Below are 56,854 nucleotides of genomic sequence, written 5' to 3'. Positions count from 1 at the left end.
TCAGGGCGTCCAGTGCACCAAGTGGCTCGTCCAGAATCAGCAGGTTGGGGGAGTGCGCCAGCGCCCTGGCCAGCGCAACACGCTGTTTTTGACCACCCGAAAGTTTGATGGGCCATTCGTGGCCCCGGTCTTCCAGACCGACTTCCTTCAGCCGTTTTTTGATCACGGCCTTGTCATCTTCTCCAAGGCCCAGCGCCACATTCGAACTCACCGATTTCCAAGGCAGCAAGCGAGGGTCCTGGAACATGATGCGGGTCTGCTGTCGGGCTTGGTCTGGGGATTTGCTCCATTTGATTTGACCAGAAGAGGGGGAATCCAGTTGTGCAATCAATCGCAGCAAGGTACTTTTTCCACAGCCACTTTTTCCAACAATTGCAATGAATTCACCAGCCTTTATTGACAAGTCAAGCTCCTGAAGCACATGGCGATCGCCAAAGCTTTTCCCCAGGCCGTGAATTTCAATTGAGAGCCCATGAGGTGTGGCCCCTGTCCTGTTCTGGTCGTCAATCGATTTGACGGTGTTGTGTTCAATGCTGTTGGTCTGCATGAAAGTTCTCTTTAAGCGATTGGTTTATTGGTAGCCCGGGTGCCAGCGAAGCCAATATCCCTCACAGGTCTTTGCGAAAATATCCGCCACTTTCCCCAATACGGCATACAGCAAAATCCCCACCAGTACGATGTCGGTTTGCAGGAATTCGCGCGCATTCATGGTCATGTATCCAATCCCGGCCTGGGCTGAAATGGTTTCTGCGACGATGAGCAGAATCCACATCAATCCGAGCGAGAAACGAACGCCAACCAGAATCGAAGGAAGTGCGCCGGGAAGAATCACATTGCTGTAAAGCTGAAAGCCCCTGAGTCCATAGCTTTTTGCCATTTCAATCAGGTGGGGATCGACTGATTTGATGCCGTGGTAAGTATTCAGGTACATCGGGAAGAACACGCCGAATGACACCAGGAAAAGCTTTGCCGTTTCATCAATTCCAAACCACAGAATGACCAGCGGAATCAGTGCCAGTGGTGGTATGTTGCGCACCATCTGCAGGGTTGTATCCAGCAGGGTTTCCATGAACTTGAAAGAGCCTGTCAGCAGCCCCAGCAGGAAACCAATGCCTCCGCCCACCGCAAAACCAGCGAGCGCACGCCAGGTGCTGGTTTGAAGATGCAGCCAGAGTTCACCGGAAACCGCGAGGTCTCTGGTGGCTGTCAACACCGCTGACGGTGCTGGAAGAATGCGGCTGGACAACCAGCCGTAACTGACGGCAAGCTGCCAGAGGCCCAGGATCACAATTGGCGGAATCCAGGGCGCAATTTTTTTGATCATGACGCACTCACTTTCGCCACCGGATCTGTCTGTTTTGTTTTGCCGGGTGCAATGTGGTTTGCGACGATCTCGCCGAATGGACCGGAAAGGCTGAAGCCGGGCAAGGCGTTTTGAGGCTTCCGGTCCAGCAGGGGAAACACCAGCTCTGCAAACCTGTACGACTCCTCCAAGTGCGGGTAGCCCGACAAGATGAAAGTCTCGATGCCCAGGTCTGCGTATTCTTTCAGCCGTTGGGCAACTTGTGCCGGGCTGCCAACCAAGGCAGTGCCAGCACCGCCGCGAACCAGGCCAACACCCGCCCACAGGTTGGGGCTGACTTCAAGGTGTTCACGTCCCCCCTTTTTGCCACCGTGCAATGCAGTCATGCGTTGCTGGCCCACAGAGTCCATTTGAGAAAACTTTTTCTGCGCGGCTTCGACAATGTCGTCATCCAGTTTGCTGATCAGCCGATCTGCTGCTGCCCATGCCTCGTCCTCTGTTTCGCGAACTATCACATGCAGGCGAATACCGAATTTCAGCGTACGTCCTTTTTCGGCTGCACGCTTTTTCATGTCCTGAATTTTTTCTTCAACTGCTGCGGGCGGTTCGCCCCAGGTCAGGTACACATCCACCTGTTCAGCGGCAAGGTCGTGGGCTGGCCCGGAGCTGCCGCCAAAGTAGAGCGGTGGGTAGGGCTTTTGTACAGGTGGGTACAGGCCCTTTGCACCTTTTACCGACAGGTGTTTGCCTTCAAAATCAAATGAATCCCCTTCGTGAGTGGCTTCAAGCATGCCTCGCCAGATCTTCAGGTACTCATCGGTGACCTCATACCTTTCGTGGTGCGCCTGAAATATTCCATCGCCTTCCAGTTCAACAGGATCTCCTCCCGTCACCACGTTGACAAGCAGCCGACCATTGGAAAGCCTGTCGAATGTTGCAGCCATTCGCGCGGCAAGCGTCGGGGAACTCAAGCCTGGCCGGACAGCAACCAGGAACTTGAGTTGACGCGTGAATCCGATCAATGCAGAGGCAGTGACCCAGGCGTCCTCGCAGGACCGACCCGTAGGCAACAACACGCCGTCATAGCCCAAGGTGTCTGAGGCAATGGCAATTTGTTTCAGATAGTCAAAGCTGACTTGTCTGCCACCTTCGTCAGTACCAAGGTAACGGCTGTCGCCATGGGTTGGAATAAACCAAAAAAGATTCATGTTGAGTGCTTCCTGTAATTGCGTGATCACTTGCCTGCAGTGGTGATGCCTGGCTTGAGCTGTGCGTCGCTCACCTGGATTTTCTTGGGGATCAGTTTCAATTCAAAGAATGTGTCTGCAATGTTCTGTTGTTCCGCCAGCACTGCATCCGTGATTGGGCGTACATCGTGAGAGTATCTGCTGATGCTCAGCTCAACCACCGGCGTGTCCAGACCCTGCAGCGGGGAAAGAAGTTGGGCTGCCTGTTTGTTGTTCTTCACAATCCATTTGCCCTGCTTGCCGAGTTCGTCCAGCAGTTTGTTCAGCACGGCAGGGTTCTTCTGGGCAAATGTTCTTTCCGCCAAAAAGAAGGATTGGTTGTTCACAATTCCATCGGCACTTTGAAGCACTTTCGCACCCACCTGTTTTTCTGCAGCGGCCGCGAACGGATCCCAGATTACCCACGCATCAACACTTCCACGTTCAAAGGCCGCACGCGCATCTGCAGGAGGTAGAAACACAGGCTGAATGTCAGAATATTTCAGTCCGTTTTTCTCAAGCGCCTTGACCAGCAGGTAGTGAACGTTTGATCCTTTGTTCAAGGCCACTTTCTTGCCTTTCAGGTCCGCCACATTTTTAATGTTGGAGTCCTTTGGAATCAGAATCGCTTCTGCACGTGGTGAGGGGGCTTCATAGCCGGCATATACAAAATTTGCACCAGCAGCCTGCGCGAAAATCGGGGGGGCTTCTCCAACATACCCAAAGTCCACCGAGCCCACGTTTAGTCCTTCCAGCAGCTGGGGGCCTGCCGGAAATTCAATCCATTTGACGTTGACATTATTCTTTGCAAATTCTTTCTCCAGCGTGCCCTGCGCCTTGATCAGGGTCAGCAGGCTTGCCGCTTTCTGAAATCCGATGCGCAAGGTGAGGTCTTCAGCCTGTGCTGTTAATGGAATGCTTGATGCAATTGCGAGGGCTGCAACTGTTGAAAGAAATTGTCGGCGTTGAAACGACTTCAGCAGATTGATCATTTGTTGGTTTTCCTGATTTTGTAATGAAGGGAATTCGAAGTAAAACCAGTTTAGGGAGTTGGGTCTGGAAGGCGAACGATTAAGTTTTGATAAGAAAATGCAAATTTCGATCTATGCGTTTTTACCGGTTTTTTCTTCGATCGAGAATGCATAAGCAAAGATCAAAAATTTCGTAGGGACTTTCAGGTTGCGCTTGATAGGCTTGCGGCGTCTTCATCTCAATGTGGCTTCTGACATGAGCAACAGTTCTGTTTTGTACGCAAACTTCAATCAGCAAACCGGCGACCTGGAGCGCAGTGAAATTTTCAGGATTGCAGACCGCCTTGCCGAGCAATTGCGCTTGACTGCAGCAGAGCGTGATCAGCGCGGAGGTTCTCCCCAGCATGAAAGAAAGCTGGTTCGCGAATCCGGCCTGCTGCGTTACTGGATACCAAAGGGACTTGGTGGTTTGGGCGGCAACTGGCCTGATCTTTATCAGATCATTCGTACCTTCGCGCGTGTCGACAGTTCAGTGGCCCAGGTCTTCGCGTTCCAGTTTCTGATGTTGGCTTCCATTCGCTTGTATGGAAGTCAGTTTCAATCGGAAACCCTGCTTCGGGAAACTGCAGAAAGGAACTGGTGGTGGGGCAATGCGCTGAACCCGCTCGACAAGAGAACGGTGGCCACACGTCAAGGGAATCATTACCTGTTTCATGGCCAGAAAAGTTTTTGCAGCGGTGCCTTACATTCTGATCGACTGATTGTTTCCGGGCTGGACAGTGAGACGGGCAAGTTGCTGATTGCCGCTGTGGACACTGCCCGGGATGGCATTCACCTGTTTGATGATTGGGACAATTTTGGCCAGCGTCAGTCCGACAGTGGCAGCGCCGACTTCAACAACGTGCGTGTCGAGGCTTGCGAGTTGTTGATGGATCCAGGGCCATTGAGCTCTCCGTTTTCGGCGCTTCGGTCTTTGGTCGCGCAATTGATATTTACCAATATCTATCTCGGTCTGGCAGAGGGAGCAATCGCCGAAGCAGTGAACTACACCCGCGAGTCTGGCCGTGTCTGGTCGGGGTCCCTGGCGTCGAAGGTTGAAGAAGATCCCTATATGCTGCTGCATTACGGACAGTTGCACGCAGGTTTGCAGGCAACACGTGTCTTGACCGACCACGCCGCCTTGCTGCTGGATGCTGCTTGGGCCAAAGGGCTCGCCTTGACTGAGGAAGAGCGAGGTGAGGTTGCTCTTGCCGTGTTTACAGCCAAGGTACATGCGACCCAGTCAGGGCTTGATACCACTTCAAAAATATTCGAGTTGACCGGACCGCGTGCCACCACTGCGCGTCTGCGGCTTGACCGCTACTGGAGAAATTTGCGTGTGTATTCGCTGCACGATCCTGTTGATTACAAGTACCAGGAATTGGGCAACTGGGTGTTGAACAAACGCTATCCAACCCCCGGCTTTTATTCCTGATGAGGCTTGATCGATTTGCATTGAATATGGTTATAGAAAATAAGTCGTTCATGTTTTTTTTCTCTTCCCGTAACTTGGCTCATCAATTTGAAATTTGAACCTCTCCGTCATTCAAGGATTTGATAATGGCCATTGTTGCTGTCAATGCGCGAAACCAGTTTCGCGGAAAAATCAAGGAAATCATTCTTGGTTCTGTTGTGTCCGAAGTCGATGTTGAAACGCCTGCGGGCATCGTGACTTCCGTCATCACCACACGCTCGGTCAAGGAACTTGATCTCCAGGTGGGTACTGAGGTGTTGGCTTTCGTGAAGTCAACCGAAGTATCCATTGCAAAACTCTAATTTTTTTCATCTTATTTTTAAGGTTGCAACTGAAATGAATCGCCTTTTGAACAAAGCTGTCAACTTCACAAAAGTGGTCACCGCCGCTGCACTGGTTTCATTGAGCGGTGGCGCCATCGCTGCTGATTTCCCGAAAGAACTTCGGGTCGACTTCGCCTATTATTCACCTTCCAGCCTGGTGTTGAAAAAGTTTGGCTGGCTGGAACAGGACTTGAAATCTGAAAACGTGGATGTACGCTGGGTGTTGAGCCAGGGCAGTAACCGCGCGCTTGAACAGTTGAACAGCGGCAGTGTGGATTTCGGTTCCACTGCGGGCCTGGCCGCCACATTGAGCCGTGCAAATGGCAATCCCATCAAGAATGTTTATATTCTTTCCCGCCCTGAATGGACTTTCCTGGTTGTTCCGAAAGACTCACCTATCAAGACAGTGGCTGACCTGAAAGGCAAGAAAGTGGCTGCGACGAAAGGTACAGACCCCTATCTGTTTCTGCTGCGCGCACTGAATGATGCCGGGCTGGACAAGAACTCGATCGAACATGTGGCCCTTCAGCATGCGGATGGCCGTACAGCGCTTGAACAGCGGCGCGTCGATGCCTGGGCTGGTCTGGATCCACTGCTGGCCACCAGCGAGCTGGAATTTGGTGTTCGCCCTGTTTACCGGAATGTGGCCTATAACACCTATTCCTTTCTGAATACAACGGACGCATTTGCTGCCAAGTATCCAGCAGCGGTCAAAAAGGTGATTGCCAACTACGAACGTGCCCGAAAGTGGATTTTGGCCAACCCGGAAGAAACTGCAAAAATTATTGCAGAAGAAGCCAAGATTTCTCCCGCAGTGGCCAAGGTACAGTTGAGTCGCAATGACTTCTCGAATCCATTGCCTGGTGCGGAACATGTGAAAGCACTCAAGGCAGCTGCGCCCATTCTTCTTGAAGAAGACCTCGTAAAGAAGGGTACGGATGTCAACAAGGCAATTGATGCCTTGGTAGACCCTTCGTTTGCTGCCTCCATCATCAAGTAAGGGAGCAGCAGTTCATGAGTCATGTTTCAGTGTCCACCGGATCCGCCGGGCTGTTTGATCAGCTTGCGCGTTTCCAGGGTTTTGCGGTTCCTGTGGCGTTGTTGATTGTGTGGGAGCTGGCCGTGCACTGGGGTGCTGTCAGTGCACATTTAATGCCACCTCCGACAGCAATCGTTTTGACGCTCAAAGACATTGCCCTGGATGGAAGTCTGTTTGTACACATTGGTGTTAGCAGCCTTCGCGTATTGACAGGCTTCACACTTGGCGCAGCGCTTGCAATCGTTGTCGGTGCTGTAGTGGGGTTGAATCGGCGCGCTGAAGCACTGCTGGACCCGACCTTTCAAGCCATTCGTGCCATACCTTCACTGGCGTGGGTGCCCTTGCTGCTGCTGTGGCTGGGCATTGATGAAGGCCCGAAAATCACCCTGATTGCAATCGGGGCATTTTTTCCGATTTATCTGGGCTTCGTTTCCGGTATCCACAACGTGGATCGGAAACTGGTGGAACTCGGTGAAATCAGCGGCCTGAAAGGTGTCCAGATGGTGCGGCGAATATTTCTGCCCGCTGCATTGCCTTCCCTGTTTACGGGCGTCCGAACGGGGCTGTCTCTGAGCTGGATGTTTTTGGTGGCTGCCGAGCTGATTGCTGCAAGCAAAGGACTTGGGTATCTGCTCACCGATGGTCGGGAAACCGGTCGTGCCGATCTTGTCATTGTGTCCATCATTGTGCTCGCACTACTGGGCAAGTTCAGCGACAGCCTGTTGCGCGCGCTCGAAACCAGATTACTTTCATGGCGCGATGTCTACGCGTCACGATAAAGGATGAATTGTCATGTCGAATTTGATCTTGGATCTCTCGGTCAAAACCAAGGGTTTTGACGGCGTACACGTGCTGGACAACATCCACTTTGAATTGAGCGCTGGCGAGGTTGTGAGCCTGGTGGGCGCGAGTGGATGCGGAAAAAGTACGCTGCTTAGAATTGTTGCGGGCCTGGACCGGGACTTTGATGGTGCCGTGACCGTAGCTGGGGAGCCAGCGCGGGTCCATTCAGGGCATGTGGGGTTCATTTTTCAAGAGCCCCGTTTGTTGCCCTGGTTGACCGTGGCCGAGAATGTGGGGTTTGAGGCTGGCCCCAAGGGCGCTGCACATCCCCGGGTTGCAGAGCTTCTTGAGGAAGTGGGTTTAAGTGACTTTGCCAACGCCTATCCAAAACAGTTGTCAGGAGGCATGGCTCAGCGTGCCTCAATTGCCCGCGGCTTGTTTAATCAGCCCCAGCTGCTTTTGCTGGATGAACCATTCAGTGCCGTCGATGCATTTACAAAAATGCGCCTTCAGGATCTTTTGTTGAATGTCGCAGCCCGACACCGCACCACTGTGCTGCTGGTTACGCATGACATTGATGAGGCGGTGTATCTCAGCAACCGGGTTTTGGTCATGACCAGCAAGCCCGGTGCCATTTCGCATTCGGTCAGCATGGACATTCCTCATCAGCGTGATCGCAGGGATGTGCGTCTGGCAGAACTTAAAAGCACTGTCCTCACCTTGCTCAATGAGGGCATGGGTAAGTTTCAGGGCGTCTCCGTGGAGGCACAGGAAACCGCACGGCAACTGATAAAGCGGGTCAAGGTAAACCGCTTCTCAATTGCCTCGTGAATATTGACCAATAGAACAGGATATGAAAATGACAGAAGTCGTAGTAATTACAGGGAGCCCGTCAGCCAACTCAAGGTCGGCCGCGCTGGCTGCACATGCCCGTCAGCTTTTTGAAGGCAGGGGTGTTTCGGTTGAGCAGATTGATGTCAAATCTTTGCCTGCAGAGGACCTGCTACACGCCAATTTCAACTCGGCCGAAATACAGGCGGCGATCGCAAAAGTGTCAGCCGCTCGTCTTCTGGTTGTTGCAACACCGATTTACAAGGTGGCCTACAGTGGGATATTGAAAGCTTTTCTGGACCTGTTGCCCCAGGATGGGCTGACTGGAAAGGTCGTTGTCTCAATCGCTTCGGGTGGAAGTGCGGCTCATCTTTTGGCCCTCGATTATGCGTTACGGCCGGTGCTTGCTTCTCTGGGTGTGCAGTCGGTGATTGGAAACATCTATGCGGTGGACTCCCAATTGCCCCGCTCCCCAAATGGGGGTTACCACATTGACACTGAAATCCAGAGACGCCTGGATGCCGCAGTCGATGCCGGTTTTGAGCAACTGGTCAGGCTGGATTTGGCGCTGACCACCTGATCCCTCCGAGAAAGAGTACGGACGCGCGTATCCAGTTTTTTTAAACCGAAGGCTTGCCTTGTTGGGCAGGTCTTCATAAGTTTTTCTTATATCTATCCAATTTTTTAATCGTTCGGTATATAAGGCCATTCCAATAGACTGCTTGCTCTGAATCATTTCGATATTGCTAGGGTCTATCGTGGCGTCGTCCTCTTCTACCAAACGGGTGTTACCGGGGTTTCATTTAACCCTGGGTTATTCCATTACCTATCTCTGCCTGATCATCCTGATCCCTCTGTCGGCTGTCTTCATCAAGACATTTGAGCTCAGCCTGGCTGAATTCTGGGCCACAGTGACCGATTCCCGCGTGGTGGCAACCTACCGGGTGTCCTTCGGGATTTCCTTGCTTGCAGCCGTTATCAACGCGGTATTCGGGCTTTTGCTGGCCTGGATTCTGGTTCGATACACTTTCCCTGGCCGCAAAATAGTGGATGCGCTGGTTGATTTGCCATTTGCCTTGCCCACTGCTGTGGCAGGCATTGCGTTGACTGCCCTTTACGCGGGCAACGGTTGGATCGGTCAATATCTCGAACCCCTCGGCTTCAAGGTGGCTTTTGCACCGCCCGGAATTCTGGTCGCCCTGGTGTTCATTGGCCTGCCTTTCGTGGTTCGCACAGTGCAGCCCGTGCTGGAAGACATGGAGTCCGAGCTGGAAGAAGCGGCCGGCAGCCTAGGGGCAAACAGGTGGCAAACCTTTTTCCATGTTGTTTTGCCCATCGTGTTTCCGGCCTTGCTGACAGGCTTTGCGCTGGCATTTGCCCGTGCCGTCGGCGAGTATGGTTCCGTTATCTTCATCGCGGGCAACATTCCGTATGTTTCGGAAATCACACCCTTGATGATCATTACCAAGCTGGAACAGTACGACTACGCTGGCGCCACGGCCATTGCCTCGGTCATGCTGATCATTTCATTTGTTTTGCTATTGGCCATTAACGGCTTGCAGGCCTGGACCGCCAAACGCACAGGGAGAAGTCAATAATGTCAGGCTCAGTTGCATTGCACATTCACACTTCGCGTGCAGAGAAGCTGCAAAGCTCATCGGCCACGCGTGAAGCCACTTGGGTTAAATGGAGCTTGATCGCCACAGGTGTTACGTTCTTCGCATTCTTTCTGTTGATGCCACTGTTTGCCGTGTTTGTTGAGGCATTCCGTCAGGGTCTTGGCGTTTACTTTGAAGCCCTTAAAGAACCTGATGCCGTTTATGCATTGAAATTGACCTTGCTGGCCGCAGCAATAGCTGTCCCGTTGAACCTGGTATTTGGTGTGACCGCCGCCTGGGCCATTGCCAAGTTCGAGTTTCGGGGCAAGCATTTTCTGATCACCCTGATTGACCTGCCTTTTTCAGTCAGCCCAGTGATTGCCGGTTTGGTTTACGTGCTGCTTTTTGGCGCGCAGGGCTGGTTTGCACCTTTGCTGCAGGAATACGAAATCCGCATTATTTTCGCGGTTCCCGGGATCGTGTTGGCCACGGTGTTTGTGACCTTTCCATTCATTGCCCGTGAGCTGATTCCACTGATGGAAGCACAGGGCAAAGAGGAAGAGGAAGCCGCCGTGGTGCTGGGTGCGCGTGGGTGGCAAACCTTCTGGCATGTCACCTTGCCCAACATCAAATGGGGTTTGCTCTACGGCGTAATTCTCTGTAACGCCCGGGCCATGGGTGAGTTTGGCGCTGTTTCGGTGGTTTCGGGCCACATCCGTGGTGAGACCAATACCTTGCCACTGCACGTGGAAATTTTATACAACGAGTACCAGTTCTCCGCCGCTTTTGCTGTGGCGTCTATCCTGGCCTTTCTCGCATTGATCACCTTGGGCATCAAAACCTGGGTGGAGTATCAGGCAGCAAAGCAGGGCGTTCACTAAACACTTCGGCAAGCGAAATTCAAGGAATTATCATGAGCATTCAAGTCAAAAACATTCAGAAACAGTTTGGCGATTTCACCGCATTGAACAACGTCAGCCTAGACTTCAACAGTGGTGAACTGGTTGCCTTGCTAGGCCCATCCGGTTGCGGAAAAACCACCTTGCTGAGGATTATTGCCGGGCTGGAACAGGCCGACAGCGGGGCAGTGATTCTGGATGGCGAAGATACATCCGGCACTCACGTGCGTGATCGCAACGTGGGCTTTGTATTTCAGCATTACGCGCTGTTCAAGCACATGACCGTGTTTGACAACGTGGCTTTTGGCATGCGCATGAAGCCGCGTTCCGAACGCCCCAGCAAGGCCGAGATCGCTGAAAAGGTACACAGCCTGTTGAAGCTTGTGCAATTGGACTGGCTGGCGGACCGTTTTCCTTCGCAGCTCAGTGGTGGTCAGCGCCAGCGAATTGCATTGGCACGCGCATTGGCCGTAGAGCCCAAGGTTTTGCTGCTTGATGAACCCTTTGGTGCATTGGATGCCAAGGTCCGCAAGGAACTGCGCCGTTGGTTGCGCCGCTTGCACGATGAACTGCACATTACGTCCATCTTCGTTACCCACGATCAGGAAGAGGCACTGGAAGTGGCCGACCGCGTGGTCTTGATGAACCAGGGGAATGTTGAACAGATCGGCACACCCGAGGAAGTGTATCAACACCCGGCCACACCGTTTGTTTATGGTTTTCTGGGTTCGGTGAACCTGTTCAAGGCCAGAAATCTTGGTGATGAAATTCAGGTGGGCAATTCCAACCTGGCGCATTCCGGTACGGTGCTGAACAGGTCTGGTGATGTTGTTCAGGGGGCTGACGTACTGGCTTTTGCACGTCCACATGAAATCGACATCCACACAGAGACCGATTCTTTAGTGGGCTTGCCCGCCAAAGTTGTGCGCGTACTTCGCTTTGGTTTGAATACAAGGGTCGAGCTGGATTCCATCGACCTGCAACCAGCGCAACATTTTGATGTGGAAATCAGTGCGGAGCAGGCCTTGCGTTTGAATCTGCAGGAGGGGCAAACCGTGCGCCTTTCTGCAAAGGCATTGAAGGTATTTGAAGCGGCGGCTACGGCATGAATTTCCAGCAACTGAGAATTATTCGGGAAACTGTTCGCCAAGGTTATAACCTTACAGAAGTGGCCAACAGCCTGTACACCTCGCAACCCGGTGTGTCCAAGCACATTCGTGACCTTGAAGAAGAGTTGGGTGTTGAACTGTTCATTCGAAAGGGCAAGCGCTTGATGGGTTTGACCGACCCCGGCAAGGAATTGCTGGTGCTGGTGGAGCGCATGCTGCTGGATGCAAAGAACATCAAGAACCTGGCGGAACAGTACAGCAGCCGCGATGTAGGGCAGTTGACTGTGGTCACCACCCACACGCAAGCCCGGTATTCCCTGCCTTCCGTGGTAAGCGCGTTCAAGCAGCTTTTTCCAAAAGTACATCTGCGCATGCACCAGGGTAGCCCCAAGGAAATCACCCAGATGTTGCTGGATGGTCAGGCCGATATTGGCATTGCCACTGAAGTGTTGGGCAACGTGGATGAGCTTGTGTCCTTCCCCCACTACCAATGGAAGCACCAAGTAGTAGTGCAGCAAGGGCATCCACTTTTGCGCTTGGCCGAGCCCACCCTTCATGATATTGCTGAATACCCGATTGTGACTTATCAGGAGGGTTTCACCGGGCGAATCAAGATTGATGAAACATTCAGAAAATTGGGTTTGACACTGGATGTGGCCATTTCTGCGCTGGACGCCGATGTGATCAAGACCTATGTCGAGCTTGGCTTGGGTGTTGGCATTATTGCCAGCATGGCGTACAACCCGGTGAAAGACACCGGTTTGGCTGTGCTGAATGTCGACTCGGATTTGCCTTTGAACACCACCAGCATTGCAATACGCAAGGGCCATTACCTTCGATCGTTTGCTTACAAGTTCATTGAATTGTGTAATGCTGATTTGACTGAAGTGAGGTTGCTCGCAGCATTAAACGATTCGGTGGCTTGAAACGCGATTCTGCGCGGCGAGTCAGTGCTTCTTCAACTGGCGGGTATCACTGCTTCCTCATCGTGGCTTGCCGGCTTCCACACTGAAAACCGCTAGTCCCGTTTTGAACGAAGGCTTTGCATTCACCACCAGCCCAACAAAAAAGACGGTTGGGCTGGGGTGTCGCGCACAGCGCGAACATTGCAGCCTTGTTCAGCCGGGGCGGTTTTCCTGAAGTGTGAAAGAGGCAAGCGCACTGCTGAGTCAGCGTGAAACCGCCGTCGATGATTCCAGCACAACCGCTGCAAGTTACCTCTGGTTCCAGCCTTCAGCGCGTCACGAATCATTGCTGGCTTTCAGCCGATCGGCAGTGATGTTCCAATCGTTTCGCCATTCAAGAAAACCTGCCCGGTTGAATTCACACGCCACGTTCGGCCGCAGGCCGACACCAGTTTTGGCCATCAGTTTTGCCAAAACTGGTGAGTCAGTGTGAATTTCAAAAAGGGGTCAACAGGTTTTCAGGCGAAAGATTGGAATTCGCGCTGATCAGGCTCAGGAAGCCAGCACGCTAATTCGATTCGCGCCGATCAGGCTCAGGAAGCCAGCACAGTGATTCGACTCGCGCTGATCAGGCTCAAGAAACCAGCGGCGATTCCCGCCGGCCAGGCTCAATTCCGGAAATACTTGCGTGAGCGGTAAACCAGCGCCTCGCCTTCCCGGAAATCGCACCGCAACACCTCGCCCACCATGATGAAATGATCGCCTTCATCGTGGCGGTTACGCACCTTGCACTCAAAATGCGCCAGCGCATTCGGAATCAAGGGGACACCACCCAAACCTTCAATCACCTCAAGCCCTTCAAAGCGGTCGCCTTTGAAGGTTGAAAAATGGTGCGACAAAGCTTCCTGGTCGGCCGACAGCACGCTCACGCCATAGTGGGTGGCCACTGAAAACGCATCGTGGCTGCTGGCCTTTTTGGACAGGCTCCACAACACAAGCGGTGGGTGCAGTGAAACCGAGTTGAATGAATTGGCCGTAACGCCCACATACTTGCCGTCTGCATTCTTGGTGGTGATGATGGTGATGCCGGTTGCGAACTGCCCAAGGGCTTGTCGAAAGACGTGTGCGTCAAGCTCGGTGTCGCCTTCTCGCTTCTCGGCACGAATGAATTCAGGTGTTGCGGGTGATTGCATTTGGGTACTTCTTTTTTGATGACTGGCCCCATTGTGCCAAACAAGTGTTCAAATTTCTGGAATTCCCGCTCAAAACGTGGTTTTCAGGCCCATGTGCTTGAAATGATTTAAAATACACGCAATTCTAAATCTTCCAATCCGAAGGCCCCCGCGGCCGCAAAGGCATTTTTCTTGAGCGCATTGTCATTCAAACTCAAAACCACCTCAGGCCAGGCACGTCGTGGGGAGATCACCACTGCACATGGCGTTATTCAGACGCCAATTTTCATGCCGGTGGGTACGTACGGTACGGTCAAAGGAATGACGCCGCGCGATTTGAAGGAGATCAACGCACAAATCATTCTGGGCAACACTTTCCACCTGTGGATGCGGCCTGGCCTGGACATCATGGCCAAGTTTGGTGGCTTGCACCAGTTCATGGGCTGGAAGGGCCCAATCCTGACCGATTCGGGTGGTTTTCAGGTGTTCAGCCTGGGTGCCATGCGAAAGATCAAGGAAGAGGGCGTTCATTTTCGCAGCCCGGTGAATGGGGACAAGCTGTTTCTCACGCCTGAGGAAAGTATGCGAATTCAAACCGTGCTGAATTCCGACATCGTCATGATTTTCGATGAATGCACGCCATATCCGGCTACCCACACCGAGGCCCGCGTTTCCATGGAAATGTCCATGCGCTGGGCGCGGCGGTCTCGTGATTCGTTTGATGAATTGGGCAACTCCAACGGTCTGTTCGGTATTGTGCAAGGTGGCATGTACGAAGACCTGCGCGACATTTCCCTCGAAGGGCTTGAGCAAATCGGTTTTGACGGGTACGCCATAGGTGGCTTGTCGGTTGGCGAACCCAAGGATGACATGCAGCGTATTCTGGCGCACACCGCACCCAAGCTGCCGCAGCACAAGCCGCGTTACCTGATGGGTGTAGGCACACCCGAAGATTTGGTCAATGCCGTGGGCAAGGGCATCGACATGTTTGACTGCGTCATGCCCACCCGCAATGCGCGCAATGGCTGGCTATTCACGCGCACCGGCGATATTCGTATTCGCAATGCCAAATTCCGCAACGATGAAAGTCCGCTGGATGCAAGCTGCACCTGTTACACCTGTCAGAATTTTTCACGCGCGTATCTGCACCACCTGGACCGCAGCAAGGAAATTCTGGGCGCCCACCTGAATACCATGCATAACCTGCATTACTACCTTGAACTGATGCGGGAAATGCGCGAAGCCATTGAGGCCGATGTGTTTGATACATGGGAAAAAGAATTCCACGCCACACGGGCTTTGGGCAATCATGCCTCTGCCGTGTGAGTGCACTCCAGCTGTTTTTCCTGTTCCGGGCTTAAGGCTGTTTGATCGCACCGCGCAGCCAAATGGCACTCGGCAAAACGCTGGGCTTCTTCTCTTGCTGAAATGATTTCAAGCAGCTTGCGTTCATTGCCAACCAGAACTTCCGCCAGCTTTTTGGTGAGCTTGTTGACCCCCGATCGTTCCGTTCGGGCGGCTCCCAGCACCGGTACTTCAGGTGACCAATTCGCCTGTTCAATCGACCGCAGGCAACCCACGGCCAGGCCGATGGGCTGATTCTCCAGGTGCACCACCAACACATTGCTGGAGGTATTCAACTTCTGCCGTGGTAACCCCAGGTGTTGCGCAAGGTCCACCACCGGAATGGCCCGGTTGCGGTGGGTCATGATGCCCCGGAAAGGGTTGTCGCGAGGAAATGCCTCTTTAACCCCACGGTAGGGCAGTACTTCTGCAATTTCCGAAATGGGAATGACGTGATCCCCGTTCATGTCAAACACAATGACGCGTTGATCAACTTCAAGCCGTCGCAGGCCTTTGCGCTGATGGTCTGATTCCTCTGGAACATCTTTCGTATTTTCTGCCCGGTGAACCAAGTCTGCCAACGCCTTTAGTCCCTGGTCGGCAACCATGCCTTTTGGATGGATCACATAAAAGTGCTCGTCGTGTGGCTGCTCGGGGTAAATTGAGTGCACCGCAATGGTTTGTCGCAGCACCTTGGTTTTCAACACCGCAATATTGGGTAGATCAATCAGCTGATTTGGGTTTACTTGCACAATGTCCAGAATTTCATCAATCAGCACAGCCATCGCACCCTGCCCGAATCGCAACACGAAAGCAGGCTGAGCTGGGTCACCGACGCACATGTTTGTTTTTAACGGACCAGCCTCCACCCCAAAGTTCAAGTAGTCAGTCAGTGAAATTGCAGGAATTTCACGTTCCCGATAAATCGCATTGCCCTTGTAGTGACCGTTGCACACGTCTTTACTTTTCAGTTGCGCGCGCGGCATGGTGGTTTCAATTTCTTCCGGGTTGACTGCAAACAGCAAACCCTGGCTGCGCATCAGCAACAGGGGCACCCGGTGGTGTTCTTCCGCGCTAGCATGTTCCTGACTTAGCGCATGGCTTTGCCGGTGCGGTTCAGGGTCGCTCACGGCGGGCAGTTGCGGAAGTGCCATCAGAGCCTGGGCACACAGTACGCTTAGCAGTTTGCCTGAAGACGGGTTCTGAAGACTGCCCCTTGCCACACGGCCCACTGCGTCTGTGCTGTGAAAAGCATTGAGCTGATTTGTATTGGCACTGAACAGGCAGTCCACTGCCGTGGCGACGATACCTGCCAAACGCCCCTCATGGGCCACAACGACCACACACTGGCGGTGGTTAGCCTGCTCGGTTTGCCCCAACAAAACAGACAAATCCACCACTGGCACGAGCACTCCGCGCAAGTCCAGGCCACCCAGTACCCAAGGAGCAGCGGTGGGCAACTGTTGAAGCCTGGTGAATGGCACCACTTCCCGAAGCATGTCCATGGGCAAAGCCAATGCCATTGAACCCAGCCGGAAGGCACCAAACACTTCGTCACTGTTCGAATTGCCACCGTTCATGCTACGCGCCTCTTCTGGGTCACGATGGCCAGTTCTTCGATCAATGTGGCCAACTCTTCAGTGCAATCGCGTTGGGTTTGCACGCGGCTCATCACTTCATTCATCAGTTCCTGGGTGTTGTTCAGCGTGTCCACGATGTGTTCAAACTTGCCGCCTGCATCGTCGCTGCTGGTGGCGCTGTCATTGACCTGCAACCGGGATTCCTCGATCAGGGCGGCGATTTCCTTGGCGGCAGTGCCGCTGCTTTCAGCCAATTTGCGTACCTCGGAAGCCACCACGGAAAAGCCCACGCCATGTTGCCCCGCGCGAGCTGCTTCAATTGCTGCGTTGAACGCCAGCAGGTTGGTCTGGTTGGCAATGTCGGTCACTGTGCGAACAATGTCAGCCACTTTGCTGGTGTGGGTCTGGGTTGCACCAATGGATGCAGACACCCGCTTTAATTCGCTACGCCCTTCCTTGGCCCATTCCAGGCTTTGAAGGGCCGATTTGGCCACCGTGCCGGAGTCTTTGGAGATGAGGTCAATGCGGTCCATGATCTGGCAAAGGCTTCTTCGCATCAACTCGGTTTTCTGGTTGATGCTTTGTTCCAGCTGGACTTCCTTGGTGACATCGTAGGCGTACTTCACGATTTTCAGCACCTTGCCATTCAGGTCAAGTATCGGGTTGTAGGTGGCTTGAATCCACACGTCGCGGTTGAATTTTCCAACCCGGTGAAAGCGGCCACTGATGAATTCGCCTTCATTGAGCTTGAGCCAGAAGTCGCGGTATTCTTCGCTCTGGGTGTAATCCAGCGTGCAGAAAATGCTGTGGTGCTGGGCCTGGATTTCCCGCAAGGTATAGCCCATGGCATTAAGAAAATTCCGGTTGGCAGTAATCACACGGCCTTCCAGATCAAACTCGATGACGGCCTGCCCCAGGTTGATCGCAGCCACCTTGGCTTCGAACTCCTGGTTCCGCATCTTGATTTCCGTGATGTCGCTGGCAAATTTCACCACTTTCACCAGCTGCCCGCGCGGGTCGTAGATGGGGTTGTAGGTGGCCTGAATCCAGACTTCCTTGCCATTCTGCGCCACGCGTTTGAATTCACCCTGAACGAATTCACCCCGGCCCAATGTTTCCCAAAATGCCTGGTATTCGCTGGATGCGCTGTGCTCCGCATCCACAAAAAGGCGGTGGTGCCGCCCCAGAATTTCTTCGCGTGAATAGCCCATCAACTTCAGGAAGTTGGTATTGGCGGTCAGCACCTTGCCTGCCATGTCAAACTCAATGACTGCCTGCGCGCGGTCGATTGCCCCCAGTTTTCCTTGCGCATCCATTTGCAGGTTTTTGGTGGCAGTGATGTCTTGCTGCAGGTACACCACCTTGATCAATTCCCCGCTGATTCCGAAGATCGGACTGCGTGTGCCGGCCACCCACACTTCGCGGTTGTCAGCACCCTTCAGGCGCATTTCACCACTCACTGAGCGGCCGTCCCGCAGGCTGTTCCAGTCTTGCAGATACTGGTCAGCGGTTCGGTCGCCGTCGAATAGAAGGAAGGTGTCCTGTTTGCCCTGCAACTCGCTTTCCTTGTAACCCAGTGTGTTTTGCATCAGGCTGTTCGAGGCGATGATTTGCCGGTCACTGTTCAGTTCCAGAATGCAATTGCTCTTGGACATGGCCTCCAGCTTGGCCTGTGTTTCTCCGTTTTTCAGCTTGGTGTCGGAAATGTCGTTGCAAAATTTCACCACCTTGACCGGGTTACCATCCACCCCCTTGATGGGCGTGTAACTGGCATACAGCCAGACGGCCTTGCCTTGCCTGTTCACCCGCATGAATTCGCCGGACTTGAATTTGCCACTGCCCAGTTCACGCCAGAACAACTGGTAGTCGTCGCTGTTTGCATATCCCGCTTCACAAAACAGGCTGTGGTGCTTGCCAACGATTTCGGTCAATGAATAACCCATGGCATTCAGGAAATTGGTGTTGGCGGCCAGCACATTGCCTTTCAGGTCAAATTCGATGACAGCCTGTGTGTTTTCAATGGCATTGAGCTTGCACTCGGCTTCCAGTGCTTTCTGTTTCGCTTCAGTGATGTTCATCGCGATTTTGACGACAGAAATCACCTCACCCTGTTCATTGTGCACAGGGCTGTAGCTGGCCGAAATGTAAACAGGCTCACTCTTGGAGTTCAGCCTCAGAAATTCACCACTACAACCTTCGCCGCTTTGCAGGCTTTCCCAGAATTGCTTGTATTCAGGCAGGTTCACAATACCCGGTTGGCAGAACATGCTGTGGTGCTTGCCCACAATGTCTTCGAAGGCATAACCAAAGGCATTCAGGAAATTTGCATTCGCAAACTTGACCCGCCCGTTGAGATCAAATTCAATGCAGGCCTGGCCGCTGAGCAGTGCGTCAAACAGGGCTGATTTGTGTGTTGGGTTGAGAAGTGCTTCGGGAGTTTGCATGTGCAGTGTGTCCTTGCTGAAGTGTTTCAGGATTCACTGCCATATTCTTTAAGCCGTGTATTTTGTCATACCCCCGGAATGGTCAATCTTGGGTGTATCCAGCATTTGGGTGGGTTCAAGCGGGTGTCTTTCCCCTTGCTGCAAGGTACGGTTGGCTTGCAAGTTGAAGTCAATCAATTCGACGAGGTTTTTTTGTCCCTGTAACATGACTTCGACGAGTTGCTGGTTTTCCCGCGCAACCGTCCGTTCGGTTCGCTGGGTGCCCAATACGGGTATCTTCGGTGACCACAAAGCGTGTTCAATGGCTTTCAATTCGCCCACGGCAAAACCGGTTTTTTGACCTCCATGGTCTACCACCAGCACATTGCTGGTTTCATTCAGTGATTGCCGTGCAAGCCCCATGTGTTGGGCCAGGTCCGTGACGGGTATCGCCTGCCCGCGGTGTGTGATGAACCCCTTGAGCGCCTGCCCCGCAGCGAAAGCCTGAACCACGCCCCGGTAAGGCAGAACCTCCGAGACTTGCTCAATGTGCACCGCATAAGGTTGATCCATTTCGAACAGAATCACCCGTTCATCACGCGGTGCTGCCGGATCAAGTGCGTTTCCGGTTTGCACGGTCGGGCTCTTGTCCAGCTCGGCCAGGTGGATAACCCGGGCAAGGTCTTTCAATCCTGTGTCGTTCAGAAAGCCCGATGCTTCCAGCACAAAGTAGTGCGAGGCATCAGTCTCGCTGTCATAAACCTGGCTGGCCGGTACAACCTTGCAGACATTGCCTGGCCTGACAGCCTGCACACGCGGCAGGCCAATTTGTGCGCTGGCGGGTATGCGCACAATGTCTAGGATTTGATCGATCAGCAGGGCCATCGCCCCTTCCTTGTAACAAATAACAATGGCTTGCTTGTTTGTCGTGCCAACTGCGCTTCGGCCCATGTCCAGGTACTCGCTCAGTTCCACGGCCGGGATCAACCTGCCTCGATAGGGCACGTTGCCTTTGTAGAACCCTTGGGCCATCTCGGCGGGTAGCAATTGCGGTCGTGCAATGGTTGTTTCAATGTCGCTGGGGTTGATGGCATACAACAGGCCGCCACTTTTCATGAGCAACAAGGACAATGTGTCCAAAGTGGCCAATGCGTTGGCCTGCGTGGCGGTCGCGGGATCCGTCATGAACAAGGCTTGCCTGTGCGGTTCCGGATCTTTAACCGCCGACAGGCCAGGCAGTTCAAACAGTGCGCGACATGACATCACAAGCAGTGGGGCGGTGTCGGGTGCCGGGCGCAAACTGCCCTGGATCAGCTTCCCCACGGCGTCGCCCGAAAGCAGGGGGGTCATGTCCAGCGGGTTGCTGAAAAAAAGCCCACCCACTGCGCTGGCCAGCAAGCCTGTCAGCCTTCCCTCGAATTCAATCAGTACCACGCAGTCTTGCGCACCCTGTTGGCATTCACGTCCACTCAATGCGAGCAGGTCGATCACCGGAATGGTCACACCGCGAACAACCAGACCACCCCGAATCCAGGGTTGCACCCCGGGCATGGCCTGAAATTCACAGACCGGCAGCACTTCGCGCAGGTGTTCCATGGGCATGGCCAGGTTCATGTCGTGTACACGAAACGCGCCATAGCCTTGAAGCTGGGTTTGGGTATTCATGCAAGCTGGCCCTTGCGTGTGCTGACAGACAAGGCTTGAATCAGTTCGATGACATGTTGCGCGTCTTCACGCTGTGATTCAACCCGCTGCATGACTTCACCCATGACTTCGCTGGTGCTGTTCAAGGTGTTGACGATGTACTCGATCTTGCTGGCTGCCTGGTCACTTTCTTCCAGGCTTTCCCCTACTTGTGCAATCGATTCTTCAATCAGCACTGCGATTTCCTTGGCAGCTGTACTGCTGTTTTCTGCAAGTTTCCGAACTTCGGATGCCACCACTGAAAACCCCACGCCATGCTGGCCCGCACGCGCCGCTTCAATAGCTGCATTGAATGCGAGCAGGTTGGTCTGGTTGGCGGTATCGCCAATTGCGCGCACAATCTCCGCAACTTTCTGTGCGCCGTGCTGTATGGCCTGGTTGGCAGCCATGGACCGCTTCAATTCCTTGTGGCCAAGTTGGGCAGATTCCAGGCTTTGGTCTGCCGATTTTGCAACGCGTGCAGAGTCTTTCACCACCAGGTCAATGCGTTCAATGACCTGGTTCAATCGGGCGCGCATCAATTCGGTTTTTTGATTGATGCTTTGTTCTAGTTGCACTTCCTTGGTCACATCGTAGGCGTACTTCACAACTTTTGTGACCTGTCCGTTCAAATCCAGAATCGGGTTGTAGGTGGCCTGAATCCAGACATCACGGTTGAATTTGCCCACTCGGTGAAAGCGCCCGCTGATGAATTTTCCTTCATTCAGGCGCAGCCAGAAATCCCGGTACTCTTCACTCTGCGTGTATTCCAGCGTGCAGAAAATGCTGTGATGCTGTCCCTGAATTTCACGCGAGGTATAACCCATGGCGTTGAGAAAGTTTCTGTTGGCACTCAATACATGGCCGTCCAGATCAAACTCGATGACAGCCTGCCCCAGGTTGATGGCCTCCACTTTGGCTTCAAACTCGGAATTTTTCAGTTTGCTTTGCGTGACATCGCTTGCAAACTTGACCACCTTCACCAGGTTGCCACGTGGATCATAAATCGGGTTGTAGGTGGCTTGAATCCACACCTCTCGCCCACCTTTGGCCAGGCGCTTGTATTCGCCAGATTCAAACTGTCCGCGCCCCAAACTTTCCCAGAAGGCTTGGTACTGTGGCGTGGCCGCATAGGTTGGGTCCACAAACAGACGGTGGTGACGACCGATGATTTCTTCCTGAGCGTATCCCATCAGTTTCAGGAAATTGCTGTTGGCGGTTAGTACCTTGCCTGTCATGTCGAACTCGATCACTGCCTGTGACCTGTCGATTGCGCCAAGTTTTCCTTCCGAATCAAGCCGCGCCAGCTTGGCTTCCGTGATGTCTTGCACCATGACCACGACTTTGATTAGTTGGCCGTCCAGACCTATCACGGGGCTGCGCGATCCAGACAACCAGATTTCCTTGTTGCCCACGCCTTTGAGTCGAAACTCACCCGACACGCTGGTGCCTTCGCGCAAGGCATTCCAGGTATTGAAGTATGTGCTGTCCGAGCGTTCATCGTCGAACATCAAAAAGCTTTCGGTTTTGTCGGCAAGGTCAACTTTGCTGTAACCAAGCGCTTTTTGCATCAGTGAATTGCTGCCGATGATGCGTCCTTCAGCATCCAGTTCCATGATGCAATTGGTGCACGACACTGATTCCATCCGGGCCTGCGTTTCGATCGATTGCAACTTGGTTTGGGTCACATCGCTGCAAAACTTCACCACCTTGAGCGGTTTGCCTTCCAGATCAAGAATCGGGTTGTAACTGGCCTGGATCCAGATGCGTTTGCCTTGTTTGCCAACACGCAGATATTCACCCGAATCAAATTCACCTTGCCCAAGCTTGCGCCAGAACGCCCTGTAGGTAACACTGCCGCGCTCTTCCTTTTCCACGAAAACACTGTGGTGCTGGCCCACAATCTCCTCAAGCTCATAACCTGTCAGGGCCAGAAAGTTGTCATTGGCATGCAGGATATTCCCGGTGAGATCGAACTCCACCACACCTTGTGATCGGTTGATTGCACTGACTTTGCCCTCGTTGTCCATGGCTTTGAGTTTCGCGGTTGTGATGTCAATTGCCATTTCGATCACCGACACCACCTGCCCGTGTTCATCCCTAACGGGGGTGTAGTTGGACTGGATGTAAATTTCACGGCCTTGAGAGGCCAAGCGAAGAAACTCGCCGGTTTGGAAGCCGCCTTCTCGCAGCGTATTCCAAAAGTGCTCATAGTCATCCGAGCCCACAGTGCCGGGAGCGCAGAACATGCTGTGGTGCTTGCCCAATACTTGGTCTTCAGCATACCCAAATGTGTTCAGAAAATTGTCATTCGCATTGAGCACATTGCCGTTCAAGTCAAATTCAATGCAGGCCTGGTTGGCTGCAACTGCATTAAGAATGCGTGCGCTGTGATTGGGCTCGGTATTGAACTGCGAGGTTTGTGAATTCATGGATTGCCTTGATGTCGAAAGGGTTAGCTCAATTGGGGTAATTGCAATTGTGTGTATTTCGACCGCTGGCTCATCAATTGAAAACTAAGGTAAATCCACGTCTGTTGCGTGTTTGCCTTGAATACTTGTTCTCAGCATTTGATTTCACAAAAATTAATCTTTCGTCAGTTAAGTTTGACGTAAGTTTACATTTCGATACTTGACATCAAGCCAAAGTCCGGGGAGGGATGTGACCTCGTATTCCCGTCGTATGGCCAACAACAACCCTAAAAAGGAGACAAGCGATGAGTAACCCAAAAGGCGGTGATGCCTACTGGAAAGCGACACTCGGCCTGTTGACCAAAATCATGATCGTTTGGTTTTTGGTGTCATATGGTGCGGGCATTCTGTTTGTTGAGCAGCTCAATCAGTTCAGCATCGGTGGTTATCCACTGGGCTTCTGGTTTGCCCAACAAGGTTCCATTTACGTGTTCATTGTGCTCATTTTCTACTATGCGAAGAAAATGGGTCAGATTGACCGTGAACACGACGTCGACGAACAGTAAGGAGACCTGTAAATGGATTTGCAAACAATCACCTACGTCATCGTAGGGTTGAGTTTTGCGCTGTACCTCGGTATCGCGTTCTGGGCTCGTGCAGGCAGCACGGGCGAATTTTATGTGGCTGGCGGTGGTGTTCACCCCGTGGCCAACGGCATGGCCACTGCGGCTGACTGGATGTCCGCTGCGTCCTTCATTTCCATGGCTGGTTTGATCGCCAACATGGGCTACGGCGGTTCCGTGTTCCTGATGGGTTGGACCGGTGGTTATGTGTTGCTGGCGATGTTGCTGGCCCCGTACCTGCGCAAGTTCGGCAAGTTCACGGTGCCCCAGTTCATTGGTGATCGTTACTACTCCACCACGGCCCGTACGGTGTCCGTGATCTGTTTGCTGGTTGCTTCCATTACTTACGTAATCGGGCAGATGACCGGTGTGGGCGTGGCCTTCTCCCGATTCCTTGGCGTGTCGTCTGAAGTGGGTATTTATGTGGGTATGGGTATTGTGTTTGTGTACGCGGTATTCGGCGGCATGAAAGGCATTACCTACACGCAGATTGCACAGTATGTTGTGCTGATTTTCGCGTACACCATTCCTGCGATCTTCATTTCCCTGAACCTGACTGGCAACCCCTTGCCACAACTTGGTCTGGGTTCCGACATGCTGGCCAATGGCCAACCCATGCTGGCCACACTGGACAAGGTTGTGACTGATCTGGGTTTCAGCACCTACACCACCACACCGGCGGGTAGCTACCTCAATACCTTTTTCTACACTATCAGCTTGATGATTGGTACCGCGGGCCTGCCCCACGTGATCATTCGTTTCTTCACCGTTCCGACAGTGGCTGATGCCCGTTCATCTGCTGGCTGGGCATTGGTGTTCATTGCAATTCTGTACACCACAGCCCCTGCTGTTGGCGCAATGGCCCGTTACAACCTGCATGCCACTGTGAATACCAATGTGGCCACCGGTGGTGACTTGTTTGCGCCTGAAGCCCAACTGCTGAACGAACAAAAGCCGGCCTGGATGGATCGCTGGGCAGAAACCGGCCTGTTGAAGTTCGAAGACAAGAACGGCGATGGTCGCGTTCAGTACTACAACGACAAGTCCAAAGACGAAGCGTTCCTGGCCAAGGCAGAAGCTGCAGGCTGGAAAGGCAGTGAGATGGAAGTGAACGCCGACATCATGGTGCTGGCCAACCCTGAAATTGCACTGTTGCCCAACTGGGTGATCGCCTTGGTAGCGGCGGGTGGTCTGGCTGCTGCGCTGTCAACTGCTGCTGGTTTGTTGTTGGCGATTTCTTCCGCAGTGTCTCATGACTTGATTAAAGGCGTATTCAATCCCAATATTTCTGAAAAGAGCGAATTGCTGGCCGGCAAGATTTCCATGGCTGGTGCAATTGTTCTGGCCGGTTACCTGGGCTTGAACCCACCTGGCTTCGCGGCCGGTACCGTGGCCTTGGCCTTCGGTATTGCTGCATCGTCCCTGTTCCCCGTGATCATGATGGGCATTTTTTCCAAGAAAATGAATTCGAGCGGCGCCATTGCAGGCATGTTGTCTGGCCTGGCAGTTACCCTGTTCTACGTGTTTGCACACAAGGGCATTCTGTTCATCAAGGGCACCGAGTATGTGGACATGGTTGGAGGGGCAAATGGCTGGTTCGGTATTACACCTGAAGCCATTGGCACAGTGGGTGCCATGGTCAACTTTGCTGTGGCTTACGCCGTCAGCAAGGTAACTGCACCACCCCCAGAACACATTCAACACTTGGTTGAAGATGTTCGTACGCCACGTGGATCGGGCATGGCCACAGGTCACTGATCGAAGTTTTTACACCATCGTCTTCAATGAAAGGCGGGGATGGAAGTCATTGAAAACCCGGTGATTACTCACCGGGTTTTTTTACGTCTGGATTTGCCAAGGCTTTGTTTTCTAGAATAAAACGTTTACTACCAGTCTTAAAAAAATGCTCCAATGGCCTCGAATTGCGCATGTACCCAAGGGTGACTGGCCAGTGCCGCCACCAGCACAGCGGCCAGCAGCAACAGGCCCAGTGGCTTCAAAGGGCTTTTTTTGACGGGTGCTGCACTGGATTTAGACCGGTTTTGTTGAACAGGCTGTTGCGTGGTTTGAACGTTTTCAGGCATCGGCAGGCTGTTTTTGACCCTTTCTGGGACCACTTTGCCTAAAAACCACATGGCTGCGGAAATCACCACCAAGTCATCGGTGATGCCGAAGAGGACCAAGAAGTCGGGAATCATGTCGATTGGGCTGAACAGGTAAGCCACTACAGCCAGCATGAAACCCTTGATCCATTTGGGCGTGTCGGCGTGGCGAAAGGCATGCCATAGCATTCGGCCATGGGTTTTCAAGGCTTTGAGTTTAGTCAGAATTGGAAAAAAACGTGTGAACATGCGCAGTACCCAACATTCAATAGAGGACTTATTGTGACCCAAGCACCTTTGATGATCCAGCGCTCGTGCCGTATTCCTGTGCCTTTGACTGATTGTTTCGCGATTTATTCCCGCCTGAAGGCGGATGAATATATTCACAGCGACGCGGTGATTGCACCGATCACAAATATCGAAATGATTCGGGGCGAGGCCTTCAACGAGGTGGGGGATATTCAACGCATCACCTTCAAGGGCGGCGCGGTGATCGATGAAGAGGTGTTGGCTTTCGTGCCCAACCGGCAGTTTGTCTACAAGGGCACGGGCTTTAGCCAGCCCTTGTTGAACTGGCTGGATCATGCCAAGGGCTCTTTTGAATTTGAAAAGGATGGTGACGGCACCCTGGTGACCTGGCGCTACCTGTTTTATCTCAACCCAGGCTTGGGCTTTATGCCCAAACGAACAATCTTCAAGGCGGTTGTGGTGGATTTGATCTGGCATCGAATGATGACCAAAACGCTGGTGAACCTCACCCAGATCATCACCTTGCGTGCCTTGCAAAACGGAAACAACTCATGAATAAATTTCTTGATGCCACATTGAAGTTTGTGGCCTTTCTCGGCTTGACGCTGGGGCTGATGTTCAGTGTACAAGGCCAGGCTCTGGCTCAAACTGTAAATGGCAAGGAGCCCCGGATCTGCGTATTTGACCTGTTGGGCGCCAAAGGGCCGATTTTTAATCTGGCCCAAGAGTATGCCTTGGATGGTCGAAAAAACGGTTACGGCTTCAACCCGGTGGTCTACACCAATGAATCCGTGGCTGCCAAAGATTTCGAGATCGGTGAATGTGACGGTTTGGTGGCCACCGGCATTCGCACACGAAAGTACAACAGTTTCACGGGTAGTCTGGACGCAGTTGGCGGCTTGCCCAATTACGACGCGGTGCTTCTCGCATTGAAGTCCATGGCCAGCCCGCAGTTGCAACCCGTCATGCAGCAAAGTGATTTTGAAGTGGGGGGTGTGTTGCCATTTGGCACGGCCTATGTGTTTGTGCGCGATCGGGAAATCAATTCCCTGTCCAAGGCTGCGGGCAAGCGCGTTGCGGCTTTGTCGCACGATGAGTCGCAACGCAAGCTGATTGAACAGGTGGGTGCGCAGCCCATTTCTGCCGACGTGTCCAATTACGGATCCATGTTCAACAACGGCGCAGTCGACATCATTGTGGCCCCTTCCATCGCCTATTCACCGCTGGAACTTTACAAAGGCCTGGGCAAGAAAGGCGCCATTATTCAGCTGCCTGTGGCCATGGTCACTTACCAGATCATTCTGCGCAAATCGAAATTCCAACCGGGTTCAGGCCAAAAGCTGCGTGCGTATGTGGCGCAGGAAATGCCCAAGGCCCTGGAGGCTGTCAAGAAAATTGACCGTCAGATTCCGGACAAAGCCTGGTTGAAAATGACCGATGCGGACAAGGCGGAATACACCACCATGATGCGTGAAGCACGCATCAGCTTGAGCAAGGATGGGGTGTACGATGGCTGCGCACTGCGTTTGCTGAAAAAAGTACGTTGTTCAATCGACGGCAAAGCCTCTGAATGCAGCCTGCCTGAGGGCTATGTGGTGCCAAAAAGCTGCCCCGTTGCACCCATGTAAAAGGGTGCTTGATCAGCCTACCACCACGGGTGTGTCGGGAAGTTCATTCTTGCCACCCCCGTTGTGCGGGAAATGGGCAATCAGTTGTTGGCTGACTGCCTGAATGCAGGTCTTCGCACCTTCTTCGAACTGGCCTTGTGCAAAAGCGGCCTGAATTCCACGACACAGCTCGCCCCAGTATTCAGAATCCACCTTGGCATCAATGCCACGGTCAGCGACAATTTCAATCGCATGGTCGGCCAGCAGGATGTAAATCAACACCCCGTTGTTCAGTTCAGTGTCCCAGACATGCAGGTCGCTGAACACTTCAATGGCCCGTTGACGCGGCGTTTGCCCTTGTAGCAACGGCCTGAATTCCAGCGCACTTTCCACTGCAAATCGAATTTCGCCGGAATGCTGCATTTCGCTGGCCTTGATGGTGTGTGCAATGTGCTCAAGGCGCGTTGGCGTAAAAACTTGCCGCACATGCCTTTCGGCTGTCACAAGGTGCTTGAGTATGCGTTGAATGTTCATCATCACCACCTTCCCGACGCACCGCCGCCACCAAAGCCACCCCCACCTCCGCCGAAGCCGCCACCGCCAAATCCACCACCTCGTCGGCCACCGCCTCCACCAAAACCACCACCCAGCCCGCCAAGCCTGCCCATGCCGCCTGTATTTCCAAACAGGGTTATTACAGCAGCCGCAATTGCCGCAAGAATGGCAATGATTACTGTGCCTGCAAACAGCCAGGCCACCACGAACACCACACCACCCGTGGCCATGGCTGCGGGCAATTTGCCAATCGCCTTGCGCAGGCCACCACCCAGGAATATCGCCAGCATGAACAGCAAGGGAGCCATTTCTTCAACAGTACTCCCTTTGGACTTGGCTGGTGTTTTAACGGGTTCGGGCAAGGGTTCGCCTTCAATCACCTTCATCATTTGGTCCACACCGGCGGCGATACCACCCGCGACATCACCCTGACGGAACTGCGGAATGATGATTTCCTCGATGATTCGTTTGGATGTGATGTCGGTCAGCGCCCCTTCAAGGCCGTAGCCCACTTCAATGCGCAATGCCCGGTCTTGCAGGGCCACGACCAGAATGGCACCGTCGTCGATTTTCTTGCGGCCAATTTTCCAGGCTTCCGCCACGCGCAGGGAATACTGCTCGATTTCCTCCGGCTTGGTGGTTTGTACCAGCAACACGGCGATCTGACTGCCTTTGGCCGTCTCGAACGCCTGAAGTTTCTGGATCAGTTCGGCCTGTTGCGCAGCGTTCAGTTTGTCCGTGGTGTCCACCACCTGTGCAGTCAATGCCGGTACTGGCACCTGGGCCTGTGAAAGCGCTGGCGCAAACAGGATGAATGCACAAAGGCAAAACCGAATGAAAGCCATGGGGGTTACCTTTATCACTTCGTGCCGAAATCAACAGTGGGTGGTTTTGAAATGGCTGCTTCATTCTCAACGGTGAAGCTGGGTTTGACTGCGTACCCCATCGCCATGGCCGTCAGGTTGTTGGGGAAAGACCGCACCGTGATGTTGTATTCCTGAACAGATTGAATGTAGCGGTTGCGCGCCACTGTGATGCGGTTTTCAGTGCCTTCCAGTTGGGCCTGCAGATCACGGAAGCCTTGGTTGGCCTTCAGGTTCGGATAGTTTTCAGTGACCAACAGCAGGCGAGACAAAGCACCTTTCAGTTCACCCTGTGCCTGCTGGAATCTGTTGAAGGCTTCCGGGTCATTGATCAGTTCAGGCGTGGCCTGAATCGATGTGGCCTTGGCCCGAGCTTCCACAACCTGTGTCAGTGTTTCCTGCTCAAAATTGGCCTCGGCCTTGACCACATTCACCAGGTTGGGCACCAGGTCGGCACGGCGCTGGTACTGGTTCAGTACTTCAGCCCAGGCGGCTTTGACCTGTTCGTCGGTGGTTTGAATGGTGTTGTAGCCGCAACCACTCAGGGTCAGCGCAAACAGCAGGGCAAATACAGGCATTGCACGGGAAAATACACTGGAAAGTACGCGGGTCATTCGAAAGCTCCTGGGCAAAGGATGGCGGTGGCCTTGGGGGCATGATACAAAAAAATAAGGCGAGGGAAAAAATTCACCTCGCCTCACTTTGTTGCTTACTTCTTCATCATTTCGAAGAATTCGGCGTTGTTCTTGGTCTGCCGGATCTTGTCCATCAGGAACTCCATTGCCGCTATTTCGTCCATGTCGTGCAGCAGGCGGCGCAGCACCCAGATCTTTTGCAGCAGATCGGGCTTGATCAGCAGTTCTTCGCGACGTGTCGACGAGCGGTTGATGTTGATGGCTGGGTACACACGCTTTTCCGCCATGCGGCGTTCCATGTGGATTTCCATGTTGCCGGTACCCTTGAATTCTTCGTAAATCACTTCATCCATGCGGGAACCGGTGTCCACCAGTGCCGTGGCGATGATGGTCAGTGAGCCACCTTCTTCAATGTTACGGGCCGCACCAAAGAAACGCTTGGGACGGTGCAGTGCGTTGGCGTCCACACCACCGGTCAGTACCTTGCCGGAGGAGGGCACCACCGTGTTGTAGGCACGCGCCAGGCGGGTAATGGAGTCAAGCAGAATGACCACGTCGCGCTTGTGTTCAACCAGGCGCTTGGCCTTTTCGATCACCATTTCAGCAACCTGAACGTGGCGCGTTGCAGGTTCATCAAACGTGGAGGCAATCACTTCGCCACGCACGGAGCGCATCATTTCCGTCACTTCTTCCGGACGTTCGTCGATCAACAACACAATCAAGGTAATGTCGGGGTGATTCGCGGTGATGGCATGCGCAATGTGCTGCAGCATCACGGTTTTACCCGACTTGGGTGGTGCCACCAACAAGCCGCGCTGGCCTTTGCCGATTGGAGCCACCAGGTCGATAATCCGGCCAGTGTTGTTTTCTTCGCCGCGCATGTCGCGCTCCAGCTTCAAAGGCTGGTTCGGGTGCAACGGTGTCAGGTTTTCAAACAGGATTTTGTGTTTGCTGGCTTCAGGCGCTTCGCCGTTGACCTTGTCCACTTTCACCAGTGCGAAATAACGCTCACCGTCTTTCGGGGTGCGAACCTCACCTTCAATGCTGTCACCGGTGTGCAGGTTGAAGCGGCGAATCTGGCTGGGAGAAATATAAATGTCGTCCGGGCTGGCCAGGTAAGAAGTTTCTGGCGAGCGCAGGAAGCCAAACCCGTCAGGCAGCACTTCAAGCACACCATCACCGAAAATTTGTTCACCGTTCTTGGCACGCTTTTTCAGGATTGCAAACATCAATTCCTGTTTGCGCATGCGGTTGGCATTCTCGATTTCCAGGCCACCAGCCACTTCAAGCAGGGCAGAGACGTGTTGCGTTTTTAGTTCAGATAGATACATATTGTTTTGCTGTGTGTAGGTGGCGAATGCCGCGAGGTGATCAGGTTAACGAAGGATGGAGGTAGTACTGAGGCGAGGTGTTTTGAAACCCGGCACGAGGCCGGGTTACTCGATTCTTTTAATTTTACAGGTGGCTGTCAATGAACGCGGCCAGCTGTGATTTGGACAATGCGCCCACTTTCGTCGCTACAACTGCGCCGTCTTTGAACAGCATCAAGGTTGGAATCCCACGGATGCCGTACTTGGCAGGCGTTTCGGAATTCTCGTCCACGTTCATTTTTGCAATTTGCAGTTTGCCTTTGTATTCAGCCGACAGGTCATCCAGAATCGGGGCGATCATTTTGCAAGGACCACACCATTCAGCCCAGTAATCCACCAGCACAGGGCCGGCAGTTTTCAAAACATCGCTGTCGAAAGATGCGTCACTGACGTGTTTGATCAGGTCACTGCTCATTTAATTCCTCAAGTGGGTAATTGCTTTGGAGGTGTTCACAAAGCGCATCTGGGTGGTTAAAACGCACGCGCAGACAATGAAAGTTCTTTATTTAAGAAAATGCTATTCTGAATGGTACAGCGAAATTGAACAGAAACACAAATCCATGCCGGTTTTCACAGTCTAAACGCACACCAAACACACGTTTTGAGTCAATACATTACCTCCGACACGCCTTTTGAGGCCACTCCTTTTACAGCTGCACTTGACTGGCTTGAGCAATCCCGCATTTTACCCAGTGACGTGCTGTGGGTCATGCCGCGCATTGAAACCGTATCGGATTTCAGACGCCAGTGGGCCCGCCATCACCAAGGCCAGTCCACGCTGGGGCCTTGGGTTCAAACCGCTGACCGCCTGAGCCAGCCCAATGCGATGGGTCCCTGGCTGGCCTTGCAGGCTGACCTGGTTGGTGTATTGCGCGAATTGCCCCGTCTGGCTGGTGGCTCGTCCCGCGCGCAATTGTGGGCCTTGGCCCAGGAATATCTTGAACTGGCCTTGCGCCAGGTGCTGGTGCAAAAACGCAACACAAGTGCATTGGCGCATTATTCGGAGAACAATGCCTTTGCGGCGGAAGAAGCACAGGTGGTGGCCACATTGGCCCAAACCTATGCCACGGAATTGACCGCCTTGCTGCCTGCGCGGGCCGTCCCGGAACACAGGGAACCGAAACAGGTGGTCTGGTTTGATGATGGTGAAACCATACCGGGACTTTGGCTTGAATTGTTTTATCCCGACGCACCGGTGCAAGTGTTCAGCCTGCCCGCCATTGAAGGGCCAAAGCCCTGGCACGATCTCTGTACAAGGCGGTTTGCGCAGCAGCCCAGCCGGGTGGTGTTGCAGGTCGCCCCCGATGAAACCACGCAGGCGCAGCAGGCGGCCCATCAAATTCTGGATTGGTTGCGTCATGAGCCTGGCACCGAGATTGCAGTGGCTGTGCTGGATCGTCTCGCAGCCCGCAGGCTGGTGGGGTTACTGGCGCAGTTTGGGGTGCTGGTGGACGACCGCACAGGTTGGCGATTGTCCACTTCCAGCGTGGCCGGCTGGTTTGATCGCTTGTTGCAGCAGTATCTTGAGCACGGCCAGATAACATGCATTGCCCAGCCTTTCACCGGCGTGCTGCTGGAGCAACTTGAACCTTGGGCTTTCGGAAAAGAAGGCAACAGCCACACCTTGTGCCAATGGGCCTCCGCATTTTCTGATCTGTTTGCGAAATACAAACTTGATTTGGACTTGCAGCAGGATGAAGCCGGCCGACAGTTGCTGACTGTGCTTGGCCTGATGCGCCAGGTGCCCGCACAAACCAGGTTTGATGCGCGCGAATTTGTGGCCGCCTGGCAAAGTTGGGCCGAGTCGCAACGGTTCAGGCCGCAGGACATCGAAAGCCCGGTTCGCATGGTGCCCCTGTTGAGTACGCGCATGCAGCAGTTCAAGCGCGTGTTGGTCCTGGGCTGCGCGCAGTCGCATTTTCAGGAAAGTCCGCCGGGTCTGCTTCCACCTGCCGTGGCGCAGGAATTGGGTTTTGCCGGGCCGCGCCTGGCACGAATCCAGAAGGTATCCGCCCTTCATGAGTTGCTTCTGAATAGTGGACAAATCACCTTGCTGCACAGCGCACAAGTCGCGGGCAAACCGGAAGTGCTCTTGCCTGAACTGACGTGGCTCGATATCGTATTGCGCGACACCGCGCGCCACGACATGCAGCAAATGGATTCGCACTGGTCTTCCCGCTGGCACAGGCAATTGCCAAACCACGAAGTTCAAGTGCGAGAGCAGGCTGAGCCGCCACTGGAGTTAGCGGCATTACCAGCTGGAAGTTCAAAGCCGGAGTCGCTTCGTGTGACTGCGCTGGACGATTGGGTGGCTTGCCGCCTGCGCTTTGGCTTGAAACATGCATTGCCATGGCCTGCGCAGTACGACGACAGCGCCATGCGCTATGAGCAATTGCGCGGTATTTTTGTACACAAGGTGCTGGAAAAAACAGCGCAACACATGGCAAATGCCGGTGACGCTACAAACCAGCTTGAATTCTGGAAACAAGCCTTGTTGAATCAGGCCCAGGCGGTGTGGGGCAAGCTCGATTTGACTGACCGTGCCACGGTTTATCCATTTCTGAAATTCTTTGAACAGATTGTGCCGCGTGTGGCCGGCAAACTGATGGAACGCAAAATTCAAGGCTGGCAATTCAAGGGCGCCGAGCAAACGGTTGAACATCCCTTGATGCTTCAACCCAGCGGTGCTGTAGTCACTTTGAAAGGGCGGGTTGACCGTCTCGATGTTCGCGGTCAGGAACTTGGCATTTCCGACATCAAGTTCACCAAGCCTTCCGTGTTGAAAAAACGATTGCAAGAGCCGCTTTCGCAGCCACAATTGCCCGCCTACCAGGCCATGCTGAACAGCCCCACTGCCCAACTGGATTTTCTGGGGCTTCACAAGGACGAGGTGGATTGGGTCACCTTCCCGCCCTTGACCGATGAATGGCGTCAGCACGGTTTCAATTCATGGGGCGAAGTGTTGCTTGGCGAACTGGCCCATGAACTGGACAGGTTTTTTTCCGGTTCAGCCGTGTGGCAGGCCAACCCTGGCGATGCGTGCGAATGGTGTGCTGTGCGCGGTGTGTGCAGGCCTGAAAGCCTGCCCGAATTCGCGGATGAAACACTGGGCGAGGAGGGCGATGATGAGTGAGTCAATCATTGAGTCAATGAGTGAGCCAAAACCCGACTTCACCGGTATTGCCTGCAACCCCGCAAACAGCGTAGTAGTTGAGGCCTGCGCGGGCAGCGGAAAAACCTGGTTGCTCACGGCACGCCTGTTTCGCCTGTTGCTCGATGGGGCGCGGCCAGATCAAATTCTGGCCATTACTTTCACGCGCAAAGCCGCGCAGGAAATGCAAGAACGTTTGTTCAGCCTGTTGCGGGAATGCGCCTTGCTCGATGAAGTACAACTGCGCAAGCTGTTGACTGAACGGGGTGCTTTGCCCACAGAGGCCAATTTGCAAAAAGCCCGCGCGCTGGCGGGCGAGGTGCTGACCAATTCGCGCGGTGTGACCATTGACACATTTCACGGGTGGTTTGCATCCCTTTGCCAAATGGCACCATTGGCCAGCGGATTTTCCAGGCAAAGTGAACCCACCGATCAAACCGCATTCTGGATGGATGCCGCAATTGATGCGCTTACCGAAGATTTGCTGCAGGGCGCGCAACCCGCCGAACTGCTGACTGCCCTCGACACGCTGGCAGCACACATGGACCGCGCGGTGATGCGGCAAGTGCTGCGCATCGCATTGAGCAACCGCGTGGCTTGTAGCCTGTGGCTTGGCAATCGCGAAGCACCCCCTTTGAACGCCGTGTTCGGCATTGAAGATCACCAGCAATGGCCGGTCGAGGTGTTGAAGTCGCCAGCCTTTGTTGCACTGTGGTGGACCGCCGCACAATGGCTGGCCATGGGCACGCCCAAGCAGAAAGAACATGCCAATACCATTGAAAAAGCACTGACTGGTCTTGAGAATCAAACGACCAGTTTGATTGAGGTTTTTGGGCAGTTGAAAGCCCTGTGCCTGACCGGCAAGAACGAGCCCGCCAAGTTGTTTTGCAAACCCACTGGTGGCCAGTTGAAAAGTGGTCTGGATGAAACCACCTACGTGCAATTCTTTGAAGGTTTGGCAAATCAGTTTGTTCAGGCTTTGCAGCTTGAAAAAGACCAAAGCGACCTGCTGGCCACGCGCGCATTGCAGGTGTTGATTGAGCCCTTGTTCGACACCTACAAAACCATCAAGGCAGAACAGGGCCTGTGCGACTTTGATGACCTTGAAGCCACCGCATTGCGCATGTTGATGGACGATGAACAACGCGCCTACATGCAGCAAAAACTGGACACGCGCGTGCGCCATTTGCTGGTGGACGAGTTTCAGGACACCAACCCGGTGCAATGGAACATCCTGAAACTTTGGCTGCAGGATTACAGTGGCGATGACAAACCCAGTGTATTTCTTGTGGGCGACCCCAAGCAGTCGATTTACCGATTTCGCCGTGCCGAGGCTCGGCTGTTCAACCACGCCCGGCAATGGCTGATTGAATACTTCGGTGCTCGAACTTTGGAATCTGACTCCACCCGCCGTTGCTCAAAGGCTGTTGTGGATGTGGTGAACCAGGTTTTTGAATCAGGCAATACACGAGGGCAAACCGCTTTTCGCGCCCACACCAGCTTGGCGGAAACGGAAATGGCCAGCACACCAGTACGGCAAATGGGCGGCCTTCATGTTTACCCAAAAATTGCCAAAGAACACAGTGGACCTGATGAAGCCAGGCAGGTGGTGCAAACACTTCAACATTGGTTGAAGCAGGGCAGTATCGACCACCTCAGCCAGGTCATGGTGTTGATTCGCGCCCACCAAAGTGGCTTACCTTTGATGGCGGCCTTGCGTGAAGCAGGCCTGGCGTACACCATCAAAGACAAGGGCGAGCGTTACACCTCGGTGGTCTGGTCGGACACCATTGCCTTGCTTGGTTTTCTGAATGACCCCAATCAGAATCTGTACTTGCTGCAATTGCTGCGTTGCCCCCTGATCGCCTTGTCATCGGCTAGGTTTCAGGTCTTGCTCGGCGCAGCCCACAGCACGCAGACCACCACCGTGTGGGCCACGCTTGTGGCATTGGCTGAACAGGGCGATTCAGCCTGGGGCGGTCTGCATGCAATGTTGTTACGGTGGTTGAACATGGCGCGTGCGCTGCCCTTGTTTGAAACCCTGACCACCGTGGTTGAAGACACACAGGCCTCGGAAAAATACCTTAATACTGCGTCACCTCGCCAGCGCGTGATGATGGCCGAACACTGGGACTGGCTGAAGGCTTGGGCACTGGGGCTGAACAAGGGGCGTTTCCCGGATTTGCAACAGGCTTTGGATGAGGCGCTGAAATTGCAAACCTATGCCAGCTCGGACAGCGAGGGGGCACCTGCCAACCCCGACGTTCTGCGCATCATGACCGTGCATTCTGCCAAGGGGTTGGAGGCGGATCATGTCTGGCTGTTCGATGCGAATTCCTCGCCCAAGCCGGGTGGTAGCAACGCCGGTTTGCTCATTGACTGGGAACTGGGCGAGTCGCATCCTGATTCCGTCACGGTGATGTCCAACCTTGGCAACACCAGCCCGGGCCGTTCTGCTGCGCAAACGATTGAAAAACAGGCTTATGCCGACGAAGAAGATCACCTGCTCTACGTGGCATTGACCCGTGCCCGCCATTCCATTCACCTCAGTGGCAGTGAAAAGCGCGGGGCGGCCAAAGGCTGGTATGAGCGTCTGCTGCCTTTTGCCACAGAAATTCACGACAACTGGCTTGATGCCGATGGGGCTGCCAAACCTCTTGAACAACCAGCAGGTTTGTTGCCGCAGCAGTTTGAATTGACGGGTCTGTTTGATCCACCCGCCTTGTGGGTCAGGCCACAATTTCCTGTGCTGCAAGCCTTGAGCAAACCTGTGGGCAAAGTGGTGCCGCGCCCTGATTCTCCCGAGTTGCGCAAGGGCACGGCCTGGCATGCTGCGCTGGAATGGGTCGACGAACTGGCTGAGACGGACTTTCAGGGTTGGTGGTCGAAAGTACAACTTCGCTGTGAAATGATGTTTCGCCCCTTGCGCGATGACGAGTTAATGCACGTGGAACAGGCCTGCCGCCTGCTCGCGGAGAAAGTTGAATTGCAGCCCTGGATGCAGGGGGCAAAAGCCAGCCAACACCGTGTGTTCAATGAACTGGAATGGGTTCGGGGTGATGGTCGTTCATTGCGTGCAGACCGGGTACTTGAATTGCACGATCGTTTCCTTGTGCTGGATTACAAGTGGGCTGTGACCGAGCTGAATTTGCCCGATTACACCCGGCAAGTGCTTGAATACGTGGGCTTAGTGGACCAAACCTTGAACCGTGGCTGCAAACCAGCCCCTACACAAGCTGCCTTGATTGACCGCCACGGCGAAGTTCACTGGCTGACTTCGGTGTAGAATTCAGTTTGGCGGGCCTCCCCGCATGGCGTAGCGGCCAACCTGGTCAGGTCCGGAAGGAAGCAGCCACAACCGTGAAGTCAGTGCCGGGGTTCTGGCTCGCCTCTTGTTTTGGTCAAATTACTGGACCCAATCTGCATGAATCAAACAGTTTCTCAGGCTTTGGCCAGGAAATGGCGACCCCGAGACTTTGATTCTCTGGTGGGCCAGGCGCATGTGGTAAAAGCCCTTTCTCACGCGCTCGACAACCAGCGCCTTCACCACGCTTATCTGTTCACCGGCACACGCGGCGTGGGCAAAACCACCATTGCCCGAATTCTGGCCCGTGCCGTCAACTGCGAACAGGGCATCAGCCGTACCCCCTGTGGAAAATGCCAGGCTTGCGTTGAAATCAGTCAAGGCCGTTTTGTCGACCTGATTGAAGTGGATGCTGCCACCAACACCCGAGTGGATGAAATGCGTGCCTTGCTCGAAAATGCAATGTATGCGCCCACTGCAGGCCGCTACAAGGTGTACGTCATCGACGAAGTGCACATGCTGTCAACCAGTGCATTCAATGCCATGCTGAAAACGCTGGAAGAACCACCGGGCCATGTGCTGTTCATTCTGGCCACCACCGACCCCCAAAAAATTCCCGCCACCGTGCTGTCGCGTTGCCTGCAATTTGCCCTGCGCCAATTGCCCCCCGATCAACTGGCTGACCACCTGGCTCATATTCTGACCGAGGAACAGATTGCTTTTGAGCCCGGCGCATTGCGCCTGCTGGCCAAAGCAGCCCGCGGCAGTGTGCGCGATGCCTTGTCCTTGACTGACCAGGCCATTGCCTACAGCGCAGGCCAGATTGGCGAAGACACGGTACGAACCATGTTGGGTGCCGTCGACCAGCAGGTGGTGCATCAAATTTTGCAGGCCTTGGCTCAAGGCGATGGCAAGGCGCTGCTTGAACTGGGCAATGCCTTGGCTGCCGCCAGTGCGCCATTCGGTGCCATTCTGGATGAGCTGGCTGCCATTGCGTATCGGCTTTCAGTGGCCCATTTCGCAGGCGGATTGGACATCGACGATCCTGACCAGGCTGCTTTGCAAAGCTTGCAGGGTGCATTTGGCGCAGAAGACCTTCAGTTGATTTACCAGATCGCGACCCATGCCCGTGCAGAATTGCACCTGGCGCCGGAAGAGTCGATCGGGTTTTCCATGGCCCTGGTGCGCATGTTGGCTTTCAAGCCGGGTGGGCAGGGTAGTGTGGCGCGTTCTGTACCCTCGACCGCAACGATTTCAGGAACCGCGCCTGCGTTTGCGCCCAGTGCTGCCAAGGTCGCGGTGCCTGTTCCCCGTGCGACTGCGCCTGTCAACCTGCCAGTGAATGTTCAATCAAATACCCCCGCACAAGCTCCAACGAGTTCGCAGGTAAATGCGCGTGTTGATGACACGCCTGTGGCTGTGCAAACCGCGCCGGCAGTGTCGATGGCGGAGGTGCTTACTTCACCGCCTGCTTCAGTGTCCACTCCAGTGGATGATTTTGACGAGTCGCCACCTTGGGACACGGCTGATGACGAACCCGTTGCCAAATCCGGATCTTCATCAATGCAGGCAATTCCTGCATCTTCAGTCACCATTGCAACCACGTCGCTTGCCCAGGGTGCAGTGCCATTTTCCGCACCGCCCATGGTTCAATCGGCCAGCGGAGATTTGCCCAGTGCTGCCAATTGGCCACAGGTTTCCCAGGAAGTGCCCGCCAAGGGTTTGACCCGGCAGGCCCTGGTGCAGGCCGAACTGGTTGAGGCAATGCGCGACGGCGATGTGTTACAAATCAATTTGCGCACGGCAATCAAGGCTTACACGGAAGCCAGCATGGTGACCCGCCTTGAAACGGCCCTGGGGCAGTATTATGGTTGCACCGTGCGTTTGCAGATGCAGTTTGGCGAAGCCCAGCAAACAGCCCACGCCGTACAAAGTGAAACACGCAGGCAGGCCCTTGAAGGGGCCAAGCAAGCCTTGCAGGAAGACCCGTTTTTAAAAGACATTCAGAACTTGATGGGCGCAACAGTGGTCTCAGGTTCAGAGAGGACGCTGAGCAACACTGGCCCAGCCGACATTTGAAAGGAGAAATACCGAGATGAACATGATGAAAGGCCAATTGGCCGGCTTGATGAAGCAAGCCCAGCAAATGCAGGAAAAAATGGCCAAAATGCAGGCCGAGATTGGCGCACTGGAAGTAGAAGGCCAATCTGGCGGTGGCATGGTCAAAGTGGTCATGACCTGCAAGCACGACTGCAAGCGCATCACGATTGACCCATCTTTGCTGGGTGAAGACAAAGACATGCTGGAAGATTTGGTGGCCGCTGCATTCAATGATGCCGTGCGCAAGGCCGAGGCCACGATGACCGAGAAAATGTCTTCAGTCACTGCCGGTTTCCCGATGCCACCCGGCTTTAAAATGCCATTCTAAACAACACCCATGAGCCGTTCCGCGTTTGACGCTTTTGATGGTCTGGACCCGCTGGTTGACCTGGTGCAGGCACTCAAACGCTTGCCCGGTGTGGGCCCGAAATCGGCGCAACGGCTTGCCTTTCACTTGCTGCAAAACGATCGCCAGGCAGCGACGGCATTGGGTGAGTCTTTGCTCAAGGCAGTGGCAGAAATTCGCCACTGCAGCATGTGCAACAATTTTTGCCATTCCGACGTTTGCTCGATTTGCAGCGACACACGCCGCCAACCCAGTTTGTTGTGTGTCGTTGAAACACCTGCCGACCTGGCTGCCATTGAAGCCACTCAAACCTATCGCGGTTACTACTATGTGCTGATGGGGCGTGCCTCGCCCTTGGATGGCGTTCGCCCCGAGTCACTGGATTGGCCCAAGTTGAGCCAACGCCTTGATGACAGCGAAGTCAGGGAAGTGATTTTGGCCACCAATTTCACCAATGAGGGCGAAGCCACAGCCGTGTTTCTCACGGACCGCATCCGCCGCATGGCCTTGAAGGTCAGCCGCCTGGCGCGGGGTGTACCCATTGGTGGCGAACTTGAATACACCGACCCCAGTACTGTGGCCCGAGCTTTGCTGGACCGCCGGCAGTTGGGCACGGAAACCGACTGAGCACCATCGCCTTGACCGCCATGGCCTCTGAGTGACTTTCACGCACTGAACTTCCCCTTGCCAACATGACTGAAAACACCACCAACAGCACGGAAGCATCCACCCCGGAAGTGCCTGCCAACCAGGGGCCCTTGACGGGTATTCGCGTGCTCGAATTGGGCACATTGATTGCCGGCCCTTTTGCAAGCCGCATGCTGGGCGAATTTGGCGCCGAAGTGATCAAGGTTGAAACCCCTGGCAGTGGCGACCCCATTCGGAAATGGCGTGTGCTACACGAGGGCAATTCATTGTGGTGGGCAGTACAGGCACGCAACAAGAAATCGCTGACCTTGAATTTGAAGGCGCACGCCGGGTTGGATGTGTTGCGCAAGCTCATTCAAAGCACGGATATCCTGGTGGAAAACTTTCGCCCGGGTCAGCTTGAAAAATGGGGCTTGAGCCCCGCCCAGTTGCAAGAGCTGAATCCCGGTTTGATTGTAGTGCGCTTGAGTGGCTATGGACAAACCGGCCCCTACAAAGATCGACCTGGTTTTGGTGCCATTGCCGAATCCATCGGTGGCATGCGTTTTTTGAGTGGTGACACCGACAGGCCACCCGTGCGTGTAGGTATATCGATTGGCGATTCACTGGCTGGTCTGCACGCGGTGATTGGTGCCTTGATGGCTCTTCAGCATCGTCACAAAACCGGCAAAGGGCAGGTGGTGGACGTGGCCCTGTATGAATCGGTGTTCAACATGATGGAAAGCCTGTTGCCGGAATATGATTTTGCTGGCGTGGTGCGCAAGCGTTCAGGTGCGAGCTTGCCCGGCATTGTGCCTTCAAATACCTACACCTGTGGTTGCGGTGGCTTCATCGTGATTGGTGGCAATGGCGATGCAATTTTCAAACGCCTGATGCTGGCGATTGATCGCCCTGATTTCGCCGAAAACCCCGACATGGCCAGCAACGATGGGCGCGTCCGCCACACCGAACTGATTGACGATACGATCGCCAAGTGGTGCAAGAAACGCAGTATCGATGAGGCATTGCAGGTGTTGGAACAGGCCGATGTGCCGGTGAGCAAGATTTACAGCATTGAAGACATTGTGCGCGACCCTCAATTTGCCGCGCGCGGCATGATTGAAGAACATCCGTTTGGTGACGACCGCACATTGAAAGTGCCGGGGGTAGTGCCCAAGCTGAGTGACACGCCGGGCCAGACCCGATGGCTTGGGCCAAAGTTGGGGGAGCACAATGCGCAGGTGTTGGCTGATCTGGGATACACGGCGCAGGACATACAGCGCATGGCGGACGATGGCGTAATCTGAGGCTGCCGTTCGAGCCTTGTTCGGTGTTCGATGCTGCTCATCAATGCTTTCGTAGCGCAGGCCTTCGAGATGTTCGTTGCTGCTCATCTCGCCTTGGTCAAGGCTGATTTCCCGTCTTGTTGATTCTGGCTTGGGGCATGCGAGACGCAATGGCGTCCTCGCATCGATTGCTGGCGCAATCGCCCCGCGCTGCGAATCAGCCGGGAAGCCTTGCCCTGAATCGGCAAGATGATGCAGCAATTGAACACCTCGAAGGCTGCGAACTTGCGCTGGTGACAGTGGGCTGGTTGCAATGAATACCTCTCAGGCGGACAACTCACGCCGGAGAAAGGGCTGGTGATTCAACGAATGCTGGAAGTCGTTGGAAGTCACAGGAGGTCACGGGAAGTTGCTGCAAGTCGCTGCAAGTCGTCGCAAGTCGTCGCAAGTCGTAGGCGTAGCCCTTTCAAGTTTGCGAAGGCGGCATGGCCCTCGCACCGCCATTCAGGAAAGCCTGCCCGTTTTGAATTCACACGCCACGTTCGGCTGCAAGCCGACACCGGGTTCGGCCATCTTTTTTGCCGAACCTCGGTGAGTCAGTGTGACATTCAAAAAGGGAAATACAGGCTTTCGGCGGAAGAGGGTATGCGCCTTGCAAACGAAGAATGGGCATGCGCCTGACCAAACGAAAGAAGCGTATACGACCTAGAGCATGCGCCTTGCGAAGGATTAGCCCTTCAGCAGACCATCCAACGTAATCGAGTCTTTCACAAACGCCCGAATGCCTTCAGCCAGTTTCTCGGTACCCATGGCATCTGCGTTCAATTCATAACGAAATGCGGCTTCGCCAGCGGGGAAAGTTTCGCGCGGCTGTGTTTCAACCCAAGCCGTGTTCAAGTCGACATTCAATACGGAATTGTCAGCCTGCAATTCAGCCAGCAATTCAGGGCTGATGGTCAGCAGGTCGCAACCGGCCAGCGCCTTGATCTGCCCGGCATTGCGAAAGCTCGCGCCCATCACCTCGGTGCGAATGCCGTTTTGTTTGAAGTAGGCATAAATGCGTCGCACTGATTTTACACCGGGGTCATTTACACCCGAATTGGCTGCTTCATCCCAGGCGCTTCCTGCCGATTTTTTGAACCAGTCGTAAATTCGGCCCACAAAAGGAGAAATCAGTTGAACGCTGGCTTGTGCACAGGCGTGGGCTTGAATGGGCGAGAACAACAAGGTCAGGTTACAGTGAATGCCTTCGGCCTCCAGTACTTTGGCCGCCTGAATACCCTCCCAGGTTGAGGCAATTTTGATCAGCAAACGTTTCTCTGTATCAATTCCCTGGGCCTTGTACAACTCCACAATGCGTTTGGCGCGTTCAATGTTTCCCTGGGTGTCAAAGCTCAGGCGTGCGTCCACTTCAGTGGACACCCGGCCCGGAATGATTTTCAGAATTTCTGTGCCGAAAGCCACCAGCAAACGGTCGGTTTGCAGGTCCAGCGGCTCAGACCCGTACTTTGACTTGATTTGTTCAAGCAATGGCAAGTATTGTGGTTTTTGGACCGCTTTCAGGATCAGGGACGGGTTTGTGGTCGCGTCTTGAGGCAGAAACGCAGCCATGGTCTGGAAGTCGCCTGTGTCGGCCACAACTGTGGTGACCTTTTTTAGTTGTTCGAGGGTATTGCTCATGCTTTTTGGGGTTGAAAATTCATTGAACGGCGCTTCAGTATAGGCTTTTAAAGCTTTTGTTGGATCAATCAAATAGTATCCTTGAAGAGTGAACAACAAAAAAACACCACAAAAAACGGGTAATTGCCATGTATTGCGTTGAAGAACTTGAACAGCAGCCCTTGATCGATTCTGATCAATGGGGCCGTTTGCAAAGCGAATTGGGGCTGGAAATGCTTCGCGAGTTTTCGCTCGAGTTTTTCGAAGAAACCCGTGAAATCTGGATGGTGCCCAATTTCAATCCTTTTTCGTTCGAAGAAAAAGCATTTAAATCCATGGCTCATCGCAGTGCAGGCGCCGCAGGAACCATTGGGTTCAAAAAGCTGCGGTACGCATTCCTTTGCCTGGAACACACCACGGTGAGCGATCACACCGCCCGTGCACTCGAATTGATGAATACAACTTTTAACGAGACTCAACAGTGGGTTGAAACCACGACACAATCATGATGCAACACACTTCTGTAAAGCCTTGGGCAGCCCTTGGGTTTTTGATTAGCGCGGGTGCATTGGCTGCAGCCTTGTTTTTTCAAATCAGCAAAGACTGGTTTCCTTGTCCTCTGTGCATTGTCCAGCGCTATGCGTACTTGGCTACCTTATTGGGGTTTCTTGGTTTGGGGCTAAGCCGGAAAGGCGGTTTTGTTGCTGGCTTGTTTGCCTTGCTGACACTCACGGGTTTTATCGCTGGTGCAGGTACAGCCTTTTACCATGTGTGGGTGTTGTCCAACCCGCTTCAAACCTGCGGAGTAGATCCACTGCAAAACACCTTGAATGCTCTGCCTTGGGTTAGCCTTTGGCCCGATATGTTCACTGCCGATGGTTTGTGTACCGAGGAATATCCGCCTTTATTGGGGCTTTCATTGCCCATGTGGAGCGGAATCGGGTTTCTGGCGCAGGGCTTGGTGTTGTTGCTAGCGCTTCGGTCAAGAAAGTCAGTCAGAGGCTCATGGTAATCGGATTGCTCAAATTGACCAGGCCTTGCGCACCGCGCTGGGCTGTCTGGTTTTTCTCCAGGCTTTCCATGTAACCCAGCAAGGTGCCCAGGGCATCCATGGCGTTCGGGTTTTTGCTTTGACGTACAGCCTTCAGCAGCACAGCCAACGCTTCGTCCAGATCGCATTCGGCACTTGGTGTGCGGGTTTCCACCTGAAGACCCAAAGTGTGGGCAAAGTCACGGCCTTGGTAAGGTGTTGCGTGCAGTTGTATGGCTTGCATGGTGTTCAACCTGAATCTGGAATGCATTCAGGTTCCCATTTTTCAGCCGCAAGCCAATTGCTGAATAAACCCCCTTTTTAATTCCAGTTTTTCGCATCACCGGTGCCGGCTTCCTCCGCTTGGGCGATGCTGACCTGCCACCGAAAGCCGTCATAGTGTGGACATAGAGGAGTGTGCCCATGTTGATCAATATTTCAGATGCCCAGGTTGTCCAACCCCTTTTGCAGCGCAAATCGCTCTCGCCAGAGCATTTGTATCTTTATTCCGGCAAGCGTTTTACCCCGGGATCGCGCGTGGCCGGGGAAAGCCTTGTTGCTCTGGAAACCGAGCTGACTCAATCCACCCTGTTGTATTTGCAGGCACAGGATCTGTTTGAAGAGCTGGACTGTTGCCACAAAGTATTGTCGAAAGCACTTGTGGATGAAGAACCTGAAACCTTTGTGCCCGTCCTCAACGAACTGGCCGAGCGTTTTCGTCACATTGCGGTTCATCATTTCGATCTGGCCTATGCCTACTTGGCCTGGCATACCTCGGACGATTACCCGGTGATGCACCACATGCTCGTGGCCTTGACCTTGATGCGTGTGGGCATGTGCAGCAACCAGTTTTCCGAGGCCGAGTTGATGTCGCATTTGAAAGCGGCATTGACCATGAATATCAGCATGTTGACCTTGCAAGCCCGTCTGCGAGCCCAGACCGAACCTTTGACCCGGGACCAACGCGAAACCATTCGCAAGCACCCTGAGCAAAGTGCCAACAAGCTCAAGCTGCTGGGTGTGAAAGACGAGGTGTGGATTGAGTCGGTTCGCATGCATCACGAATTGCCGGATGGCAGTGGTTACCCCAACCAGGTGTCCAACAGCAATGTGGGGTCGGTCCTGCTCAGTGTGTGTGATTCATTCAATGCGCGCATGGCGCAGCGGGACTACCGAAGCAACTTCACGGCCGAGCAGGCGGTGAAAGACCTGTTTGCACAAGCCGATCACCTTTACAGTTGCTTCACCGCCATTATTCTTGAGCAATTGGGCATTTACCCGGCAGGTAGTCTCGTTCAGCTTACTGGCAACCAGATCGGTTGCAGCTTGATCCGGGGTGAAACAGCGATAACCCCAGTGGTGTTGGTGTTCAGAAACCTGCCAAGCCCCGGGCCAGGCGCCGCCTTGGTCGATACGTCTGGTGAGGGCAACAAGGTTCGGCATGCACTCCCACGGCGAGACCTGGGCAAGCTACCGGGGCTGCTAGAGCTGCTGTCTAAGGTGGTCTGAGCAATAATAGGGCTTACATGCAGCAGTAAATCAACCCGGCCTGGGTGTGCGCTCGGGCAGCTGGATGTTGGCAACCGTCTGGTTGCCAACCCGGGTCAGTGTCAAGGTCATGTGGTGGCGGGAGACAATCCGTTCAGCAGTGGCCAAGCCAATGCCTTCGCCCTCGAACTCGTCATTGCCGTGCATGCGGTGAAACAGCTGGAATTTTTGTGACTGGTGTTCCTCTGAAAAGCCCACGCCGTTGTCAATGATCTCAAGGTGATTGGGGCTAGCCTGGCGAATCTTGACCCTGGCCTCAGGCTGATCCTTGGAAAATTTCACGGCGTTGTCGATCAGTTCCTTGAAGGCTCGCATCATCAGCGGCTTGTCAAATTGCCAAAGCCCCTGCGCCTCAATTTCAATGGATACAGGTGAAAAATCAAAGTGCTCATTCACCACCTGAACCAGGGTTTCCCGAAGGTCGTGGGTCTGGATATTGAGAGGGCAAACACCCAGGCGCAGGTACTCAATCAGGGCATCGAGCAAGACGCCCATGCGCTTGCCGTTGCGCCGAATTTCTTCGAGCAGGCGGCTTGCTTCGGGTGGGGTGTTGTCACCCAGTTCATCCGCAAGGAAAAAGGAGTAGGCATCAATTGCGCGCAGGGGGGCGCGGAAGTCGTGGGCGATCGTTCCCGACAGCCAGTTTAACTGGCTGAGCAGATCATTGTTCTCTTTCATTTGCCGCTGGGTTTCCAGGTCCACACTTTGATCAAGTTGTGAATAGGCGACTTGCAGGCTTTTGATCTCGGCTCGCAGGGCGGTCAGCTCAAGTTGGTGTTCAGCCTGCTCCGTTTGCAGTCGCTCGCTGGCTTGTGCCTGTTGGCGTTTCAATTCCGTGCGCAGTTGACCCGACAGGTTTTCTACTGCCAATTGCTTGGTACGCAAGTCCATCAGGTCGTATTGCAGGCGCGCAGTTTCCTCCGGGGTCAACAGCCTTTGCCCAGTGACAAAGGACAGCAAGCGGAGAATTAAATGAAGCACTTGCGGTGAATCAGTTGGTTTTGATGGTGGAGACCTGCGACACGGGCGCCTTTTGATCTTTCGAACCGATCGCATCAGCATAGGCGCGGTAGGCCTTGCCGGCAGATTCGGCACGGTAAGGCTCTGTTTCACCCCGATTCATGCCTTCGGCCTGTTCTTTGAGCCAGGTGCGAGTGCTAAGCCCGGTTTCAGCGTCGGTCAGGCCTGCGGTACTGGGTGATGGAGCCGAGTCGTCTTGTGCAAAACCCAACACCGGTGCGGCGCAAATCAGCAAGGTTGAAATCCAGCGGGTGGATGTGTTCATGGCTAGTTTCCTTTGGCGTCAAAACGCCGTTTGATCGAGTTGGCTTGTGACATCACCTGATTGCGGGTGTTGTCCGACCATTGCAGGCGGTCTGCAATGTCCATGGCCATGTTGAAATCGTCATACACCAAACCCCACAACGCCAGGTTGGCCATGACTTTCACATCGCCGCTGGCCAGTTGGTTGGCTTTCATCAAAGTGTTGTAAGCGGGTTCTTTCTGACCTTCGAGAAGATAGACCAGACCCAGGTCCGAATAGGCATTGATGTTCAAGGGATCAACCTGAATTGATTTCTCAAGCCGTGTCACTGCGCCTTTCAGGTCGCCGCGCTCAATCGACACCTTGCCCAAACCGTACCAGGCTGGGCCACTTTTGACTTGTTCCTTGCCACCGAGCAGCGATTTGTACACCAGTTCCGCCTGGTCGAGCTGGCTGGTTTTTCGCAGGGCATCTGCACGCAGTTGCTTGCTGGGACGGTCTGAACCCCATTTCTGGTCATATGCATCCAGGTGGGCAAGTGCGGCATAAGCGTTGTCTTGCTCAACCATGGTTTGCACCAGTTTCAAGTGCAGATTTTTCTCGCGCTCAACACGGGCCTTGCGGCTTTGCTCGTCTTCACGCAGTTCTTCTTTGCGCTCAGCTTCGATCAAGGCTTGCTGGGGCGGGCTTGTCGCCGACATGCTTGATGAGGTGTTATTGACCTCCGGGCTGGGGGCAGGGTCACTCGTGGTATTGCCAGCAGGTGGTGTGGCACAGGCCGCAAGCACTAGGGGAAGTACAAACGTGGCAAAGGCCCTGTTTGCTGGGATTCTGTTCAGTAAACTGCTTGGCACGCTTAACCTCCGACTCGTTCAAATGCCCGGATGATGGAAATGATGCCGGGTCCGCCTGTCATGATCAACAAGGCTGGCAGCATTGTGATTACCATCACGCCTGTCAGTTTAACAGTCAGTTTGCCCATTACTTCCTTGGCATTGGCCCTTTCTTTCTCCACCAACCGGTCAGAAAACTGTTTTAGTGGTTCTTGAACTGCACCACCGAATTTCTCGATTTGTTCCAGTACCTGGACAAAGGAACGAAATTCGTCGCTGGAATAGACCGAGCTCATTTTTTTGAGAATGACACTCCAAGGCACACCCGATTTCACCTGTGCCCGAGCTCTGTAGAGCATGCGGCCGGTTATAGGCACAAGGTCGCGCAGTTGAGTGGCCATGATTTCAATGGATTGGTCCACACTCAGGCCCACGCCTTGAAGCAGTCGCATGACATCCACAATGGCCACCAGTTCACGCTCGAAAGCCGCTTCCCGGCCTTCACCAATGGTTTTCAGGATCCACTTGGGCGCCATGAAGCCAATGCCGGTAATGGCTACAATCTGGATCATGGCGGTGGTGCTGAATCCGCTGCCCCAGTTGAGGAAAAGTCCGATGCCCAAGCCAAGCAGGGCCAGGCTGATGCGCATCAAAACAAACCGACTCAAGTCTTCTTCGCGCCCAAAGCCCGCGCGCCCCAGCAGTTTTTTGTCTTCGTCTTCCACGAAGTGGCCGAACGCTTTGGTTTGGCTGAATTGTTGTCCAAGCCGGTCAATGCGGTTGGTCAGTGCGCTGGTTGGCACCTGGTTGCGCACGGCAGTCGAGGTTTGAACACGCCGGCGTTCTTCAATGTACTGTTCAATTCTTTCCAGGGTTTTTTCTTTTCGACTGGACTGGTTTAGCAGGCTCCAGGCCAGGCCTAGAAACCCCAAGCCCAGCAGGAAAATTCCGATCCACAACAACGTGTCCATGCTCATGTGGGTGTGTCCTTAAATGCTCTTGACCATGCGGTAAATGATTGCTGCACCGAACACCTGCAACAGGCCAGCCACCATCAGCAGCATTCGGCCGGTGTCGTCGTTCCACATGGTGCCCAGGTAGGCGGGGTTCAATGTCAGGATAATGCCGGCCAGTGCGGGCGTCAGGCAGCACATGAACACTGCGGACATACGTGCCTCGGAAGACATGGCCAGCATTTCCTGGTGATGTTGTTCGCGGTCGCGCAGGTACTGCGCCAGGCGACCCAGCAAAATGTCACTTTTGCCGCCGTAGTTCAACGCCAGTGCCACAACCGACGCAATCAACTTGAATTCGGTCAGCCCGTAGACGCGTGCAAGCCGGTGCATGGCCTGATCCAGTTCCAGGCCGGCATACTGCATTTGTACAGCCAGCCCCAGTGCTTCTTTCAGGGGTTGTTCGGCATTTTCAAGGGCAGTGTTGAATGACACGGTCAAGCTGTAACCCACAGCACTGACACGCACCACACCATCCAGAAACGCAGGTAACTGGCTCAGCATTTGCAAGCGGCGTTTGCGCTGACGATACAACACATAGGCAGCGACACCTAGAAAGGCCAGAATGAGTGCACCAGTTGCACTGGCAGGTCCACGAAAAATCAGCGCTGTGAATGCGGGCAGCAGCATGAACAGGCCCAATCGGATTCCGAGTGCCCGATCGAGGGTCAAGCCCGCGGAAATCAGACTGTCAGTGATCCACTGGGGAATGTATTTTTTGCGTAGCGGGTCCTTCTCCAGGGCCAGCGGGTCTCTGGATTTGCTCAGCGCAACATCCAGCCTGCTTTCGGCAAGCTTTCGGCTTTGTTTTTCAGCGTCCTTGCCCAGCAGCAGCAAGGCTCCGGAGATGAAAATCAGTGCGGTGGCGATCAGTCCGAAGGTCATGTCAGGCGGATGTGAGAAATTTTCGGGTTTTTGGGGTAAGGCACCACGGGTATCCAGTTGTCCAGTTCCTGTCCATCCGGGCCCAGTCGGCTTTCGTGGCGATACAGGTCTTGGAGCAGAATGTTGTCATCTACAATGCCTGCCACTTCCGTGATGCTGTAGATGCGGCGCTTGCCCGAAGGCAGCCTGACAATTTGTACAATCAGGTCAAGAGCTGATGCTATTTGTCGACGCAAGCTCATTTCATTGCCGGTGAAACCTGCAAAACCGGACAACATTTCCAGGCGATGAAGGCAGTCACGTGGAGTGGACGCGTGAATGGTGCCCATGGACCCGTCGTGGCCGGTGCTCATGGCCTGCAGCATGTCCAATACTTCTGCACCCCGTACTTCGCCCACAACCACGCGGTCAGGGCGCATACGCAAGCTGTTCTTCACCAGGTCGCGAATGGATATTGCGCCAGCACCTTCATGGCCACCCGGACGGCTTTCAAGGCGAACCACGTGGTGGTGATTCAGCTGTAATTCGGCTGTGTCTTCAATGGTGATCAAACGTTCGCCTGCAGGAATGAATTCCGCGAGCACGTTGAGCATGGAGGTTTTGCCGGTGGAGGTTGCACCACTGACCACCAGGTTGCAGCGCTTGCGCACGGCTTCCTGCATCAGTTCATATACGCGGGAATCGAATGTACCCAGGCCCATCAGATCTTCGGCGCGCAAGGGAATGCTGCGGAATTTCCGGATGGACACCACCACGCCGTCGCGGGCCAATGGGGAAATAATGACGTTGATCCGGCTGCCGTCGGGCAGGCGCGCGTCCACCATGGGGCTGGATTCATCCAGCCGGCGGCCCAGCGGTGCCAGGATTCGGCGAACAATGCGCAGCAGGTGGGCGTTGTCGACAAAGCGGGCTTGCACCCGTTCCATTCGGCCCATCTTGGACACGTACACGTCCTTGTAGCCGTTGATCATCACGTCTTCGACGTTGGGGTCAGCCAGCAAGTCTTCAAGCGGGCCAAAGCCTGCGATTTCCTTGTACAGCGAATCGGCCACGAAGGCCACTTCAGAATCATTCAGCGGAATCTGTTTGCCGTAGATCAGGCTTTGCACCTCCCCCTGGATAAATTTACCCAGGGCGGCATTGTCCATCTTGGCGAAGGTGGCGCCTTTTTTCTCGATGATGGCCAGAATGTGCTCATGGGCCATTTCCTTGACATCAGCCAGCACGGCTGAATCCATGTCACTGACTTTGGCTGTGGCAAATTGCAGGTCCTGCGGGGCGTTGCCTGCGCTGGCGGTGGTTTGGTTTGAGCCGCTGCTGTCTTCCGATTTCGGGGCCGGGGTTTCCTGACCAAAAATGATGTCGCTCATTTGTTGAACCATTTCTTGAAGGTTGAGGCCAGACCATGGGCATTCTCACCATGACGCCGGTTCGAGTTCACGCGTTCGAGCAACTGGGAGACTGCTTTTGAGTAGGGGTCTTTGGGGTCCGTGGCCGACAGCACCTGCCCGCCATTGACGGCATTGATCAAGGGCGCGCGGCGATCCGGTAACTCGTGCACAGTCTGGATCTGAAGTTTCTTGGCAATTGAGTCTGCGTCCAGTGCCACGTCTTTGTGACACGGCGTGACCACCAAATCAAAACTGCTGGTCGCAATGCCTTTGTCATTCAAGCTTTTGATCAACTCGGCCGCGGTCACAATACCTGGCACGGATTGCGGGGTGAGCACCATGGTGACGTCGGCGCTGCGCAGCAGGCTGGCTACGAACTCCAGGTTGGAAAACCCGCACAGGTCAATCACGATGTTCTCGAAGAAAGACTTGATCAGGTTCAAGAACTTCAACGCATCCGATGCCGAGATGTCACGCAAATCAGCCAGGTTTCGCGGCAGTGAAAGAATGGCCACGCCAGTTTGGTTGTGCTTGCGAAATGCTGACTTGGCCAGAGTGGCGTCAAACCGTTTCAGGTTACGCACACATTCCACAAAATCCATGGCGCCCTGTTTGTCTTCGCAAGGCAGGTGCACCAGGCCATCGCCCAGCGGCAAGCCAAAGTCGAGCAACAAGGTACTGTCTTTGTTCTGTCGAGCCAATTGTACGGCCAGGTTTACCGCCAAGGTGGTGGACCCAACCCCCTGCCGACCACCCAGTACGACCATTGCATAGCCTTTGCGCTCATTGGATGGCGCAGGAGCTTTTTCAGCCACAGCACTCAGTATTTTGGTCACTTCGCCTGCACTGGAATCAAGGCTGAGGAAGTCTTTCACGCCTGAGCGCAGTGCATTGACCACATCCTCTGTGGAGTCTTTTGAACCCATCGCCACAACAGGCAGATCGGGTGCGATTTCTCGCAATTCCTTGACGATCAGGCTGGCGTCCAGACCCACTTGGGGTGAGTAATCGACCACAGCCATGCTGGGCGAGACAAGCCCGACGCGCTTGGTAATTTCACTGAAGGTGCCGGATTCACGCACCAGCATGAAGCGGTCGCCCACCGCATCAGACAGCCAAAGCCAATTGGCGTCTGATCCGCTGATGAACAGGATTCGGGGCATGCTTTGTGGCATTGTGAATGACCCCTTTAATTGGTGGTGAAGCCAGGAACAGGCTCTTTCGCTGCAGGCAGGAAGAGCTGGCTCCAGACACCGCGCGGACGCATGCCCACGTTCTGGCCAGGCAAGGCCAGTGCAGGTGCATTCGCAGCCCGTGGCTTGACAAACCTTGGGGTGACAATAATCAGCAGTTCCTTGTCTTCGCGGCTGTAGGTGTTGCCTTTGAAAAAGGCGCCCAGAACCGGGATGTCAGAAAGCCACGGTACCTTGTTGGCGTTGGCAATGATGTTGCGGCTGATCAGGCCACCGATGACAAAGCTTTGGTTTTCACCCAGTTCAACAGTGGTGCTAGCCCGGCGTGTCAGGATTGCGGGTACCAATACCCCTTGAATCGATGTGCCACGAGAAAAATCCAGATCGCTGACTTCGGGCGATACTCGCAGCGCAATGGTTTTGTTGGACAAGATCGTTGGGGTGAAGCTCAAGCCCACACCGAACTTTTTGTATTCAATGCCGATGGTTCCGTTGCCGGAAGGTACCGGAATTGGAATCTCGCCACCAGCCAGAAAGGAAGCGTCCTGACCCGACTGGGCAATCAAAGAGGGCTCTGCCAATACCTTGGCGTAGCCATCCGCTTGAAGGATGTTCAGGTTGGCCGTCAAATCGCCAGCCAGGTTGCTCAGGGTCACGCCGAAAGCATTGGCCACCGAGCTGCCTGAAGATACGGGGTTGGACACCGCGTAGCTGAACTGCCCGCCGTTGAACTGGCCTGCCAGGTTGATACCCAGGCGTTGCAGCTCGCTGCGGGTAAATTCGACTACCTTGACATCCACCTGCACGGTGCCTGATGTCTGCAGTGCTGCCTGATCAATCAACTCGGCGGCTTTTCCGTCAGCGCCTGGTCGAACCAGACTTTCACGGGCCTGCTGGTAGGTCACCACGTCAGGAGTGGAACCAGACAGCTTCATCACTTGGCCTTCTGTTTCCATTTTCAGGTCTTTCAGGCTGGAAATGGTTTCGGCTGCCTTGCCGGTGACGGCTACCGTGATGACGCGTGCCATACTGGCACCGCGATCCCAAATCAACAGTGAGGTGGATCCGGTTTTCAAACCAGTCACCAACACGCCAGCATTTTTTCCACCGCGGTCGGTGGGTTTCAATATCGTGACCGAAGCAATGCTGGGGTCACCGATGGACACTCGGGCCGGAATGGAGGGCAGGCCAACCACTTTCTGGAACCCGGTGCTCACTGTCAGTACAAAAGGTGCAGGTGTTGCCGTGGCAGCAGGTGTTTGCCCCATGGCCACTTGAGGCAAGGCGAGTGTGCTTGCAGCCATCAAGGCCATTGCTGCGGCCAGGCCTGTGAATGTGATTTGACGAGTATTCATCGCGCTGTTTCCCGGGTTGTTTCGCCACCGCGTATCACTTCCACCGTGGCAGGCGCGGCTTCGCGCTGACCGGTGGTTTGTGCGGGTTTGTTGTTTTTTACATTGCTATTGCCGCTGCCTGGCAACATGGCGTTGTCCAGCGAAATACCGGCAAAAGCCTTGTCACTTGCGGTCATTTCCACCTTGGGTTGCGGGTTCAAGACCTTGCCATCAGGACCCTTGACCAAGGCAGGTTTCAAAATGGGTTCAGCCTGAGGGAATTTGCTCATGTCAGGCAGTTCCTCTTCTTCCGGACTGCGAAGTACCACGAATAGCTCACCCAGTGTTTGTGCAACGGCCAGGGTGTTGATGTCAGCTGTAGGTACCTCAACCATCATGGCGCGCAATCGTGCAGCGCGGTTGTTGACATCCTTTTCTTCTGCCTTGTTTGCATTTTCTGGCGCATTCACCAGCTGTGCGCCGACCGATAGCACGCGAAGGTTGGGCATGATCAGGCGTGAAATGGTTTGTTGAATGTCGCGGCTGTTGGACTGGAAGATCGAGAATACGTCCACGTAGTCACCGGGTTTGATTTTGCCGGTGGCCACATTGTTTTCATCAAGTCGCAGGGCAAACGCGCGATAACCCTCACGCACTTCGGCGGCTACAGCGCCTGATTCAAAAAACTGGTTGGTTACAGGCAAGCCTTTACCCACGGTAAACAGGGGTTTTTTGCCGATTACATCTCCAATGTCGGTGAACGCACCTTTAGGCACGATTGCAAATTTCTCCACCTTCAACATCTCAGGTGTCACTGGCGTTCCAAACTTGATCTCAGTGGCACTGACCACAACCGGATAACGTTCCAGTTCTGTCTTGATTGCTTCTCCCCCCTTGCGTGCATTCTGGCCGGACAAAAAAGCCATGACCAAAAAGATCAGGCCAATTCCCAGCAGCAGCAAGGCGAGTATTTTTGTTTTTCCTGACATATCGCGAAATGCTCCCGAATGAAATTAAAGTGCGCCAGTGGTTTGATACAGAACCACGGCGCTGGCGCTGAGTTGTTCTGGGAAAAATGTCTCTGAAAACGGGATATTGGCCAGTAGCGGATTTTCTGCAGTATTAAAAAAACCGCGAAACTCCAGGCAGCTCAGGGCTGGATTGGAACCTGCGCCCAATGCATTGCCACAATCTGCGGCACCAGCCAATTGGTTGGTTGCAAAGCTGAATCCTTCCGGGTACATGGCGCTGGGCAGTGAATTCAAAAGCAACTGCCGAGCCGCAGACTCGGGGTCTGCATTGTTGCCGGCAACAGCCACACTGCGCGCGGCCTGTGATACGGCCGAGCTCAGTGTGTGTTGAACCATGAACAACAGGCTGTAGCCCACGATTGCGAAAACAACCGTTAAAATCACCGGCAACATCAGAGCCAATTCAACAAGCTGCGCACCACGCTGTTTGTCGGCGCGACTGGCAAGCATTGAAAGGTTCTGGATGTTGCGGTTCATGTTAAAGGGACCTTGATCAGTGTGGCATTACTGCGTGCCACCACCTGCACCAGTCAAAGTATTTACGATGTTGCCAAAGGCTGTATCCAGGCCATCGCCCAATGTTGCAAAACCTGCAACAGCAATGGCAACAACCAGCGCTGCAATCACTGCGTATTCAATCAGGGATGCACCATCTTCTTTACGTTTCAAAACCAACTGTTTACGGGCTGCTTTGTTCATGAAATTCACTCCTGTGTGAAAACATCAAATTAAAAATTGAACACCCCCATATTAGGGGTGCTCCAAATGGATCAAAACAGCGATCAGAACCCTCATTTCACCGTCTATTCCCAATTTTGGCCTCAAGAATTTGAAACATCGTCGGGTTTTTACACCCAAAATGGTTAATCCTTGTGAGTTATGATAGTAAACCAACTCTATGACTTGATCATTGTTAGTATTGGTGTCAATTTGCCTTTGATGAATAATTCATGCAAAAAAACGACCTGCCTAAATCCATTTTCGGCCCGCTTCAAACAGTAGCCGGTCTGATCATGGGTGGAGTGCCCGCCACCAAAGAGCCTGGAAAGGCCCGGCGCCCCTATGAACGTGCCAAGGAAATCACTCAAAAGGCCTGCGCCAAGGCGGCTGCAGTGTCGGGCGGCCTGGCTTTGCCGGTTGGCCCTTTGGGCATGCTCACAGTGCTGCCTGACCTGGTCATTGTTTGGCGAATTCAAGCGCAAATGGTGGTGGACATTGCCGCGGCTTTTGGTCATAACAAGGAATTGACCCAGCAGGAATTGATGGCCTGCCTGTTTCGCCACGTTGCCGGAACAGCCTTGCGGGAATATGAACGCTCGGTTCCCATTGAGCACGACGAACGCAGGGGCAAGTCCTTACTTGACTTCGTTGATCATTTCAGTCGCAGCGGTAGCCGTGACGTGGCGGTCAGGGTCACCAAACAGATCGGACAGGCCATTGTGGAACGGGTTGCCAAGCGAGCAGCCTCCAGAATTGTTCCGCTGGCGGGAGCCGCAATTGTGTCGGCATACGCCGCATTGGACACCAAAGAAGTGGCCCGCACGGCAGTGGAAATGTTTTCTGGTGAAAAGCTGCCGGCACGACGCAGCAAGAAAACCTATCCACGGCCACAGGAAATGTTCAATGTGGACAACGTCAAGGATATTCATCTGGACGAAGAGGGGCCACTGAAGTCCAACTGACCGGGGGACTTGAACCGCCGCAGGCCTTGTGTGACACTGACCACAGGCGGCCTGCTGCCC

Annotated in this window: 54 protein-coding genes and 1 other RNA gene (1 of these 55 only partly in view); 27 read left to right on the top strand and 28 right to left on the bottom strand. The window is 54.1% G+C overall.

The features are described 5' to 3' along the window. The 4 genes in view from RGQ30_RS12560 to RGQ30_RS12545 are tightly spaced (at most 26 nt apart) and all read right to left on the bottom strand, a layout consistent with a single transcriptional unit that may run on beyond the window. On the bottom strand, positions 1-547 hold the 5' portion of the coding sequence (locus RGQ30_RS12560; RefSeq protein ID WP_130557894.1) for an ATP-binding cassette domain-containing protein. Its footprint begins 248 nt before the window's first position; only the first 547 of its 795 coding nucleotides appear in the window; its start codon is at positions 545-547; the stop codon falls past the left edge of the window. A 24-nt stretch (positions 548-571) separates the two neighbouring features. Beyond that, positions 572-1,324 carry an aliphatic sulfonate ABC transporter permease SsuC gene (gene ssuC / locus RGQ30_RS12555; protein WP_130557895.1) on the bottom strand — a complete coding sequence of 251 codons (753 nt, stop codon included), beginning with the start codon at positions 1,322-1,324 and terminating at the stop codon, positions 572-574. Further along, positions 1,321-2,511, bottom strand: coding sequence for an FMNH2-dependent alkanesulfonate monooxygenase (gene ssuD, locus RGQ30_RS12550; protein WP_130557896.1), 1,191 nt, complete (start codon positions 2,509-2,511; stop codon positions 1,321-1,323). The genes ssuC and ssuD overlap by 4 nt, the downstream gene beginning before the upstream one ends. A 26-nt stretch (positions 2,512-2,537) precedes the next feature. Continuing rightward, a complete protein-coding gene (locus tag RGQ30_RS12545) occupies positions 2,538-3,521 on the bottom strand; it encodes a sulfonate ABC transporter substrate-binding protein (protein ID WP_298216637.1) in 984 nt (327 codons plus the stop codon). 235 nt (positions 3,522-3,756) lie between these two features. Here RGQ30_RS12545 and RGQ30_RS12540 point away from each other — a divergent pair, with 235 nt between their 5' ends. The 10 genes from RGQ30_RS12540 (at position 3,757) to RGQ30_RS12495 (ending at position 12,521) form a co-directional block, all read left to right on the top strand. After that, complete coding sequence (locus RGQ30_RS12540) at positions 3,757-4,974, top strand: acyl-CoA dehydrogenase family protein (protein WP_130557897.1); 1,218 nt, start codon at positions 3,757-3,759, stop codon at positions 4,972-4,974. Positions 4,975-5,099: 125 nt separating this feature from the next. After that, positions 5,100-5,315 (top strand): TOBE domain-containing protein, encoded by a 216-nt coding sequence (locus tag RGQ30_RS12535; RefSeq protein ID WP_130557898.1) that lies wholly within the window; start codon positions 5,100-5,102, stop codon positions 5,313-5,315. A 34-nt stretch (positions 5,316-5,349) separates the two neighbouring features. Continuing rightward, positions 5,350-6,336 (top strand): aliphatic sulfonate ABC transporter substrate-binding protein, encoded by a 987-nt coding sequence (locus RGQ30_RS12530; protein ID WP_130557899.1) that lies wholly within the window; start codon positions 5,350-5,352, stop codon positions 6,334-6,336. Positions 6,337-6,350: 14 nt separating this feature from the next. Further along, positions 6,351-7,154 (top strand): ABC transporter permease, encoded by an 804-nt coding sequence (locus RGQ30_RS12525; RefSeq protein ID WP_130557900.1) that lies wholly within the window; start codon positions 6,351-6,353, stop codon positions 7,152-7,154. Positions 7,155-7,167: 13 nt separating this feature from the next. Further along, positions 7,168-7,989 (top strand): ABC transporter ATP-binding protein, encoded by an 822-nt coding sequence (locus tag RGQ30_RS12520; RefSeq protein ID WP_130557901.1) that lies wholly within the window; start codon positions 7,168-7,170, stop codon positions 7,987-7,989. Positions 7,990-8,017: 28 nt separating this feature from the next. Beyond that, positions 8,018-8,569 (top strand): NADPH-dependent FMN reductase, encoded by a 552-nt coding sequence (ssuE, locus tag RGQ30_RS12515; RefSeq protein ID WP_130557902.1) that lies wholly within the window; start codon positions 8,018-8,020, stop codon positions 8,567-8,569. A 178-nt stretch (positions 8,570-8,747) separates the two neighbouring features. Continuing rightward, positions 8,748-9,587 (top strand): sulfate ABC transporter permease subunit CysT, encoded by an 840-nt coding sequence (cysT, locus tag RGQ30_RS12510; RefSeq protein ID WP_130557903.1) that lies wholly within the window; start codon positions 8,748-8,750, stop codon positions 9,585-9,587. Further along, positions 9,587-10,468, top strand: coding sequence for a sulfate ABC transporter permease subunit CysW (cysW, locus tag RGQ30_RS12505; protein ID WP_130557904.1), 882 nt, complete (start codon positions 9,587-9,589; stop codon positions 10,466-10,468). Before cysT ends, cysW begins: the two co-directional genes overlap by 1 nt. A 32-nt stretch (positions 10,469-10,500) precedes the next feature. Continuing rightward, complete coding sequence (locus RGQ30_RS12500; RefSeq protein ID WP_130557905.1) at positions 10,501-11,595, top strand: sulfate/molybdate ABC transporter ATP-binding protein; 1,095 nt, start codon at positions 10,501-10,503, stop codon at positions 11,593-11,595. Further along, positions 11,592-12,521, top strand: coding sequence for a CysB family HTH-type transcriptional regulator (locus tag RGQ30_RS12495; RefSeq protein WP_130557906.1), 930 nt, complete (start codon positions 11,592-11,594; stop codon positions 12,519-12,521). Before RGQ30_RS12500 ends, RGQ30_RS12495 begins: the two co-directional genes overlap by 4 nt. Before the next feature lie 647 nt (positions 12,522-13,168). Here RGQ30_RS12495 and RGQ30_RS12490 read toward each other — a convergent pair. Further along, positions 13,169-13,693, bottom strand: a complete 525-nt coding sequence (locus tag RGQ30_RS12490; RefSeq protein WP_130557907.1) for a flavin reductase family protein — start codon at positions 13,691-13,693, stop codon at positions 13,169-13,171. Positions 13,694-13,864: 171 nt separating this feature from the next. Here RGQ30_RS12490 and tgt point away from each other — a divergent pair, with 171 nt between their 5' ends. After that, complete coding sequence (gene tgt / locus RGQ30_RS12485; protein ID WP_130557908.1) at positions 13,865-14,998, top strand: tRNA guanosine(34) transglycosylase Tgt; 1,134 nt, start codon at positions 13,865-13,867, stop codon at positions 14,996-14,998. On the opposite strand, the gene RGQ30_RS12480 is transcribed toward tgt, so the two are convergent. The 4 genes from RGQ30_RS12480 to RGQ30_RS12465 are packed head-to-tail and all read right to left on the bottom strand — an operon-like array spanning position 14,980 to position 23,134. Then, a complete protein-coding gene (locus RGQ30_RS12480) occupies positions 14,980-16,596 on the bottom strand; it encodes a chemotaxis protein CheW (RefSeq protein ID WP_130557909.1) in 1,617 nt (538 codons plus the stop codon). The genes tgt and RGQ30_RS12480 overlap by 19 nt on opposite strands. Continuing rightward, positions 16,593-19,040 (bottom strand): methyl-accepting chemotaxis protein, encoded by a 2,448-nt coding sequence (locus RGQ30_RS12475; RefSeq protein WP_130557910.1) that lies wholly within the window; start codon positions 19,038-19,040, stop codon positions 16,593-16,595. Before RGQ30_RS12475 ends, RGQ30_RS12480 begins: the two co-directional genes overlap by 4 nt. Before the next feature lie 48 nt (positions 19,041-19,088). Then, complete coding sequence (locus RGQ30_RS12470; protein ID WP_130557911.1) at positions 19,089-20,684, bottom strand: chemotaxis protein CheW; 1,596 nt, start codon at positions 20,682-20,684, stop codon at positions 19,089-19,091. Further along, positions 20,681-23,134, bottom strand: coding sequence for a methyl-accepting chemotaxis protein (locus RGQ30_RS12465; protein ID WP_130557912.1), 2,454 nt, complete (start codon positions 23,132-23,134; stop codon positions 20,681-20,683). The genes RGQ30_RS12470 and RGQ30_RS12465 overlap by 4 nt, the downstream gene beginning before the upstream one ends. A 284-nt stretch (positions 23,135-23,418) precedes the next feature. Here RGQ30_RS12465 and RGQ30_RS12460 point away from each other — a divergent pair, with 284 nt between their 5' ends. Beyond that, positions 23,419-23,679, top strand: coding sequence for a DUF4212 domain-containing protein (locus RGQ30_RS12460; protein ID WP_130557913.1), 261 nt, complete (start codon positions 23,419-23,421; stop codon positions 23,677-23,679). Between the two features lie 12 nt (positions 23,680-23,691). Beyond that, entirely contained in the window at positions 23,692-25,494 is a 1,803-nt protein-coding gene (locus RGQ30_RS12455) for a sodium:solute symporter family protein (RefSeq protein ID WP_130557914.1), read from the top strand. A 137-nt stretch (positions 25,495-25,631) separates the two neighbouring features. Here the strand turns inward: RGQ30_RS12455 and RGQ30_RS12450 are convergent, their stop codons facing one another. After that, complete coding sequence (locus RGQ30_RS12450) at positions 25,632-26,087, bottom strand: YkvA family protein (protein ID WP_130557915.1); 456 nt, start codon at positions 26,085-26,087, stop codon at positions 25,632-25,634. A gap of 33 nt (positions 26,088-26,120) precedes the next feature. Here RGQ30_RS12450 and RGQ30_RS12445 point away from each other — a divergent pair, with 33 nt between their 5' ends. Further along, a complete protein-coding gene (locus RGQ30_RS12445) occupies positions 26,121-26,642 on the top strand; it encodes an SRPBCC family protein (RefSeq protein ID WP_130557916.1) in 522 nt (173 codons plus the stop codon). Continuing rightward, positions 26,639-27,715: a putative solute-binding protein gene (locus tag RGQ30_RS12440; protein ID WP_130557917.1), complete on the top strand. Its 1,077-nt coding sequence runs from the start codon at positions 26,639-26,641 to the stop codon at positions 27,713-27,715. The genes RGQ30_RS12445 and RGQ30_RS12440 overlap by 4 nt, the downstream gene beginning before the upstream one ends. A gap of 12 nt (positions 27,716-27,727) precedes the next feature. Here RGQ30_RS12440 and RGQ30_RS12435 read toward each other — a convergent pair whose 3' ends face one another. The 5 genes from RGQ30_RS12435 to trxA form a co-directional block, all read right to left on the bottom strand. Then, the gene (locus RGQ30_RS12435) at positions 27,728-28,228 is read right to left on the bottom strand and encodes a TPM domain-containing protein (protein WP_130557918.1); all 501 of its coding nucleotides are present in this window, start codon (positions 28,226-28,228) and stop codon (positions 27,728-27,730) included. Between the two features lie 2 nt (positions 28,229-28,230). Next, positions 28,231-29,094 (bottom strand): TPM domain-containing protein, encoded by an 864-nt coding sequence (locus RGQ30_RS12430; protein ID WP_130557919.1) that lies wholly within the window; start codon positions 29,092-29,094, stop codon positions 28,231-28,233. A 14-nt stretch (positions 29,095-29,108) separates the two neighbouring features. Then, positions 29,109-29,726, bottom strand: coding sequence for a LemA family protein (locus tag RGQ30_RS12425; protein ID WP_338284461.1), 618 nt, complete (start codon positions 29,724-29,726; stop codon positions 29,109-29,111). A 95-nt stretch (positions 29,727-29,821) separates the two neighbouring features. Beyond that, the gene (gene rho, locus RGQ30_RS12420) at positions 29,822-31,078 is read right to left on the bottom strand and encodes a transcription termination factor Rho (protein WP_008250210.1); all 1,257 of its coding nucleotides are present in this window, start codon (positions 31,076-31,078) and stop codon (positions 29,822-29,824) included. A 124-nt stretch (positions 31,079-31,202) separates the two neighbouring features. After that, positions 31,203-31,532 carry a thioredoxin TrxA gene (gene trxA / locus RGQ30_RS12415; protein ID WP_130557920.1) on the bottom strand — a complete coding sequence of 110 codons (330 nt, stop codon included), beginning with the start codon at positions 31,530-31,532 and terminating at the stop codon, positions 31,203-31,205. Between the two features lie 186 nt (positions 31,533-31,718). Here trxA and RGQ30_RS12410 point away from each other — a divergent pair, with 186 nt between their 5' ends. From RGQ30_RS12410 to RGQ30_RS12375, 8 genes are all read left to right on the top strand, one after another. Further along, positions 31,719-34,250, top strand: coding sequence for a PD-(D/E)XK nuclease family protein (locus tag RGQ30_RS12410; protein ID WP_130557921.1), 2,532 nt, complete (start codon positions 31,719-31,721; stop codon positions 34,248-34,250). Continuing rightward, positions 34,243-37,554 carry a UvrD-helicase domain-containing protein gene (locus RGQ30_RS12405; protein WP_338284459.1) on the top strand — a complete coding sequence of 1,104 codons (3,312 nt, stop codon included), beginning with the start codon at positions 34,243-34,245 and terminating at the stop codon, positions 37,552-37,554. The genes RGQ30_RS12410 and RGQ30_RS12405 overlap by 8 nt, the downstream gene beginning before the upstream one ends. Positions 37,555-37,564: 10 nt before the next feature. After that, an RNA gene (gene ffs, locus RGQ30_RS12400) (signal recognition particle sRNA small type) lies at positions 37,565-37,661 on the top strand. Between the two features lie 31 nt (positions 37,662-37,692). Then, positions 37,693-39,651 (top strand): DNA polymerase III subunit gamma/tau, encoded by a 1,959-nt coding sequence (dnaX, locus tag RGQ30_RS12395; protein WP_130557923.1) that lies wholly within the window; start codon positions 37,693-37,695, stop codon positions 39,649-39,651. A gap of 22 nt (positions 39,652-39,673) precedes the next feature. Then, a complete protein-coding gene (locus tag RGQ30_RS12390) occupies positions 39,674-40,000 on the top strand; it encodes a YbaB/EbfC family nucleoid-associated protein (protein WP_040512993.1) in 327 nt (108 codons plus the stop codon). A gap of 9 nt (positions 40,001-40,009) precedes the next feature. After that, positions 40,010-40,645 carry a recombination mediator RecR gene (gene recR, locus RGQ30_RS12385; protein WP_130557924.1) on the top strand — a complete coding sequence of 212 codons (636 nt, stop codon included), beginning with the start codon at positions 40,010-40,012 and terminating at the stop codon, positions 40,643-40,645. Between the two features lie 65 nt (positions 40,646-40,710). After that, complete coding sequence (locus RGQ30_RS12380; RefSeq protein WP_130557925.1) at positions 40,711-41,952, top strand: CaiB/BaiF CoA transferase family protein; 1,242 nt, start codon at positions 40,711-40,713, stop codon at positions 41,950-41,952. Between the two features lie 137 nt (positions 41,953-42,089). After that, complete coding sequence (locus RGQ30_RS12375; RefSeq protein WP_338284458.1) at positions 42,090-42,248, top strand: hypothetical protein; 159 nt, start codon at positions 42,090-42,092, stop codon at positions 42,246-42,248. 412 nt (positions 42,249-42,660) lie between these two features. Here RGQ30_RS12375 and tal read toward each other — a convergent pair whose 3' ends face one another. Next, complete coding sequence (tal, locus tag RGQ30_RS12370) at positions 42,661-43,611, bottom strand: transaldolase (protein WP_130557926.1); 951 nt, start codon at positions 43,609-43,611, stop codon at positions 42,661-42,663. A 128-nt stretch (positions 43,612-43,739) separates the two neighbouring features. Between tal and RGQ30_RS12365 the strand changes: the two genes are divergently transcribed. Further along, positions 43,740-44,099: a hypothetical protein gene (locus RGQ30_RS12365; RefSeq protein ID WP_130557927.1), complete on the top strand. Its 360-nt coding sequence runs from the start codon at positions 43,740-43,742 to the stop codon at positions 44,097-44,099. Next, on the top strand, positions 44,096-44,602 hold the full coding sequence (locus RGQ30_RS12360) for a disulfide bond formation protein B (protein WP_130557928.1): 507 nt from the start codon (positions 44,096-44,098) through the stop codon (positions 44,600-44,602). Before RGQ30_RS12365 ends, RGQ30_RS12360 begins: the two co-directional genes overlap by 4 nt. On the opposite strand, the gene RGQ30_RS12355 is transcribed toward RGQ30_RS12360, so the two are convergent. Then, the gene (locus RGQ30_RS12355; RefSeq protein ID WP_130557929.1) at positions 44,586-44,891 is read right to left on the bottom strand and encodes a hypothetical protein; all 306 of its coding nucleotides are present in this window, start codon (positions 44,889-44,891) and stop codon (positions 44,586-44,588) included. The genes RGQ30_RS12360 and RGQ30_RS12355 overlap by 17 nt on opposite strands. Positions 44,892-45,043: 152 nt before the next feature. Here RGQ30_RS12355 and RGQ30_RS12350 point away from each other — a divergent pair, with 152 nt between their 5' ends. Further along, positions 45,044-46,129 (top strand): HD-GYP domain-containing protein, encoded by a 1,086-nt coding sequence (locus tag RGQ30_RS12350; protein ID WP_130557930.1) that lies wholly within the window; start codon positions 45,044-45,046, stop codon positions 46,127-46,129. A gap of 30 nt (positions 46,130-46,159) precedes the next feature. Here RGQ30_RS12350 and RGQ30_RS12345 read toward each other — a convergent pair whose 3' ends face one another. The 11 genes from RGQ30_RS12345 to RGQ30_RS12295 all read right to left on the bottom strand — a co-directional run bounded on the left by RGQ30_RS12345 (position 46,160) and on the right by RGQ30_RS12295 (position 55,811). Then, on the bottom strand, positions 46,160-47,149 hold the full coding sequence (locus RGQ30_RS12345; RefSeq protein ID WP_338284456.1) for a sensor histidine kinase: 990 nt from the start codon (positions 47,147-47,149) through the stop codon (positions 46,160-46,162). 10 nt (positions 47,150-47,159) lie between these two features. Continuing rightward, positions 47,160-47,453, bottom strand: coding sequence for a hypothetical protein (locus RGQ30_RS12340; RefSeq protein WP_130557932.1), 294 nt, complete (start codon positions 47,451-47,453; stop codon positions 47,160-47,162). Positions 47,454-47,455: 2 nt separating this feature from the next. Continuing rightward, positions 47,456-48,286, bottom strand: a complete 831-nt coding sequence (locus RGQ30_RS12335) for a tetratricopeptide repeat protein (protein WP_298216573.1) — start codon at positions 48,284-48,286, stop codon at positions 47,456-47,458. A gap of 2 nt (positions 48,287-48,288) precedes the next feature. Then, positions 48,289-49,242, bottom strand: a complete 954-nt coding sequence (locus tag RGQ30_RS12330; protein WP_130557934.1) for a type II secretion system F family protein — start codon at positions 49,240-49,242, stop codon at positions 48,289-48,291. A 12-nt stretch (positions 49,243-49,254) separates the two neighbouring features. Then, complete coding sequence (locus RGQ30_RS12325) at positions 49,255-50,163, bottom strand: type II secretion system F family protein (RefSeq protein WP_130557935.1); 909 nt, start codon at positions 50,161-50,163, stop codon at positions 49,255-49,257. Then, positions 50,160-51,401, bottom strand: coding sequence for a TadA family conjugal transfer-associated ATPase (locus tag RGQ30_RS12320; RefSeq protein ID WP_298217047.1), 1,242 nt, complete (start codon positions 51,399-51,401; stop codon positions 50,160-50,162). The genes RGQ30_RS12325 and RGQ30_RS12320 overlap by 4 nt, the downstream gene beginning before the upstream one ends. 128 nt (positions 51,402-51,529) lie before the next feature. Next, a complete protein-coding gene (locus RGQ30_RS12315; RefSeq protein ID WP_298216567.1) occupies positions 51,530-52,729 on the bottom strand; it encodes a CpaE/TadZ family protein in 1,200 nt (399 codons plus the stop codon). A 14-nt stretch (positions 52,730-52,743) separates the two neighbouring features. Then, positions 52,744-54,102: a type II and III secretion system protein family protein gene (locus RGQ30_RS12310; protein ID WP_130557938.1), complete on the bottom strand. Its 1,359-nt coding sequence runs from the start codon at positions 54,100-54,102 to the stop codon at positions 52,744-52,746. Next, the gene (gene cpaB / locus RGQ30_RS12305) at positions 54,099-55,070 is read right to left on the bottom strand and encodes a Flp pilus assembly protein CpaB (protein ID WP_130557939.1); all 972 of its coding nucleotides are present in this window, start codon (positions 55,068-55,070) and stop codon (positions 54,099-54,101) included. The genes RGQ30_RS12310 and cpaB overlap by 4 nt, the downstream gene beginning before the upstream one ends. 24 nt (positions 55,071-55,094) lie before the next feature. Continuing rightward, on the bottom strand, positions 55,095-55,589 hold the full coding sequence (locus RGQ30_RS12300; protein WP_130557940.1) for a TadE/TadG family type IV pilus assembly protein: 495 nt from the start codon (positions 55,587-55,589) through the stop codon (positions 55,095-55,097). Positions 55,590-55,616: 27 nt separating this feature from the next. After that, positions 55,617-55,811, bottom strand: a complete 195-nt coding sequence (locus RGQ30_RS12295) for a Flp family type IVb pilin (RefSeq protein WP_130557941.1) — start codon at positions 55,809-55,811, stop codon at positions 55,617-55,619. Between the two features lie 251 nt (positions 55,812-56,062). Here RGQ30_RS12295 and RGQ30_RS12290 point away from each other — a divergent pair, with 251 nt between their 5' ends. Further along, positions 56,063-56,794: an EcsC family protein gene (locus tag RGQ30_RS12290; protein ID WP_130557942.1), complete on the top strand. Its 732-nt coding sequence runs from the start codon at positions 56,063-56,065 to the stop codon at positions 56,792-56,794. Positions 56,795-56,854 lie beyond the last annotated feature (60 nt).

The organism is Limnobacter thiooxidans (genome assembly GCF_036323495.1).
GTDB classification, from domain to species: Bacteria; Pseudomonadota; Gammaproteobacteria; order Burkholderiales; family Burkholderiaceae_B; genus Limnobacter; species Limnobacter thiooxidans.
The sequence above is the reverse complement of the archived record's forward strand: the minus strand, read 5'-3'. Positions and strand labels throughout refer to the sequence as shown.

Bases quoted from the DNA above. Each gene is read 5' to 3' on its own strand.
- ssuC (WP_130557895.1), bottom strand. From the start codon at position 1,324: ATGATCAAAAAAATTGCGCCCTGGATTCCGCCAATTGTGATCCTGGGC.
- ssuD (WP_130557896.1), bottom strand. From the start codon at position 2,511: ATGAATCTTTTTTGGTTTATTCCAACCCATGGCGACAGCCGTTACCTT.
- RGQ30_RS12545 (WP_298216637.1), bottom strand. From the start codon at position 3,521: ATGATCAATCTGCTGAAGTCGTTTCAACGCCGACAATTTCTTTCAACA.
- RGQ30_RS12540 (WP_130557897.1), top strand. From the start codon at position 3,757: ATGAGCAACAGTTCTGTTTTGTACGCAAACTTCAATCAGCAAACCGGC.
- RGQ30_RS12535 (WP_130557898.1), top strand. From the start codon at position 5,100: ATGGCCATTGTTGCTGTCAATGCGCGAAACCAGTTTCGCGGAAAAATC.
- RGQ30_RS12530 (WP_130557899.1), top strand. From the start codon at position 5,350: ATGAATCGCCTTTTGAACAAAGCTGTCAACTTCACAAAAGTGGTCACC.
- RGQ30_RS12525 (WP_130557900.1), top strand. From the start codon at position 6,351: ATGAGTCATGTTTCAGTGTCCACCGGATCCGCCGGGCTGTTTGATCAG.
- RGQ30_RS12520 (WP_130557901.1), top strand. From the start codon at position 7,168: ATGTCGAATTTGATCTTGGATCTCTCGGTCAAAACCAAGGGTTTTGAC.
- ssuE (WP_130557902.1), top strand. From the start codon at position 8,018: ATGACAGAAGTCGTAGTAATTACAGGGAGCCCGTCAGCCAACTCAAGG.
- cysW (WP_130557904.1), top strand. From the start codon at position 9,587: ATGTCAGGCTCAGTTGCATTGCACATTCACACTTCGCGTGCAGAGAAG.
- RGQ30_RS12500 (WP_130557905.1), top strand. From the start codon at position 10,501: ATGAGCATTCAAGTCAAAAACATTCAGAAACAGTTTGGCGATTTCACC.
- RGQ30_RS12495 (WP_130557906.1), top strand. From the start codon at position 11,592: ATGAATTTCCAGCAACTGAGAATTATTCGGGAAACTGTTCGCCAAGGT.
- RGQ30_RS12490 (WP_130557907.1), bottom strand. From the start codon at position 13,693: ATGCAATCACCCGCAACACCTGAATTCATTCGTGCCGAGAAGCGAGAA.
- RGQ30_RS12480 (WP_130557909.1), bottom strand. From the start codon at position 16,596: ATGAACGGTGGCAATTCGAACAGTGACGAAGTGTTTGGTGCCTTCCGG.
- RGQ30_RS12475 (WP_130557910.1), bottom strand. From the start codon at position 19,040: ATGCAAACTCCCGAAGCACTTCTCAACCCAACACACAAATCAGCCCTG.
- RGQ30_RS12470 (WP_130557911.1), bottom strand. From the start codon at position 20,684: ATGAATACCCAAACCCAGCTTCAAGGCTATGGCGCGTTTCGTGTACAC.
- RGQ30_RS12465 (WP_130557912.1), bottom strand. From the start codon at position 23,134: ATGAATTCACAAACCTCGCAGTTCAATACCGAGCCCAATCACAGCGCA.
- RGQ30_RS12460 (WP_130557913.1), top strand. From the start codon at position 23,419: ATGAGTAACCCAAAAGGCGGTGATGCCTACTGGAAAGCGACACTCGGC.
- RGQ30_RS12455 (WP_130557914.1), top strand. From the start codon at position 23,692: ATGGATTTGCAAACAATCACCTACGTCATCGTAGGGTTGAGTTTTGCG.
- RGQ30_RS12450 (WP_130557915.1), bottom strand. From the start codon at position 26,087: ATGTTCACACGTTTTTTTCCAATTCTGACTAAACTCAAAGCCTTGAAA.
- RGQ30_RS12440 (WP_130557917.1), top strand. From the start codon at position 26,639: ATGAATAAATTTCTTGATGCCACATTGAAGTTTGTGGCCTTTCTCGGC.
- RGQ30_RS12435 (WP_130557918.1), bottom strand. From the start codon at position 28,228: ATGAACATTCAACGCATACTCAAGCACCTTGTGACAGCCGAAAGGCAT.
- RGQ30_RS12430 (WP_130557919.1), bottom strand. From the start codon at position 29,094: ATGGCTTTCATTCGGTTTTGCCTTTGTGCATTCATCCTGTTTGCGCCA.
- RGQ30_RS12425 (WP_338284461.1), bottom strand. From the start codon at position 29,726: ATGACCCGCGTACTTTCCAGTGTATTTTCCCGTGCAATGCCTGTATTT.
- rho (WP_008250210.1), bottom strand. From the start codon at position 31,078: ATGTATCTATCTGAACTAAAAACGCAACACGTCTCTGCCCTGCTTGAA.
- trxA (WP_130557920.1), bottom strand. From the start codon at position 31,532: ATGAGCAGTGACCTGATCAAACACGTCAGTGACGCATCTTTCGACAGC.
- RGQ30_RS12405 (WP_338284459.1), top strand. From the start codon at position 34,243: ATGAGTGAGTCAATCATTGAGTCAATGAGTGAGCCAAAACCCGACTTC.
- dnaX (WP_130557923.1), top strand. From the start codon at position 37,693: ATGAATCAAACAGTTTCTCAGGCTTTGGCCAGGAAATGGCGACCCCGA.
- RGQ30_RS12390 (WP_040512993.1), top strand. From the start codon at position 39,674: ATGATGAAAGGCCAATTGGCCGGCTTGATGAAGCAAGCCCAGCAAATG.
- recR (WP_130557924.1), top strand. From the start codon at position 40,010: ATGAGCCGTTCCGCGTTTGACGCTTTTGATGGTCTGGACCCGCTGGTT.
- RGQ30_RS12380 (WP_130557925.1), top strand. From the start codon at position 40,711: ATGACTGAAAACACCACCAACAGCACGGAAGCATCCACCCCGGAAGTG.
- RGQ30_RS12375 (WP_338284458.1), top strand. From the start codon at position 42,090: ATGCGAGACGCAATGGCGTCCTCGCATCGATTGCTGGCGCAATCGCCC.
- tal (WP_130557926.1), bottom strand. From the start codon at position 43,611: ATGAGCAATACCCTCGAACAACTAAAAAAGGTCACCACAGTTGTGGCC.
- RGQ30_RS12365 (WP_130557927.1), top strand. From the start codon at position 43,740: ATGTATTGCGTTGAAGAACTTGAACAGCAGCCCTTGATCGATTCTGAT.
- RGQ30_RS12360 (WP_130557928.1), top strand. From the start codon at position 44,096: ATGATGCAACACACTTCTGTAAAGCCTTGGGCAGCCCTTGGGTTTTTG.
- RGQ30_RS12355 (WP_130557929.1), bottom strand. From the start codon at position 44,891: ATGCATTCCAGATTCAGGTTGAACACCATGCAAGCCATACAACTGCAC.
- RGQ30_RS12350 (WP_130557930.1), top strand. From the start codon at position 45,044: ATGTTGATCAATATTTCAGATGCCCAGGTTGTCCAACCCCTTTTGCAG.
- RGQ30_RS12340 (WP_130557932.1), bottom strand. From the start codon at position 47,453: ATGAACACATCCACCCGCTGGATTTCAACCTTGCTGATTTGCGCCGCA.
- RGQ30_RS12330 (WP_130557934.1), bottom strand. From the start codon at position 49,242: ATGAGCATGGACACGTTGTTGTGGATCGGAATTTTCCTGCTGGGCTTG.
- RGQ30_RS12325 (WP_130557935.1), bottom strand. From the start codon at position 50,163: ATGACCTTCGGACTGATCGCCACCGCACTGATTTTCATCTCCGGAGCC.
- RGQ30_RS12320 (WP_298217047.1), bottom strand. From the start codon at position 51,401: ATGGATTCAGCCGTGCTGGCTGATGTCAAGGAAATGGCCCATGAGCAC.
- RGQ30_RS12315 (WP_298216567.1), bottom strand. From the start codon at position 52,729: ATGCCACAAAGCATGCCCCGAATCCTGTTCATCAGCGGATCAGACGCC.
- RGQ30_RS12310 (WP_130557938.1), bottom strand. From the start codon at position 54,102: ATGAATACTCGTCAAATCACATTCACAGGCCTGGCCGCAGCAATGGCC.
- cpaB (WP_130557939.1), bottom strand. From the start codon at position 55,070: ATGTCAGGAAAAACAAAAATACTCGCCTTGCTGCTGCTGGGAATTGGC.
- RGQ30_RS12300 (WP_130557940.1), bottom strand. From the start codon at position 55,589: ATGAACCGCAACATCCAGAACCTTTCAATGCTTGCCAGTCGCGCCGAC.
- RGQ30_RS12295 (WP_130557941.1), bottom strand. From the start codon at position 55,811: ATGAACAAAGCAGCCCGTAAACAGTTGGTTTTGAAACGTAAAGAAGAT.
- RGQ30_RS12290 (WP_130557942.1), top strand. From the start codon at position 56,063: ATGCAAAAAAACGACCTGCCTAAATCCATTTTCGGCCCGCTTCAAACA.